The sequence below is a fragment of the Achromobacter sp. NPDC058515 genome (genome assembly GCF_042721735.1).
Taxonomy (GTDB): Bacteria; Pseudomonadota; Gammaproteobacteria; order Burkholderiales; family Burkholderiaceae_B; genus Achromobacter.
In genome coordinates this window covers 110,540-167,283 of sequence record NZ_JBHXNI010000016.1, presented here as the reverse complement: position 1 = coordinate 167,283, position 56,744 = coordinate 110,540, and the positions used below count along the sequence as shown (strand labels likewise).

Genomic DNA, 56,744 nt, shown 5'->3' with positions numbered 1-56,744 from the left:
GGCGTCGGCCTCGTAGGGCGAGGCATGCACGACGCGGGTTTCGCATTCCAGCGGCACGACCATGTGGAACGCATCGACCTGCGCGGCCAACGGAACCACCAGCCCCACCTTGCGGCAGTGCTGCGCCAACCCCGCGACCAGATGGTCCACGACCTGCTGCGGCTCGACCACCAGCGTGCGCATCGGCGCGATTGCGGTTCCGGTGCACAGGGGCACCAGCACGTCGTAGCCCGCGGCATCCGCCTCGCGCATCACCTGCGCCAGCCGCGCCTCGGCGGCGGCCGCGTCCAGCTCGATCTGCGCGCCGTCGCGCATGCGCGTGGCAAAGCGATACTCGCCGGGCCGCGGCGCCAGGGCGGCAAGCGCCGCCGCATCCAGGCCGTCCAGCGCGCCGAACTCGTCGATGCGCACATGCGGGCCCAGCAGCGGAGCCATCTCGGGCACCACGTCGCTGCGCGGCGATTGCCCGATGGTGAAGAACGCCACGCGGCGCGGCGTGCGCGCGTTCATGCCGCGGCTCCGTCTTCGCGGCCCACGGTCTGCAAGTGCGCCATCGAACCGTAGCGGGCTTGCAGCGCGTTCCATTCGGCGTCATCGAAGAAGCCCATCGTGCGTTGCCCGAACAGCTTGGCGATCTCGATGCAGAAGCGCATGGCCACGTCGGCGTCCACCGCGTTCGTGACGCCGGTGGCGCAGCCCGGCACCGTGGTCTGCGCCGTGAGCGCCACGCCGACGACCGGCGCATCCGTGATGATCGCGGGCTGCATCAGCGAATTCACGTGCCAGAGGCCGTTCTCGTAGGGGGTGATGTCCTGCGTGGTCAGCGGCAGGGTCACCGGCAGTTCCCCGCTGACCCAGCCCATCACGTCCAGCATGGTTTCGGGAATGCGCAGCAGGTAGCCTTGCTTGGCCACGGGCGTCAGCGCCACGCCGCGCTTGTTGACCAGGCGATTGCCGCGCGTCGTGTCGACGGACAGGATCGCGTCCATGCGCGGATCGACTTCGTGCGACATCATCTCGCGCATGGGGAACGGCGAGCGCATCATCGGCACCGGATGATGCGGCCGCGTGCCGGCGCGCGGGCAGATGTGCGTGCGGATGCGAACCGTGCCGGGCATCACGTCGCCCTGCCGGGCCATGGCCATCAGCTTGAGCGCGGCGGCAATCGCCACCACGGCGCCGTCGCTGTCGGACACCAGGCCCGTCACCGCGGGGCGGGCGCCGATGCCGCCCAGCCGACCCACGATGCCCAGTTGCGGCGCGGAATCGTCGGCGCCGGGTATGACGATGGACAGGAAGTCCGTGGCGGCGCCGCCGCGCTCGAGCCGGGTCACTTCCACTTCGCAATGGCCGGCATCGCGCAAGACCTGCGCAACGGACTCGCCCGTGACGTGCGCGGACGAGAGCAGTTCAATGGTGTCGATGACGTGCTTCATGCCGGGATCTCCAGCGGGCCGGGACGGAACACGCGCGGTTCCTCCTGACCCAGGAACAGCGGCGCATCGTGCGGGCCGACCAGCGCGATCTTGTCGCCGCGCACGCGCAGCGCGGCGCCTTCCGGCAGGCCGAGCACGGGCATGGCGGGATTGAGCGTGCAGAACTCCGCCAGCCGCTGGGCGCGCGTTTCGCCGCGGTGGCCGGGCGGATGGGCATTGGTGTAGTGCGGGTTGATCTGGAACGACAAAAGGCCCAGCGCATCGAAACCTTCCGGGTCCGTGATGGGCATGTCGTTGGTCGTGCAGATGCTGGGACACGTCAGGTTGGAGCCGGCGCTCCAGCCCAGGTAGGCCGCGCCCTCGCGCACGCGGCGCGCCACGACGTCGAGCAGGCCCTGGCGGCGCAACTGGCCCAGCAGGTTGAAGGTATTGCCCCCGCCCACGATGATGACCGCGGCGCCTTCAAGCGCGGCGACCGGATCTTCCGCGCGGTGCAGGCCCTGGATGTCCAGGCCGGTGCCGGCCAGCGCGGATGCGACCAGCGCGGTGTATTCGTCCCAGCCGCGGGTCACGCCGGCGTACGGCACGAACACGGCCGGGGCGCCTTGCGGCAGGGACTCGATCAGTTCCCGGATGTCGGGCATCGCGTGGACCAGATAGCCCGCGTCGCTGCTGGAATTGCTGAGAAGCAAGAGGTTCATGAGGGGATTTCCGTAAGGGATGTTCTGGATGTGCGCCCGCTCGGGCGCATCGGAAGGTCTGGGGAATTCAGGTCAGCCAATAGGGGTCGTTCACTTCGCGGCCCAGCGCCGCCACCTGTTGCAGCACGGATTCGCGCAAGCGCGCCACGCGGGCGGCATCGGCCTGGAACGACACGAACGACAGGCACAGGCCGCGCAGCTCGCCGGTGGCCGGATCGCGCACCGCGGCCGCCACCGCGCCGATGCCCGGCATGGCCTGGTCGATCGCCACGCCGCAATGGTCCGCGCGTGTCTGCTCCACGAGCCGGACCAGATCGCCGACGGTGGCGGGGCAATCGCGCCCTTCCACCGGCAAGGGCAGCGACGCGTCCGCGCCATACAGCGCCTGGAACTCGGCGTCGGTCAGCCGCGACAGCAGCGCCCGGCCCATGGCCGTGCCCGAGGCGGCGCGGCGCGATCCCGGCGGCGACAGCACCTGGACGGGGTGCGAGCCGTTGAGCCGCTGCAGCACCACGGTTTCGCGCTGATTCAGGGTGGAGAGATAGGCGGTCAGTCCGCTGTCGTCCGACAGGCGGGTCAGCACGGCGCGGCAGGCCTCGTCCAGCGGCGTGGCGGACATGCCGGCGCGCACGGCCTGCGCCAGCAGCGAGCCGGGACGGTAGCGGCGCGTGGCCGCGTCCTGGTCGAGCATGCCGTAGTTCTGCATCTGGTTCAGCAGGCGCGACGCGGTGCTCTTGGGCATGGCCAGGCGCGCCGCCACTTCGGTAAAGCTCAACTCCGCCTCGCCTTCCGCGTAAAGCGAAAGCACGCGTTGAACGCCGTCTAGAATGCTCATGCTTGTTCCATAAAACGGAACCAAAGTTCCTTAATAGGGAACAAGAATAATGCAAGCATCGGAAACAGGCAATACGCGGGCAGCATGAAAAAAGGCCCCCGGATCGGGGGCCTTACAGGACAGCGGATGCGCCGCTGGCTATTTCGTCGACAGCTCCGACCATTGCGCCAGCGGCAGCGGCGGCTGCGCGTGGAGGATGCGGGCCAGCACCAGCTTCATCTCGGCCCACCCCCCGCGTTCGCTGGGCCAGACGGATGGCGTGACCGGCTTCCAGGCGCCATCGGCGGCGCGTTCGGCCATCTTGAAGCGGAAGGTGTAGTGCCCGGCCATGCCCATGCGCAGGTCCGAGACGACCAGGGCATCGCCGATGGCGTCATAGCGCAGCCAGTCGTCCGTGAACCAGCGCAGGCGCTCGTGCAGGGGCACGCCCGCCAGGGCCTGGCCGACATCCAGGTTCAGCGGCTGGCGCAGCCATTCCGGCGGATCCCGGTCAAACAGGCTGCTGACCGACTCGTAGTAATGGCCATCGTCCGTCTTGGCGATCACGCGCCACACCAGCGTGTTCAACGGCATGGACACGGCCCGCAGTTCGGCGACGGCGATGCCCTGCCCCTGCATCGCCTCGCGCACGCGGTGCTCGGCCGCCATGCGTCCGGCCAGGCCGAAACCCAGATAGGCCGTGCTGAAGACCAGCGCCGCAACCAGCAGGCGGCGCGCGGTCCGCGTCAGCCCGAAGGCGATGGCGAACAGCACGCCCAACAGCAGCGGCCCGGTATAGACCGGATCGATGATGAAGATCGCCGACCAGCTTTCCGGAATGGTCGCCAGCGGCCAGAACAGCTGCGTGCCGTAAACCGTGAAGGCGTCCAGGATGGGGTGCGTCACCAGCACCAGCCACAGCGTCATGAAGAGCCTGCGTCCGCTATAAGGCGCCTGCGGCCAGTATTTGCGTATCAGCCAGGCCAGCAGCAGCGCCAGCCCGGTCAGGACGAAGACCGAATGGGAGAAGCCGCGGTGATAGGTCATGAGCGAAACCGGGTCTGGATAGCTCATCAAGACGTCCAGATCCGGCACGGTGGCCAGCGCCGCGCCGTAGATCAGCGCGCGCCTGCCCTGCACGCGCCCCAGCATGACGCCCTGTATGCCCGCGCCCAGCACGGCCTGTGTAACCGAATCCATAGTTCCCCGTCGTTATGCTTCAACCAGATGGCCGATATACCACGCGGCCGCGTATGCAGGCGTTAACATACCCGATTGCGTTCAGCTAATTTTCAACTTTGCCTTCATGGATCACTACATCACCGAGATCGGCCAGTTCATCCAGGCCAACCAGGCGTGGGCCGGCCCGATCACCTTTCTGCTTACCCTGGGCGAGTCCCTGGTGCTCGTGGGCCTGTTCATCCCCGCCACCGCCTTGATGCTGCTGACCGGCGGCCTGATCGGATCGGGCACGCTGGACCCCTGGGGCGTCATCGCCTGGGGCATCGGCGGCGCGATCGTGGGCGACGCCCTGTCCTACTGGCTGGGCCGCTGGGCGGGGCCAGGCGTGCTGCGCCGCTGGCCGCTCAAGCAGCAGCGCACCGGCGTGGCGCGCGCCAGGCTGTTCTTCTACCGCTATGGATTCGCCTCGGTGCTGATCGGCCGCTTCCTGGGCCCCATCCGTTCCACCATTCCCACCGTGGCGGGCGTGATGGGGATGGCGCATGCCCGCTTCCAGCTGGCCAACGTCTCCTCGGCCATTCTATGGCTGCCGCTGATGCTGGCGCCGGGCTATATCACCGCGCGCAGCCTGGGCGCGGCGGAAAACGCGCAGCAGATCGCCATGATGATCGGCGCGGGGTTCTCGGTGCTGCTAGGATGCGGGCTGTTGCTTGCCATGATGCGCAAGCGCCGCCAGCCGGCGCGCCGCCGCGGCAACTGAACCCGGAGAGCAGCATGGCCATAGACCTGGAGCCGAAAAACGGCGATTTCGCGCGCTATATAGAGAACCTGACGCGCGCCGGCGGCGCCACGCCCGGGCAGGTTTCCGGCCAGCGCGAGGCATCCCGGCAGGCGTCCTCGTCCGCGCCCGTGCCGGTTCCGCCGGCCACGTCCGAAACGCTGTCCACCGCTCCGTGGGGCAAGACGGCGCCTCCCCCCATGCAGCCAGCGCCCGGCGTTTCCGCGCCCGCGCCGGGCCAGGAAGACGCCGGCGAGGTCTCCATGGCCCGGCGCGCCCGGCAGCGCAAGATCGGCGTCGCCCTGACGATCGGCGGCATCCTGGCCGGCTGGGCCGCCGCGCGCATCGCCTTTGAAGCGCTGCGCCGCCCCGAGTTCGAACTGGACGCGCTGATGCCCGCCATCTTCCTGGCGTTCTTTGCATTCATGCTGTTCAAGGCCGCCAGCGGCGCGCGCAATCCGCGCAAGTCGCGCCTGGAAAAGCTGCCGCCGCTGACGCCTTCGTCCCACCGCAAGGACGCCCGCTGAGCCCGCGGGCCGGACGGCAATGGTGCTAACATTTCCGCCGCAGTCGCAAAGACCCCACGAATCCCGGAGTGAAAGTTGAATAACGTTGTCGGATTGAACCAGGCCCAGGCGGCCACGATGCTGAAGTTGCAGGGCCACTTGAACAGCATGATCAATCCGGACTGGGTCAATGGCGGGGCCCGCTTCCTGCGCGCCGCCTTCGTCGAGTCCGCCGAAGCGCTGGAGCACTACGGCTGGAAATGGTGGAAGAAGCAGACCATCGATCTGCCCCAGGTGCAGATGGAGCTGGTGGACATCCTGCACTTCTACCTGTCGCACACCATTGTGCAGGCCGGCGGCGATATCGATGCCGCCGCCCGCCTGCTGGTCGCCGACCTGGCCTCGCCCGCCTCGGTCGCGCTGGACGGCAAGACGCACGCGCTGGACACGCTGAATGTGCCCGAGCTGCTGGAGCTGATCGGCGGCCTGGCGGTGTGCGGGCGCGCCAGCTTCAAGGTCCTGGAACAGACCATGACCGCATGCGACATGAGCTGGAACGACGCCTACACGCAGTACGTATCGAAGAACGTGCTGAACATCTTCCGCCAGCAGCACGGCTACAAGGAAGGCACCTACATCAAGATCTGGAACGGCGAGGAAGACAACGTCGTGCTGGCCCGCCTGCTGTCGCAGCAGGACCCCGCGCGCGCGGACTTCGCCGACGTCCTGCACCGCGAGCTGGAACTGGCGTACTCGCGCCTGTAGGCCGCGCGGGACCTGCCCCAAAAAAAGCGCCGCGTCATCGCGGCGCTTTTTCGTTTGCGCGGCACTGCCCGCTTATCGCTGGCCGAAGCGCGTCTCGCCGAACAGGGACTTGAGTTCGCGCGGCTGCGAGCGCCAGTACTGGCGCGGGGCTTCGACCTGGCCGCCCAGCTCCGCCGCCGCGCGCCAGGGCCAGCGCGGATCGAAAAGCATGCCGCGCGCCAGCGCAATCATGTCGGCCTGGCCCTGCGCGAGGATGTCCTCGGCCTGCTGCGCCTCGGTGATGAGGCCGACCGTGATGGTGGGCATGCCGATCTTGCGCTTGATCTCATCGGCGAACGGCACCTGGTAGTTCGGCCCCACGGGTATCTTCTGCTGCGACGACACGCCGCCGCTGGACACGTCGATAAACTCGCAGCCGCGATCCTTCAGCGCCTGCGCGAACACCAGCGTCTGCTCCAGGTCCCACCCGCCGTCGACCCAGTCGGTCGCGGACACGCGCAGGCCCAGCGCCACGGACGGCGGCGTGACCTCGCGCAAGGCCTGGAATACTTCCAGGGGGAAGCGCATGCGGTTTTCGAGCGAGCCGCCGTAGGCGTCGTCGCGCCGGTTCGACAGCGGCGACAGGAACTGGTGCAGCAGGTAGCCGTGCGCGGCGTGCAGTTCGATGGCGTCAAAGCCCAGGCGGATGGCGCGGCGCGCGCTGTCCACGAAGGCGTCGCGGATTCTCGCCAGGCCCGCATCGTCCAGGGCGTGGGGAGCGGGCTCATGCGCGTTGTGAGGAACGGCCGAGGGCGCCCAGCCCTGCCAGCCGCCTTCGCTGGCCGGCACCAGCTGGCCGCCATTCCAGGGCGCGTCGCTGGACGCCTTGCGGCCCGCGTGGCCCAGCTGGATGCCGAGCTTGATGGGCGAGTACCGGCGCACCGCGGCCACGATCCGGCCCAGCGCGGCCTCGGTTTCATCGGACCACAGGCCGAGGTCTCCCGGAGAGATGCGCCCGTCGGGCTCCACCGCGGTGGCTTCCGTGAACAGCAGCGCGGCGCCCGACAGCGCCAGATGGCCCAGGTGGATCATGTGCCAGTCGGTCGCGCAGCCTGCTTCGGCGGAGTATTCGCACATGGGCGCGATGACGATGCGATTGGCCAGTTGTACGTTGCCGACTGACGTGGGACTGAACAGGTGACTCATGCTTAGGCCTCCAGGGCGTTGGACGGCACAGCATAGCGCCCGCGAAAAAAAAGGGCGTCAATCCCAACGCCCCCGGCAGGGTTAAACGCCCGCCGCCTATTGCCCTTCGATCACGCTGTCCAGGAACTGGCGCGTGCGCTCCTCCTTGGGCTGGCTGAACAGCACGGACGATTCCGCGTCCTCGACGATGTTGCCCTGGTCGAAGAACAGGGTACGGTCGGAGCTGCGTTCGGCGAACTTCATCTGGTGGGTGACGATGATCATCGTCATGCTGCGCCGGGCCGACAGGTCCCGCAGGATCTGCAGAATGCCGCCCACCAGTTCAGGGTCCAGCGCCGAGGTCACTTCGTCGAACAGCATGATCTCCGGACACATCGCCAGCGCGCGCGCAATGCCCACACGCTGCTTCTGCCCGCCCGACAACTGCGCGGGATAGACGTCCAGCTTGTCGCCCAGGCCCACCATGTCCAGGTACTCCACGGCGCGCTCGCGCGCCTTTTCGCGGGACATGCCCAGCACGTGCAGCGGCGCTTCCATGGCATTGCCCAGCGCGGTCATGTGGGGGAACAGGTTGAAGTGCTGGAACACCATGCCGATCTTGCCGCGCACGCGGCGCAGGTGCTCGGAATTCGCGCCCACGGGCCGGCCGTGCTCGTCGGTCCACATCGAAAGTCCGTCGATCTCGATGTCGCCGCTGCTGGGGCGGTCCAGGGTCATCAGCACACGCAGCAAGGTGGACTTGCCCGAGCCCGAGGGGCCGATCACCGCCACGGTCTGGCCGGCCGGGATATCCAGGTTGATGCCGCGCAGCACCTCCAGATCGCCGTAACGCTTGTGCAGGTTCTTGATGTTCAGGCTGGCGCTCATCGTTTTACTCCATATCGTTGCAGGCGGCCCTCCAGGCCGCGCACGCCCCAGGCCGCCACCAGGCTCAATGCCAGGAACAGCAGGCCCACCAGGGTCAGCGGTTCGGTGTACCGGAACGTCGCCGATCCGATCATCTTGCTTTGCTGCAGCAGCTCCACCACGGTGATCGCCGACAGCAGCGGCGTGTCCTTGAACATGGCCACCAGGTAGTTGCCCAGCGCCGGCACGACGGGCGGGATCGCCTGCGGCAACACCACGCCGATGGCCGTGCGCCAGCGCGACATGTTCAGCGCCGTCGCCGCTTCCCATTGGCCGCGGGGCACCGCCTCGATGCCGGCGCGATAGACCTCCGCGCAGTACGCGGCGTAATGCAGGCCTAGCGCCACGATGCCGGTCATGAGCGGAGACATCTGCGCCCCCGTCAAGGGCAGCACGTAGAACAGGAAGTACATCTGCACCAGCAGCGGCGTGCTGCGCACGAACTCGATCAGGAACGCCGTGGGCAGGGACACGATGCGCAAACGCGAACGGCGCATCATCGCCAGCACCAGGCCCAGCGTGACGGCCACCAGCATGCCGAGCACGGTGGCCTGGATCGTGATGACCAGCGCCGACCCCAGCGTGGGCAGGATTTCCAGCGCGAAAGACCAGTCGAATATCGGAGTCATCGGACGCGGACCCTCCGCTCAAGCAGGCGCACGCCCGCGGTGATCAGCAAGGCCACCGCGAAGTACATCAGCAGCATCAGGGTGAATATCTCGGTGGTGCGCAGGGTTTCGCTGCGCAGGAGCTGGCCGCGGAACGTCAGGTCCGTGATGGTGATCAGCGACACCAGCGCGGTGTTCTTCAGCAGCTCGATCAGCAGGTTGCCGGCGGGCGGCAGCATGGCCGGCACCGCCTGCGGCAGCACGATGCGGCGCATGATCTGACCGCGCGTCAGGTTCAGCGCCACGCCTGCTTCGCGCTGGCCCGGCGCCACCGCGCGCAGGGCGCCGCGCACCACTTCCGCGCCGTATGCGCCGGCGTTCAGCGCCAGCACCACGATGCCCACCAGCATGGCCGGCAGTTGCACGCCGAACAAGGGCAGTACGAAGTAGAACCAGAAGAGCTGCACCAGGGCGGACGTGCCCCGGAAGACCTCGACATAGACCGAGGCCAGCCAGCGCACCGGCCGCAAGGTCGACATGCGCCCGATGCCCGAGGCCAGCGCCAGCGGCACCGCCAGCACCACGGCCCCGGCCATGATCTGAAGCGTGACGGCGAGCCCCTCCAGCAGGGGCGGCACCAGTTCCGCGATATGTTCTGAAATGAGCTGCATCGGCGCCCCTTACTGTCCGGCGCAGAGCTTGGCGGCCGTCACGCCCTGGGGCAGCTCCTGCTCGGTAAAGCCGAAGGGCTCCACCAGCTTCTTGTGTTCCTCGGTGCCGATGAACTTGGCCAGCTCGGCGTTGAAGGCATCGGCGAATGCCTTGTCGTCGGTCCGGAACGCATAGGCGCCGTAGCCGCGCACGCCCTTGCCGTCGATCACGGGATCCGCGAAGGGCTCCGCTTTCTCCAGGTCGCTGCCCTGCTGCGTCTTGCCCATCAGGTCGTTGATGGTCAGCGCGGTGGCGGCGTAGGCGTCGGCGCGTCCGGCCTGCACGCCGGACAAGGCGCTGACGGCGTCCGGAAACACCACGACCTGGCCGGCCGGAATCTTCACCTTCTCGGCGTAGTCGCCCTGGATGGCGCCCACCACGACGCCCAGCTTGGCATCGGGGTTCTTCAGCACGTCTTCGTAGCCGTGCAGGTTCTTCGGGTTGCCTTGCTTGACGAGGAACGCCTCGCCCACGCCGTAGGTCGGGTCCGAGAACGCCACCTGCTGGCAGCGGCTGGGCGTGACGTACATGCCGGCGGCGATGATGTCGAAGCGCTTGGCCGCCAGGCCGGGAATGAGCGAGCCGAACTCGGTCAGCACGCCTTCCACTTCATTGACGCCCATGCGCTTGAGCACGACGCGGGCGATCTCCACGGATTCGCCCGTGACCTTGGCCTCCTTGCTGTCCATGTAGGCGAATGGCGCCTCATTGGCGTAGCCGATGCGGATCTTGCCGGCGCTGCGCGCGGCCTCCAGCGTGCTCGCCGCGCCTGCCGCCGCCGGGGCGCCCTTGTCGGCGCCGGAGTCGGAACATGCGGCCAGGACGCCCAGGCTCAAGGCCAACAGCAATCGTCTGGATCGAAGCAAGGTCATGGATTTATTCTCCCGTAATTATTTCTAGGTGCATGGCTTCACTAAAAATAATACGCTATTAAATGATTTCTACACGAATGATATAGGCGTAAAAAAGCAGGCCTAAGCCTGCTTTTGGGGTCCGTTGCCCTATGGAGGGTTAGGACACGTTACAAACGGTAGACAGATATGGCACCGTTTATTCCGCGTACGAGAACCGGCCGTTCTTGACGACGCCCATGACCCGGGCGCGCTCGTCAAACCCCTGGTGGTTGTCCTTGGAGATATTGAGCACGCCATTGGGCACGATCAGGTCGCGCGTGCTTTCCAGCGCGTCGCGCAAGGCCAGGCGGAATTCCGGGGTGCCCGGCTTGGCGCCCGTCTTCAGCGCCCGCGCCACCGCGGAGTCCAGCAGCATCCAGGCGCCGTAGGCGTCGCCGGCGAACTGGGTCAGCGTATTGGTGCCGTACTGGCGTTCGTACTTGTCCGCAAACTCCACGGCCACCTTCTTGACCGGGTTGGAATCGGGCAGCTCGCGCGCCACGACGCCAGGACCGGTCGGGAACAGGGTGCCTTCCACGTCCTTGCCGCCCACCTGCAGGAATTCCAGCGTGCCGATGCCGTGGGTCTGATAGATGGCGCCGGTGTAGCCGCGTTCCAGCAGCGTTTTCTGAGGCAAGGCGGACGGGGTGCCAGAGCCCGCGATCAGCACGGCGTCCGGCTTGGCGGCGATCACCTTCAGCGCCTGCCCCACCACCGAGGCGTCGGTGCGCTGGAAGCGCTCCTGGGCCACGATCTTCAGGTCGGACCCGGCCGCTGCCGTGAACTCCTTCCACCAGCTGTCGCCATACGAGTCCGCAAAGCCGATGAAGGCCACGTTCTTCAGGCCCTTCTTCTTCATGTCCTCGACCAGGACCGTGGCCATCAGCGAATCGTTCTGCGGCATCTTGAACGCCCAGGCGCGCTTGGGATCGGACGCCGGCTCGACGATGACGCTGGAGGCCGCCAGCGCGATCATCGGGGTCTTGGTCTCGGCCAGCACGTCCAGGCCGGCCAGGGCGGCCGCGGTGATGTTGGGCCCGACGATGGCGTCGACCTTGTCTTCCGAGGTCAGCTTGCGCATGTTCTTCACCGCGCGGCTCACGTCGGTGCCGTCGTCCAGCACCACATAGCGCGCGGGTTCGCCGCCCAGGGTGTTCGGCCACAGGCGGATCGCATTGTTGGTCTGGATGCCGATCGCGGCGGCGGGGCCGGTCGTGGAGACGTCCACGCCGATGACGATTTCGGCCTGGGCGGAGAGGACGGGAACGGCCAGCGCGACGGCGCAGGCGTAGCGGGCAAGAATGCGGGACATGACAACGGCTCTCGGGAAGGTGTTGAGGAGATGCCGCTATTTTGCCTGATGCCCGGCAGCGTCCTGTCTTTGCCTTCCGGTGCGCGGCCGCGGGCTCGCTCCCTGCGCCAGGGCAGCCGTTACATCGGCTTGCCGTTGCGCACCGGCGTTTTCCACGCCAGGCGGGTGGGCGCGCCGTATCATCGACGATGCCGCCTGAGGCAAAGCGCGCCGCCGTAATCGGCGGATTGCGCGCCCCCTACCCCGGACGCCGGCCCTGGCCGCGTCCCTCTACAGGAGTCACGTATGAAGAAAACCGCAACCGCCGCCTGGTCGGGCGATCTGAAGACTGGCAAGGGCACGATTTCCACGCAAAGCGGCGCGCTCAAGAGCCAGCCCTATGGCTTTAACACCCGTTTCGGCGACACCCCGGGCACCAACCCCGAAGAACTGCTGGGCGCGGCGCACGCCGGCTGCTTCACCATGGCGCTGTCCAACATCCTGTCCGAATCCGGCATGGTGGCGCAAAGCCTGGACACCAAGGCCGAAGTTACGCTGGACAAGGTGGACGATGGCTTTTCCATCACCGCCGTCCACCTGACCGTGGAGGCCGTCATTCCGGGAGCCTCCGCGCAAGCCTTCGAGGAAGCCGCCCGCAAGGCGGAGAAGGGGTGCCCCGTATCCAAGGTGCTCAACGCCAAGATCTCGATGGACGCCAAACTTAAGTCCTGAGGATAAGGCGCGCACGTTGTGCGCTTGCTGCCCCCCGAGGGGGGCGGCTATTCTCGCGACGGCCCTGCGCCGCTTGGGGCCGGATCATTGGGCCGCCCTATCCCGGGCTTGGTCAAAATCAATTTGACGATCCGCGGCCGCTTCTAGAGAATAAGAACCATTCTCAGGAGTGTCGCATGACCGGATTCATTTACGCGATATCGGGAGGCAACGCCAGCCTGGCGCAGGACGCGCGGATATCGGCGAACCTGCGCCGCATGGTCGGGTCCGGCCTGCTCGTCGCCGTGGGCTACATCGATCCGGGCAACTGGGCCACCGATATCGCCGGCGGCAGCGGCTTCGGCTACGGCCTGCTCATGGTCGTCATCGCCTCGGCTTTCCTGGCGCTGGGCTTCCAGGTCCTGGTCTCGCGCCTGGCGCTGGCCACGGGACAAGACCTCGCCACGCTGACCGCCCGGCACCTTTCGCCCCGCCTGTCCAAGGCCGCCTGGCTGGCCGGCGAGGCCGCCATCCTGGCGACCGCGCTGGCCGAACTGATAGGCGGCGCAATCGCGCTGCGGCTGCTGTTCGGCCTGCCGCTAATGGCGGGGGTGGCCGTCACCGGCATCGGCACCTTCGCCGTGCTGGCGCTCACGCGCGGCAACGCCGACCGGCACGAGCGCGTCATTGCGCTGCTGCTGTCGGTGGTGGCGCTGTCGTTCGTGTTCCTGCTGTTCAAGGCGAACCCGGCCTGGACCGAGGTGGCGCACGGCGTCACGCAGACCCGCCAGGCGCTGCGCGATCCGCAAGGGTTCCTGATCGCGCTGGGCATCCTGGGCGCGACCCTCATGCCTCACAACCTGTACCTGCATTCCGGCTCATTGGCGCAGCGCGCGCAGGATCTTCCCGCCCAAGCGCGCGGCATGGCCATGCGCGTGGCGCGCAACGACACCATCGTCTCCCTGGGCATGGCCATGCTGATCAATTCAGCCATCATGATCGTGGCGGCGGCGTCCCTGTCCGGTTCCGGCATGGTCGTCTCCAGCCTGGACGACGCCCACGCGGTGATCGGCCAGACGCTGGGCATCGGCGCAGCCATCGTCTTCGCCGTGGCGCTCTATGCAGCCGGGCAAAGCTCCACCATCACCGGGGTGCTGGCCGGCCGCATCCTGTCCCGCGGCTTCCAGGTCGGCAGCAACTGGTCGGACCGCCGCCGCGCGCTGATGACGCGCCTGGCGGCGGGCGCGGCGGCCGTGGGCCTGCTGGCGTTCACGGGCGGGCAGGACCCGGACGAGCTGCTGGTGCTGAGCCAGGTCATCCTGAGCCTGGCCCTGCCTTTCGCCCTGGGCCCGCTGGTGGTGCTGGCCTGCCGCAAGAGCCTGATGGGGCAGTATGTGCTGCGGGGCGCCTGGGCCTGGGCCGCGATTGCCGCCACCGTCGGCATCATCGTGCTGGACGGCTATCTGCTGGTGGACATGGCCGCCTGAGCAAAAGCTGCAGGGCGCGGCGCAAAAAAAAGCCAGCAGATGCTGGCTTTTTTTCCGGGCTCGGGGATGAGCTCAGTGGTGGGCGGAAACCACCGGGTGCTGCTGTCGGCCCGCGTCCATGTCGTGCAGGACTTCGCCTACGGCTCCGCCGAACGCTGCCAGGCGCAGCTTCAGGCGCAGCCAGCCCGTGCGGGCGGACGGACCGGACAAGGTTTCCGCCTTGACGGCCTCGCGGATCAGGGACCGCTCAAGGGCGTCCGACATACGGGCATTCTTCAACGCGGTATCGCTCATGATTCTCTCCTTGAGAAAGCGCGATGTGGAACAACACGACTTCATGTTAGACCTGCGTTTGCTGCGTCGCAATAAAAATACCAAACATTTTTTTGTTCGTTGTGCAATGGGTACAAACACCACCACAACGGTGCATGCGGCACCCTATTTCGCACTAGTCTTGTGCAATGCAGTACCTCCTTTAGCGTGGAAGATGGATCTGGATCAGTTTATCGGCCATCTCAGCCACCCTGCCCGCCGGTCCGCCCTCTCCAAACAGCTGGCTGGAAACGAAGGCGCCTTCGATCAGCAGCAGCAGCCCATCGGCCAGGGCCTCGGGATCGCTCGCGCCCATTTCCGCCGCCATCGCGTTCAGGCGGCGGCGCAGCTCCAGCTTGTGCGCCACGGCGACGACCCGCGCGGGATGGTCGGCTTCGGGATACTCGACGGCGGCGTTCGTCAGGCCGCACCCCCGGTAGCCGCTCTGCACCGCGCGGCTGCCCAGGCCTGACAGGTAGTCCAGCAATTGCGCCCGCGCGTCGCCCGGGTGCGCGGCGCAGGCCGCGTCGAAGCGGGCCCAGAACTCGGCGTCGTAGTCGCGCAGGTAGGTCGCCGCCAGTTCGTCCTTGGACGAAAAACTGCGGTACAGGCTGGGCTTGGTGACACCCGCCTGGTTGACGATGGCGTCCACGCCCACTGCGCGGATGCCGTCGCGGTAGAACATTTCACGCGCGGTCTTGCGTATGCGGTCGGCCGCCAGCGCGGGCTTGGCCACGGGCTGGGCTGGGGACTTGGGCAGGCGCGCGGACTCGGCTGGAATCTTGCTGGCCATACACGGCTCCTTTTCCGCAAGACGGCCGGAATGGAGACGCGGCCGTCCTGAAAACAGGGTCGCCAAAAAGCGCTTGACGATGTTACTGACCGGTACGTACTATGCGCGAACCTCAATACGTACCGGTCAGTAACATGAGTATAGCCCAACCTCCCATCCCGTTCCGGCGCGCCGGCCAGAAGTACGCATTTGTCGTGGTCGCGGTGATCTTCCTGTCGCTACTGGTCGCGGCCGGGCTGCGCTCCTCGCCCAGCGTGCTGCTGGTGCCTCTGGAAGAGGCTTTCGGCTGGAGCCGCAGCTCGATCTCGTTTGCCGCCGCGCTGGGCATCTTCCTGTACGGCCTGGTCGGCCCGTTCGCCGCCGCGGCCATGGAACGCTTCGGCTTGCGCCGGGTGCTGATCAGCGCGCTGATACTGATGTCCGCGTCCAGCGCCGTCAGCGCCTACATGACCGAACCCTGGCATCTGCTCATGACCTGGGGCGTGTTCTCGGGCATCGGCTCGGGCGCGGTCGCCATCGTGATGGGCGCCACCGTCGTCAACCGCTGGTTCGTCAAGCACCGCGGCCTGATGATGGGCCTGCTGACCGCCAGCGCCGCCACCGGCACGCTGGTGTTCCTGCCGGTGCTGGCCGCGCTGGCCTCTTCCGGCGACTGGACCCGCGTGGTCTGGACGGTGGCGGGCGCCGCGGCCGCGCTGGTGCCGCTGGCATGGTGGCTGGTGCCGGACCGCCCGGCCAGCGTGGGCCTCGTGCCGTTCGGCAGCGACCCGCACGCCCCGCCCGCCCCTGCAGCTCCGCGCACCGGCATGGTGGCCGCCACCTTCGGGGCGCTGGGCCGCGCCGCCAAGACGCGCACGTTCTGGTATCTGTTCGCCACGTTTTTCGTGTGCGGCTTCACCACGAACGGCCTGGTCGGCACGCACCTGATCGCGCTTTGCGGCGACCACGGCATGCCGGAAGTGCAGGCCGCGGGCCTGTTGGCGATGATGGGCATCTTCGACCTGATCGGCACCACCGCGTCGGGATGGCTGACCGACCGCTACGACCCGCGCAAGCTGCTCTTCGTCTACTACGCGCTGCGCGGCCTGTCGCTGATGTACCTGCCCTATTCCGATTTCTCGTTCTACAGCCTGTCGATCTTCGCGATCTTCTTCGGCCTGGACTGGATCGCCACCGTGCCGCCGACCCTGCGGCTGACGACGGAGGCCTTCGGCGAACGCGACGCCTCCATCGTCTTCGGGTGGATCGTGGCGGGCCACCAGCTGGGCGCGGCCAGCGCCGCCTGGATGGCCGGCGCGGTGCGCGAATCGCAAGGCAGCTACCTGATGGCTTTCGTGATCGCTGGCGCGACCGGCCTCATCGCGGCGGTGCTTGCGCTGATGATCGGTAGGAAGCGCGTGGTGGCGCAGCCGGCCTGAACCTGGCGGCCTGGCTCAGGATTTGGCGGCGGCGCCCGGACGCCCGCGCAGGTTGTAGGCTTTCTTGCCGCCAACGTGTTTGCGGATCAGCGATTCGGCGCGCTCGCCGTCGCGCGCCATGAGCGCCTGCACGAAGGCCTCGTGGTCGGCGACCGCCGTCGTCCATTCGTCGTGGTCGAAATTGGACTTGTAGCGCAATGCCTGGACCTGCAGGTTCAGCCGGTCATAGGACTGCGTCAGCGCCGGATTGTGCGCCGCGCGGTTGATCGCGATGTGCGTGCCCATGCTGGCCGCGAAATACGCGCGGATGTCGCGCTTCTCGTAATTTTCAAGCATCTGCGCATGCAGGCGCGCGATCTGGGCAAGCTCCGCCTCGGATGCGCGCTCGGCGGCGCTGCGCACCGCCAACCCCTCCAGCACGGACAGCACATCGAAGATGTTCTCGATGTCCTCCGCCGACAGCTCGATCACCATCGCCCCGCGCTTGGGCTGCAAGGCCACCAGTCCGTCCGAGGCCAGCATCCGGTAGGCCTCGCGCAGCGGCGTGCGTGAAATCTTCAGCTGATCGCAGAGGTCCCGCTCGTTGAGCCAGGTGCCCGGCTTCAGCGTGCCGTCGATGATCAGCTGCCGCAGCCGCTCGGCCACGACCGCCGGCAGGGTTGGATGGTGGATCGCCAAATCGGGGACGGAGACGTCCGGCATCAGGCTTTCAGGGTTAGCCATGGGTTGTTCACACTCGCGACATCGACTATTTTTGTATCTGGTATACCAAACACCAAAGGAATACCAACCTGACCCAATCATAAAGCAAGCCACACCTGGGCAGGCCCCATCCACCAAGGAGACCCATATGAACAAGCATGCTCGCGCCTGGGCGGGCGCGCTGGCGTTGACCGCCAGCCTGGCCGCCGCCGGCCCCGCCCTGGCAGAGGACTCATCGAAGTGGCCGGAACGCCCCATCCGCCTGGTGGTCGGCTTTGTGCCGGGCGGCGGCACCGACGTGTCGGCCCGCATCCTGTCCGCGCGCCTGTCCACCCTGCTGGGCCAGCAGATCGTGGTCGAGAACAAGCCGGGCGCCTCCGGCCTGATCGCGGCCGACTACGTGGCCAAGGCCGACCCCGACGGCTACACGCTGCTGCTGGCCAACATGCAGTCCACCGTCGCCGCGCCCTATGTCGTGCAATCCAGCATCGATCCCATCAAGGATTTCACGGCGGTGCGCTACATCGGGTCGGTGCCCAACGTGCTGGTCGTGAACCCCGCCAAGCACCGCTACGCCACCGTCCAGAACCTGGTGGACGACGCCCGCGCCAAGCCCAAGCAGTTGCTGTATGCCTCCTCCGGCATGGGCAGTCCGCAGCACTTGAGCGCCGCGCGCTTTTCGCAGATTGCCGGCGTGTCCATGGAGCACGTCCCCTACAAGGGCAGCGGCCAGGCCATGACGGACCTGCTGGGCGGCAATGTGGACATGAATTTCGACACCCTGCCCGGCGCCATCAACCAGATCCAGGCCGGCAAGCTGCGCCCGCTGGCGGTGACCAGCGCAGAACGCAGCAAGCGGCTGCCGGACGTGCCCACCCTGGCCGAATCCGGCATCAAGGGCCTGGACATCGTGCAGTGGTACGCCGTGCTCGCGCCCGCCAAGCTGCCCCGTCCCGTCATGGACAAGCTTGACCAGGCGCTGGCCCAGGCGATCGCCGACCCCGAAGTCGCCGCCAAGCTGGCAGACCAGGGCATGGACCTGGGCGGCGGGCCGAAAACCCCTGCGGCCTTTGCCGCCTACGTGCAGGAGGAATGGACCAAGTACGGCAAGCTCACCGCAAGCCTGGGCCTGACGAAACAGTAACCCCTTGCGGGGGGCCTGCCCCCCGCCCATGCAAAAGGAACACCATGAGCGCTACCCCTACCACCGACTCCCCGCCCATCCTGCTTGAACGCGACGGCGACATCGCGACCGTGGTGCTGAACCGGCCGGAGAAGCTCAACGCCTTCACCATCGACGGCTGGCGCCTGCTGGGCGACACCTTCCTGGCGCTGGACGGCGACGACAGCGTGCGCTGCGTGCTGGTGCGCGGCGCGGGCGAAAAGGCGTTCTCGCCCGGCAACGACATCAGCGAATTCGAAACCGCCCGCAGCAACAAGCGGCAGGCGGTGGAGTACGGCGCCGTCATGCGCCGCACGATCGAGGCCATCGGCGGCTGCCGCCATCCCGTGGTGGCGCAGATACACGGCATCTGCGTGGGCGGCGGGCTGGAAATCGCCAGCCTGGCCGACCTGCGCATCTGCGGCGAAAGCTCGCGCTTCGGCGTCCCCATCAAGAATCTGGGGCTGGTGATGTCGTACTCGGAACTGGCGCCGCTGGTGCGCCTGGTCGGCCCGACGACCGCGTTGCAGGTGCTGCTGGAAGGGACGATATTCGACGCGGCCGAAGCACTACGCCTGGGCGTGGTCACGCGCGTCGTGCCGGACGATCAGGTGGCTGGCGAAGCGCGCGCCGCCGCGCGCCGCATTGCCGATGGCGCCCCCCTGGTGGCCCGCTGGCACAAGAAGTTCGTGCGCAACCTGGTCCAGGGCAAGGCATTGACCGATGCCGACCGCGACGAAGCCTTCGACTGCTTCGACACCGAGGATTTCCGCGCCGGCTACCGCGCCTTCCTGGCCAAGGCCAAGCCGCAGTTCAGCGGCCGCTGAACGCAGAAAAAGGAACATGCATGAATGACGCTACCCGCGGCCCCGGCCGCCCGCCCTCCCCCGATTCCGATGCGCCCGCCGGCGCGCTCGCCGGCATGCGCGTGATCGAGCTGTCCCAGATCATGGCCGGCCCCACTTGCGGCATGATGCTGGCCGACCTGGGCGCCGACGTGATCAAGGTCGAAAAGATCGACGGCGGCGACGATTCGCGCCAGTACCGCGATCCGCAGATCAACGGCATCTCGGCGCCCTACCTCATGCTCAACCGCAACAAGCGCGCGATCGCGCTGGACCTGAAGCATCCCGAGGGCAAGAAGGTCCTCTTGCGCATGATCCGCGACGCCGACGTCGTCACCGAGAACTTCCGCAAAGGCACGATGGAAAAACTGGGCCTGGGCTACGACACGCTGCGCCAGGAAAACCCGGGGCTGATCTATTGCGCCGTGTCGGGGTACGGCACCACCGGCCCGTATGCCGACAAGGGCGGTTTCGACCTGGTGGCGCAGGGGTTTTCCGGCCTGATGGCCATTACCGGAGAACCCGGCGGCCCGCCGCTGCGCACGGGAAATTCCGTGGCCGACATCAATGCGGGCCTGCTGGCGGCGTTCGGCGTGCTGGCGGCCTACCAGCACAAGCAGCGCACGGGCGAGGGCCAGATCGTGGAGACCTCGCTGCTCGAAGCCAGCCTGCAGCAGCTCTACTGGCACGCCGCGATCTATTTCGGCAGCGGCGTGTCCCCCGGCCCCACCGGATCGGCGCATGTGCTGAGCGCGCCGTACCAGGCATTTCCCACCGGCACGGACTGGATCATCATCGGCGGCGCGAATGAGAAAAACTGGCAGCGCATCGCGCAGGCGCTGGGCAAGCCCGAATGGGCCGAAGACCCGCGCTTTGCGCGCAACCGGGACCGCATGCAGAACCGCGATGCGCTGGTGGCGGAGATCTCCGCGATCCTGAAGACCCGCGGCGCGCAGGAATGGCTGGACATCTTCGATGCCGCCGGCGTTCCCGCCGGCCCGGTGCACTCGGTCGCGCAGGCGCTTTCGCATCCGCAGACGCTCGCGCGCGGCATGGTCGTGGAGCAGGATCATCCGGTCGCGGGCAAGGTGCGCACGGTGGGCATGCCCGTGAAGCTGTCGGCCACGCCCGCCCGCTACCACCGCGCGGCGCCCCGCCTGGGCGAGGACTCCATCGCGATCCTGGGCGAATTCGGCTATGGGAAAGAAGAGATCGACGCGCTGATCAGCGCCGGGGTGGTCGCGGCCGTGGACCGCGAGCCCGTGGAGGCGTAGCGCGGGCCGGACGCAAGGCGGACTGCGCCTTGCGTCCGGCCGCCTTACTCGGTTTCTCCCAGGTACGCGGCGCGCACCTTGGGATCGTGCAGCATGTCGCGCGCCGGACCGGACAAGGTGATCTCGCCCGATTCCATCACGTAGCCGCGATGGCTGTTCTCCAGCGCCAGGCGCGCGTTCTGCTCGATCAGCAGAATCGTCACGCCTTCGCCGGCGACCGTGCGCACGACTTCAAAGACCTTCTCCACCATCAAGGGCGCCAGGCCCATCGACGGCTCGTCCAGCAGCAGCAGCTTGGGACGCGCGATCATGGCGCGGCCCATGGCCACCATCTGCTGCTCGCCGCCCGACAGCGTGCCGGCCGCCTGCTTGCGGCGTTCGGCCAGCCGGGGGAACAAAGTGAAGACCCGGTCGGTGTCCTGGCGGATCTGCGCCGCGTCGCGGCGGATGTAGGCGCCCATCGCCAGGTTTTCCTCGATGGTGAGCTGGCCGAAGATGCCGCGGCCTTCGGGCACCATGACCAGGCCCTTGCGGACCAGCTCATGCGACTTCTGGCCGCCGATCGATTGCCCGGCGTAGACGATCTCGCCGCCGGCCAGCGGCACCAGGCCGCAGATGGCGCGCAGGGTCGTGCTCTTGCCCGCGCCGTTGGCGCCGATCAGGCAGACCAGTTCGCCTTCGTCCACGCGCAGGTCGGTGCCGCGCACCGCGCGGATGCCGCCGTACGAGACCTGGAGGCCACGCAGCTCCAATAGGGGTTGGGATGCCGTCATGTTGCCTGGCCCTCTTTGTTAATCAACGGATCCTGCGCGGCGCCCGCGCCCAGATACGCCTCAATGACCTTGGGGTCGCGCTGCACCTGGGCGGGCTTGCCCATGGCCAGCACCTTGCCGTACTCCAGCACCAGCACGCGATCGCACAGGCCCATGACGAGCTTCATGTCGTGCTCGATCAGCAGCACGGTCACGCCGTCCGCCCGGATCTTTTCGATGAGCTTGCGCAGCACCACTGTTTCCGACGCGTTCATGCCGGCCGCCGGCTCGTCCAGCGCCAGCAGCTTGGGGTCCGTGGCGAGCGCGCGCGCGATCTCCAGGCGGCGCTGGTCGCCATACGGCAGCGAGCGGGCCACGTCGTTGGCGCGATGGCCGATGCCGACGTAGTCCAGCAGTTCCCGCGCGCGAGCCTCGATGGCGGCCTCTTCGGCGCGCGTGCCGCGGGTGCGCAGCACCGCCCCGAACACGCCCGCCTTGGTGCGCATGTGGCGGCCGATCATCACGTTCTCGATGGCGCTCAGGTTGGCGAACAGGCGGATGTTCTGGAACGTGCGCGCCAGCCCGGCAAAGGCGACCTCATGCGGCTTCTTGCCCGACATGGATTGGCCGTTGAATGTGCAGGAGCCGTCTTCCGGAATGTAGAGGCCCGTCAGCACGTTGAACAGCGTCGTCTTGCCCGCGCCGTTCGGGCCGATCAGGCCGTAGATCTCGCCCTGCTCGATATCGAAACTGACGTCCGACAAGGCTTGCAGCCCGCCGAAGCGCTTGCCCAGCCCCTGGGCTTGCAGCAGCTTGCTCATGCCGCACCTCCCTGGGCCTTGGTCGCCAGTTCGCGCTTGCGCACCGCCGACGGCCACAGGCCCGCGGGGCGGAACAGCATGACGCACACCATGGCCAGGCCGAACAGCAGCATGCGGATGCCTTCCGGATCCAGCACCACGGCGCCGAACACCATGTGCTGGACGGGCTCGACCACCGCGCGCAGGAATTCAGGCAAGGCCGCCAGGATCAGCGCGCCCAGGATCACGCCCGGGATATGGCCCATGCCGCCCAGCACCACCATGCACAGGATGGAGATGGATTCCATCAGCGAGAAGCTCTCGGGGCTGACAAAGCCCTGCATCGACGCGAACAGCGCGCCCGCCACGCCGCCGAAGGACGCGCCCATGGCGAAGGCCAGCAGCTTGATGTTGCGGGTGTTGATGCCCATCGCCTTGGCGGCGATCTCATCCTCGCGGATGGCTTCCCAGGCGCGGCCGATGCGCGAATTCTGCAGGCGCACGCAGACCAGGATGATGATCAGCGTCAGCGCCAGCAGCAGGTAGTAGTACTTCTCGGGCCCGGTGAACCGGATGCCCAGCAGGCTCTCCGTGCGGCCGAACGCGAACTCGCCGACCTTGAAGGTGTCGATGCGGTTGATGCCCTGCGGACCGTTCGTGATGTTGATCGGCGCATTCAGGTTGTTCAGGAAGATGCGGATGATCTCGCCGAACCCCAGGGTCACGATGGCCAGGTAGTCGCCCCGCAGCTTCAGTGTCGGCGCCCCCAGCAGCACGCCGAACAGGCACGCCACGGCCAGCGCGATCGGCAGGATCGCCCAGAACGGCAGATGCAGGCCGAAATGCGGCGAGGCCAGCAGCGCCCACGTATAGGCGCCCACCGCGTAGAACGCGATATAGCCCAGGTCCAGCAGGCCGGCAAAGCCCACCACGATGTTCAGGCCCAGCGACAGCATCACGTACAGCAGCGCGAAGTTGAGGATGCGCACCCAGCTCTGGCCGGCCATGCCGATCACGAAGGGCAGCACCGCCAGCACGATGCCGATCAGCGCGATGCCGATCAGGTTGCGGGTCGAGAGGCCGCTGGTTTTCAGGTGTCCGCTCATGCGCGATCTCCCACGCGTTCGCCCAGCAGGCCGGACGGACGGAAAATCAGCACCAGCACCAGCACGAAGAAGGCGAACACGTCCTGATAGTGGCTGCCGAGGAAGCCGCCCGTCAGGTCGCCGATGTAGCCCGCGCCCAGGGATTCGATGATGCCCAGCAGCAAGCCGCCCGCCATCGCGCCCACCAGGTTGCCGATGCCGCCCAGCACCGCGGCGGTGAACGCCTTCAGGCCCAGCATGAAGCCCATGGTGTACTGCGACACGCCATAGTAGGTGGCGACCATCATGCCCGCGACGGCGGCCAGCGCCGAACCGATCAGGAACGCCGCCGAGATGACGGTATTGATGTTCACGCCCATCAGCCCCGCCACTTCGCGGTTCTGCGCGGTGGCGCGCATCGCCGTGCCCAGCCGGGTCTTGTGCACCACGGCCAGGAGGCCGCCCATGATCACCGCCGCGATCGCCACGATGGCGATCTGCAGCGAGCTCATGCGGGCGCCGGCGAACTCGAACACCTGCGGCGACAGCACCTGCGGGAAGTTCAGATAGTTGCGGCCCCAGCCCATCATCGCCACGTTCTGCAGGATGATGGACACGCCGATGGCCGTGATCAGCGCCGCCAGGCGCGGGGCGCGGCGCAGCGGCCGGTAGGCCACCCGTTCGGCCGTCCAGCCCACCGCCATGCACAGGGGCACCGAGACCAGCAGCCCCACGCCTAGCACCACAAAGGCCGAGACGCCGGGATCGCCGCCCACCAGCGAGATGGCGATCGTCGTGGCCGCCATCGCGCCGATCATGACGACGTCGCCATGCGCGAAGTTGATCAGCCCGATGATGCCGTACACCATGGTGTAGCCAAGGGCGACCAGGGCGTACACGCTGCCTAGCGTGACGCCGTTAATCAATTGTTGAATGAAGATATCCATAGGGGCCGCTGAATAAGCCTGGAGAAATCGCGTGTCACGCGGCCAGGGCACGAAGGCCTGGCTTGGCGTTACGCGCCGCGGCGCCTGACGGCGCCTGCGGACAGAGCGGGCGGACCGTGGCGCAGCCAGGATCCGCCCTCGTTCAACCCGCCTTAGTTGGCTTGGCTGACCATCGTTTCAACCATTTCCCACTTGCCGTTCTTGACTTCGTAGATGGTGACCGAGATTTCCTTCAGGTCGCCCTTGTCGTCATACGAGATGTGCTCGCTGGTCGCGCCCTTGCGGTTCAGCTTGGCCAGCGCCGGCAGGTACTTCTCGGGCTTGGCCGAACCGGCCTGCTCGATGGCGGCGATCATGTTCCATGCGCCGTCGTAGGCGTAGGGCGCGTACACGCCGGGGGCCTTCTTGAAGCGGGCTTCGTAGCGCTGCGCGAAGTCCTTGCCCGCGGCCATCTTGTCCAGCGGCACGCCGGCCAGCGAGGCGTAGGTGCCGTCGGCGGCGTCGCCGGCCAGCTTGATGAAGGTATCGCTGCGGGTCATTTCGCCCGAGACCAGCGGCGCCTTCAGGCCCAGCGTGGCCAGCTGGCGCTTCATCGGACCGGACTGCGCGTCCAGGCCGCCGTAGAAAATGGCGTCGGGAGCGGAACCCTTGATGTTGGTCAGGATGGCCGTGAAGTCGTTGGCCTTGTCGGTCGTGTACTCGCGGCGCACGATCTGGCCGCCGGCGGCCTTGACCGCCTTCTCGACCTCGTCGGCCAGGCCCTGGCCGTAGGCGGTGCGGTCGTCGATGATCGCGACCTTCTTGGCCTTCAGGTTTTCCACCATGAACTTGCCGACCGCGGCGCCCTGCTGGGTGTCGCTGGTCATCATGCGGAACGTGGTTTCGTAGCCTTGCTTGGTGTATTCCGGCGACGTGGCCATGGCGATCTGGGGCAGACCGGCCTCATGGTAGACGCGCGACGCGGGGATCGTCGTGCCCGAGTTGAAGTGCCCCAGGATGCCGACCACGTCCTGGTCGACCAGCTGCTGGGCGACCTGCACGCCCACGCGCGGATCGGCCTGGTCGTCGCGCGACACCAGCACGAACTTGGCGGGCTGGCCGTCGACCTTGATGCCCTTCTTGTTGGCTTCTTCCAGGGCCAGGTTCAGGCCATTCTGCATGTCCTCGCCGTAGTGCGATTGCGGACCCGTGAGCGGCGCGGCAAAGCCGAACTTGATGTCGGCGGCCTGGGCGCCCGCGGTCATGCCGGCGGCGGCGATGCCTGCGGCGAGAAGCTTCAAAGTGGTGCGGAACTTCATGGGGAATCCTCCGGAGTGTCGGACCTAAGATCTTGTTATACCTGAGCTTTTAGCCAGGCTTTTGGTTTTTTTACTACCGCAAGCCCGGCGGTCGCCGCGTCTTGCGCATGCATTTTCTGCAAAGTCTGGATGCCGGGTTGCGACGTCCAAACCAGAGGTGCGACCGGATTTTGCTTCCAGTGCAACCTTGCCCGATATTGGAGATAACCCTTGGATACCCAAGGGTTACCCCTCGGTCACCCTCAACCGATGGTCATGAGGCTGGCATTGCCGCCCGCGGCCGCCGTGTTCACGCTGATGGAGCGCTCGGTCAGGAGACGTTCCGGCACATAGCTGGCGCCCGCCGCCAAGGCGTCCGGCGTCAGGCCATGCACGGCCAGGATGGCGCCCGGGCGCTGCGCGATCCGCTGGTTCAGGGCTTGCAGGGCATCGCCGTCGCCTTCGAACAGCACGGCATGGTAGTCCGCCTGGTCGACCTCGGCATCGGCAAGAATGCCCGCCTGGCCCTGCTGCTCGGCATCCAGGCCGGACAGCAGCGCCTGCGCCGCGGGCGTGTCCGCGAACCAGGCGTGGTTGCCCGTCAGCCGGGCCACCGACCACTGCGCCCGCGCGCCGGCCTCGGTGGCCGCCACGCAGTACACGGCGCCGCGCGGCTCAACCATATAAGTATTGGTCTCGCCGGTCGGGCCGGGCAGCGCGATGCGCTGCGGCAGCGGCGCCGCCGCATCCAGCGCCGGCGGCAGGCCCGCCGGGCGCGTGCCCAGCAGGCGGTACATGTACAGCGGGCCGCCCGCCTTGGGGCCGGTCCCGGACAGGCATTCGCCCCCGAAGGGCTGCACGCCCACCACCGCGCCCACGATGTTGCGGTTGACGTAGACATTGCCGGCGTGGACCTGGCCGGTCACGTGGGCAATGGTTTCGTCGATGCGGGTATGCACGCCGAAGGTCAGTCCGTAGCCCGTGCCGTTGATGGCGTCAAGCAGGCCGTCCAGCTCGTCGCGCTTGTAGCGCACCACGTGCAGCACCGGCCCGAAGACCTCGCGCGTGAGTTCGCCGATGTGGTCGATCTCGATGATGGTGGGCGGCACGAAGGTGCCGTGGCGGCATTCGCCGTTCAGTTCCACCTGATCCACGCGATGTCCCGCCGTGCGCATGGTCTCGATATGCCGCTGGATGCCGTTGCGCGCCTCGGTGTCGATGACCGGGCCCACGTCCACCGAAAGGCGGTCGGGGTTGCCCACGCCGAGCTCGCGCATCGCGCCGCGCAGCATCGTCAGCACGTGCTCGGCGTTGTCTTCCTGCACGCACAGCACGCGCAGCGCCGAGCAGCGCTGTCCGGCCGAATCGAAGGCGGAGCTGAGCACGTCGAACACCACTTGCTCGGACAAGGCGGACGAATCCACCACCATGGCGTTCTGGCCGCCCGTTTCCGCGATCAGCGGAATGGTGTGGCCGTCGTCGTCCAGGCGGTCCGCCAGGGTGCGCGCGATGATGCGCGCCACGTCGGTGGAGCCGGTGAACATCACGCCGCGCACGCCCGGGCTGGCAACCAGCTGGGCGCCCACGGTTTCCCCGCGGCCCGGCAGCAGCTGCACGGCGCCGGCGGGCACGCCGGCCGCGCGCAGGATGGCCACGGCTTGCGCCGCGATCAGGGGCGTCTGCTCGGCGGGCTTGGCCAGCACGGTGTTGCCCGCGGCCAAGGCGGCCGCGACCTGGCCCGTGAAGATGGCCAGCGGGAAATTCCAGGGGCTGATGCACAGCACGGTGCCCAGCGGGCGGTGCGTGTCGTTGCTGAATTCCTGCTCGGCCTGGTCGGCGTAATAGCGCAGGAAGTCCACGGCCTCGCGGACTTCGGCGATGGCGTTGGGCAAGGATTTGCCGGCTTCGCGCACGATCAGGCCCAGCAGGGTCTGCATCTGCTCTTCCAGCAGTTGCGCGGCGCGGCGCAGGCACTGGGCCCGCTCGGCCACCGGCGTGGATTGCCAGATCGGCGAGGTATTGGCGGCCGCGCGCAGGGCGAGCTCGGCCTCGTCGGCCTGCGCCTCGATGACGTGGCCCACCACGTCGCGCAGGTTGGCGGGGTTGCGGACCTCGACGGCGCGGGCGGGATCCCAGGCCTCGCCGCCTTCGCCCAGCATGGGCGCGGCGCGCCACGGTATGCCGGCGCTGGCCAGCAGCGCGGCGGACAGCGAGCCCAGGCGGTGTTCGTTGCTCAGGTCCAGGCCCGCCGAGTTGGCGCGCGCGCCCTGTTCCGGATCGCCGTACAGCTCGCGCGGCAGCGCAATCTTCTCGTGCGGCGCGCCCAGGGGCACGATGCGCGCGGCGGCTTCGACCGGATCGGCCACCAGCGTTTCAACCGGAATGGTCTCGTCGCCGATCAGGTTCACGAACGAGGTGTTGGCGCCGTTTTCCAGCAGGCGGCGCACCAGGTAGGCCAGCAGCGTTTCGTGCGTGCCGACCGGCGCGTAGATGCGGCACGGACGGTTGAGCTTGCCTTGGGACAGCGGGCCGACCACTTCGTCGTACAGCGGCTCGCCCATGCCGTGCAGGCACTGGAACTCGTACTGCCCCGGGTAGTAGTTCTGGCCGGCCAGCTGATAGATGGCGGCCAGCGTGTAGGCGTTGTGCGTGGCGAACTGCGGATACACGGCTTCCGGGGCGCCCAGCAGCTTGCGGGCGCAGGCCAGGTAGGCCACGTCGGTGTAGAGCTTGCGGGTGTAGACCGGATAGCCTTCCAGGCCGTCGACCTGGGCGCGCTTGATTTCGCTGTCCCAATAGGCGCCCTTCACCAGGCGCACCATCACGCGGTGGCGGCTGCGGCGGGCCAGGTCGATCACGTAGTCGATCACGAACGGCGCGCGCTTCTGGTAGGCCTGGATGACGAAGCCGATGCCATTCCACCCTTCCAGTTCGGGCGCGAAACACAGCGCCTCCAGCAGATCGAGCGAGATCTCCAGGCGGTCGGCTTCCTCGGCGTCGATGTTCAGGCCGATGTCGTAGCTGCGGGCCAGCGCCGTCAGCGCCTTCACGCGCGGCAGCAGCTCGGCCATGACGCGCTCGCGCTGGGCGCGCGAGTAGCGGGGATGCAGCGCGGACAGCTTGATCGAGATGCCCGGGCCTTCATAGATGCCGCGCCCGGCCGCCGCCTTGCCGATGGCATGGATGGCCTGCTCGTAGGACGCGTAGTAGCGCTCGGCGTCCTCCGCCGTGGTGGCGGCCTCGCCCAGCATGTCGTAGGAATAGCGGAAACCGCGCGCTTCCATCTTGCGGTTGTTGGCCAGCGCCTCGGAGATGGTCTGGCCCGACACGAACTGCTCGCCCATCATGCGCATGGCCATGTTCACGCCCTTGCGCACCAGCGGCTCGCCGCCCTTGCCGATCAGGCGGGTCAGCGCCTTGGACAGCGACTGCTCGCTGCTCACGGCCACCAGCTTGCCGGTGATCATCAGGCCCCAGGTGGCCGCGTTGACGAACAGGGATTGCGAGCCGCCCATGTGCGACTTCCAGTCGCCGCGGGCCACCTTGTCGCGGATCAGCGCGTCGCGCGTGGCGCGGTCCGGGATGCGCAGCAGCGCTTCGGCCAGGCACATCAGCGCCACGCCTTCCTGGCTGGACAGCGAGAATTCCTGGATCAGCCCTTCCACGCCGCCGCCGCTGCGCTTGCCGCGCAGCTTATTGACGAGGCCGGCGGCCATGGCATGCACTTTTTCCAGATTGGGCATGCGGGCCTGGCCCAGCAGCAGCGGGACGCACTCGGGCTCGGGCCGGCGGTAGGCCGCGGTGATGGCCGCGCGCAGCACCGATTGCGGCTGCACGTCCTGGCCGAATTCGTAGAACGGAGGCGTAGGCGCCGATTGGCCTTCTCCGGCCTCGTCGTCGCCGCCGGCATCCATGCCCAGGTGGGACATCTCGGCGGGCAGATGGCCGCGCTCGATCTTGTCCAGGTAGGCGAGGATCGCCTGCTTGTGCAGCCAGTGCGGCGTGCAGTTGAGCTTGTGCGCGGCGGCCTTCAGGCGGTCGCGGAGTGCGTCATCGACTTTGACGCCGAGGGTCGTGCTGGCCATAAGAGATTGCTTCCTGTCGCATGGCAAAGGTAACACTGGGCACGAACGAAACCCAGTATGGGTAGGACCGTATGCTAGACAGGTTGCAACTGCGTTTGTATTAAGGTTAACCCTAGGTTAACCGCTTGAGATCATGCGGATTTTCCGCGCTGCGGTTCAATCCTTCAGCGCGGAGCAGCCCATCATCTGCACCGACGCCGAGCCGGCGGGCGTCTGGCCGCGGATGGCCGAGGCCATGGCGCCGGCCAGGCTGACCACCGCGCGCTGCTGCGCCGCGATCAGGCTGGGCACCGCGGAATCCGAGACGGGCTCCGTGACCACGCTGCGGCACAGCAGGCCGGAGCCGTTGGTGTTGACCGGACGCACGCGCCAGGTCGCATCCAGTTGCGCCATGCTGCCCGACACCAGCTCGAATCGCTGCACGTCCGTCTGCACGCGCCATACCGCCGCTCCGGGCCCCGGCTTGACCACCTGGACGTCCAGCGCGCCCAGTTCCCGCTTCAGGGCGTCCGACAAGGCGCCCCGCAGCTCGTCGCCCAGCGGCGAACTCCAGCGCTCCGAATACAGCGCCGACACGCTGCCGTCGCCGGTGCGCACCATCAGCTGGGGCTGGTCGGCCTGGGTGGAGATGGTGACCGGCTGCACCTCGATCAGGAACGAGGCGGGCGCGACCGCGCCGGCGGGCGCCTGGGCCGCCGGCCCTTGCAGCGTGTAGTAGTGGACGGGAGGCGACGAGCCGCAGCCCGCCAGCGCGCCGGACAGGACCAGCGCGGACAGCGCGGCGCGCAGATGAGGCCGCCTGCCGCCGTCCGGGCGCGGGAAAGCGAGCGCGCCCCCTGCGCGGGACAGGATGGCCAAGCGAGTGCAGCGTGTGGGTCGGCTGTTCATGGGTCTCTAGTTCCTGACGGGGCCGGCGCCGGGGATGGGGTCGGCGCCCCGGCCGCGCAGCAAGGCTTCGGGGTTGGATTGCAGGAAGTCGGCCAGCGCGCGCAGCGAACGCGCCGCGCGGCTCAGCTCCTGCATCGCCCTTTCCGTGTTGACCGGCAAGGACGCATCGGAGGCCAGCAGCGAATTGATGTTCGCCATCGATTCCTTGGCCTGCTTGAGCATGTTCTGCGCTTCCGGCGCCACCTGCTTGTCCAGGCGGTTCATCAGCTTGGACGTGCTGGCCAGCGTGGTGCGCAGGTCTTCGCCGATCTTGTCGAACGGAATCTTCTCGATCTTGGCGACGATGTTGCTGACCTGCTGCTGCAGCTGGTCCAGGTTGCCCGGCACCGTCGGGATGATGGCGGGGTCCGACATCTTGAACTCGACCGGCTTGGCGTTCGGGAAGTCGTCCAGCACCACATAGAGCTGGCCGGTGAGCAGGTTGGCGGTGCGCAGTTGCGCGCGCAGGCCGTGCTTGACCATCACGCCCAGCAGGCGGCCGCCCGCCTCATCGCCATCCTTGATCGCGCGCTCTCGCACTTCGTCGTAGACGCGGCCCAGGCGTTCCGGATACAGCGTGGCGTCCACCAGCGAGTAGAAGCGCTTGGAGACCGGATCGAAGTCCAGGGTGATCTGCGTGACGTCGCCCAACGTGATGCCGTTGAAGTCGATGGGCGCGCCGACCGTCAGGCCGCGGATCGACTGGTCAAAGCGCATGCGGATCGGGAAGGCCTCGCCGTCAGGGTTGGCCTTGGCGGCGGTCTCGGTGGGATACAGGTCGAAGGTCGCGTCGGCCGGAGCCGCCGCGCCGCCGTCCCGCGCCGTCTGAACCGGCTCGAAGGCCACGCCGCCCACCGCCATCGAGACCAGCGACTGCGTGCGGACCTTCAAGCCGTCCGCGTTGACGCTGAAGTCCACGCCGCTGGCATTCCAGAAACGCGTGCCGTTGGTGACGAACTTGTCGTTGGGCGCGTCCACGAACACGTCGACATTCACGGCGCTGCCGTTCTTGTCCAGGGCATAGCCAATCACGCGGCCGACATTGATGCGGCGGAAGTACACCGGCGAACCGATGTCGAGGGATCCCAGGTCGGAAGCCTTGAGCGTGAAGCGCTTGCCGGCGCGGTCATGGGTGACGGCGGGCGGAATTTCCAGCCCTTCGAAATTCAGCTTGGTGGCCCTGTTGGAATCGCCCTTGCCTTCCGCCGCGTCCACGCCGATATAGGCGCCCGACAGCAGGGTGCCCAGGCCCGACACGCCGCTCACGTCCAGCCGCGGCCGCACCACCCAGAAGTTGGTGCCCTCGCGCGCCAGGTCCGAGACTTCCTTGGCAAGCTCGGCCTGCACGACCACCCTGCTGCGGTCGGAATTGAAGCCGATGGACTTCACCGTGCCGATGTTCACGTCCTTGTAGCGCAGCTGCGTCTTGCCCACCTCCAGGCCTTCGGCGGTGTTGAAGGAAATCGAGATGTCCGGCCCAGCCTGCATCCAGGTCCGCACGACCAGCGAAATCCCCATCAGCGCGGCAACCACGGGCACCAGCCAGATCCATGAGATCCGGCGCTTCTGCTTGCGGGAGATCGCGGGAGACGCGAACTTCTCTTCACCAGATCCGGGAACTTGCTCGGACATCTACTCTTCCTTTTTGTGAGCGGGGAACAACGGCTTTTCCTAGCCCATTTCCTTGCCGGCGGCGGGCGCCGGCTGGCGCCGGGCTTCCACCGGCGCTGATTCTATTTCACCCTGGCCTTCCAGGTCCCAGCTTCGGCGCAGGTCAAAGCTCATGGCCGCCAGCATGGTCAGGATGACGACGACGCCAAACGCGGCGGCGCCCGCGCCTGCGCTGATTTCCATCAAGCCCTGGAAATCAGCCAGCGCCGCCAGCAATATAACGACAAAAACGTCCAGCATCGACCATTGGCCGATGAACTCCACCATTTGATACAGGCGGGTGCGCGGCCGCAGGTTGGTCGTGCTGCGCCACTGCTCCGTCAGGAGCAGCAGGATGAGCGCGAGCAGCTTGGTCAGCGGCACCGCCACGCTGGCGATGAACACGATCAGCGCGATGTCCCAGGAGCCCATTTCCCAAAGCTCGACGACGCCGCCCAGGATCGTATGGGCGCTGTCGCCCAGCACGGAGCTGACCTGCATCACCGGCAACACGTTGGCGGGTATGTAGAACACCACGGCGGCCAGCAGCAGCGCCCAGGTGCGGGCCCGGTGGTCGGGCTTGCGGACATGCACCAGCGCCTCGCAGCGCACGCAGTGGTGGTGTTCTTCGGGGTCGGCGTCGCGCGGCAGGGCTTGAACCTGCCCGCAAACATGGCAGCCTGCCAGGATGACGTTTGGCCCGCTCTCGGGCACATGCACCGGCGCCACGCCGACCGTCTCCGCATATCGCCAGAGCACATGCGGCGACAGGCGGCCCAGCATGGTCAGCAGGACGGTCAGGACGCCGAAGGCGGCCAGCCCGATGCCCGGCGCCACCGCCGCCATGCCGGCCAGCTTGACCACCGCGACCAGCACGCCCAGGAGGAACACCGGAATCATGCACCAGGGCCGAAGCGCGCCCAGCAACCGCATGGCGCCGCGAAAAGCGACGGGTTCGCGGCCTTGGGACAAGGGGCCAAGCACCCAGAGCAGGACAGTCAGCTGCAACAGCGGCAGCACAAAGCCGGCCAGGCCGGTCATCACCGCGACCACCCAGTGGCCCTGGCGCCAGGTAATGGAAATGGCGTCCGGCAAGGACGCCTGCTGCACCATGCCCTGTACGGCCATCGATGCGACCGGATAAGCGTTGGCCACCCCGAAGATGATCAAGGCGGAGATCGCGAGCGCCAGCCAATTGGACAAAGTAAGCCCGCTGTAGCGCCAGAGTATGGCTCCGCAGCGGGCGCAATTGGCGGTCTCGTCAGGTTCGAGCTGATGTCGGCGATAAATGCTTGCGCAGTGTTCGCATTCGATCAGCGGCTGGCGGTCCGCGGTCATTAGTCGACCAGTTCGACTTCCTGCTTGTCCGGCGCGTCCGACGAAGGCGGCTTGCCGCTGTCGTCGAAGTCCAGCGTAACCTTGCCCGCATCGTCCAGGTCGACCGTGACCGAGCCGCCGTCGACCAGCTTGCCGAACAGCAGCTCGTCGGCCAGCGCGCGCCGGATGGTGTCCTGGATAAGGCGTTGCATGGGACGCGCACCCATGAGCGGGTCGAACCCCTCCTTGGCAAGATGTTCACGCAGGCGCGTGGTGAATACGGCTTCCACGCGGCGCTCATGCAGCTGGTCTTCCAGCTGCATGAGGAACTTGTCCACCACGCGCAGGATGACGTCGCGGTCCAGCGACGCGAAGGGAATGATCGCGTCCAGGCGGTTGCGGAACTCGGGCGTGAACATGCGGCGGATTTCCGCCATTTCGTCGCCCACCATCCGCGAATTCGAAAAGCCGATCGACGGACGGTTCAGGGTCTCGGCTCCCGCGTTGGTCGTCATGATGAGGATGACGTTGCGGAAGTCGGCCTTGCGGCCGTTGTTGTCGGTCAGGGTGCCGTGGTCCATGACCTGCAGCAGGATGTTGAAGACATCCGGGTGCGCCTTTTCGATTTCATCGAGCAGCAGCACGCAGTGCGGCTGCTTGGTGATGGCTTCGGTCAGGAGGCCGCCCTGGTCGAACCCCACGTATCCCGGAGGCGCGCCGATCAGGCGCGACACCGCGTGGCGTTCCATGTATTCCGACATGTCGAAGCGCAGCAGCTCCACCCCGAGCGTGAACGCCAGTTGGCGGGCCACTTCGGTCTTGCCCACGCCCGTGGGGCCGGAAAGCAGGAAGGCGCCGATCGGCTTTTCCGGCTTGCCCAGGCCCGAGCGCGCCATCTTGATGGCGGCGGACAGCGCATCGATGGCGCCGTCCTGGCCGAACACCACGGTCTTCAGGTCGCGGTCCAGGGTGGCGAGCTTGCTGCGGTCGTCGTTGGAGACCGACTGCGGCGGAATGCGCGCGATCTTGGACACGATGTTCTCGATGTCCACCTTGCCGATCACCTTCTTCTGGCGCGAGCGCGGCAGCAGGCGCTGCGCGGCGCCGGCCTCGTCGATCACGTCGATGGCCTTGTCGGGCAGGTGGCGGTCGTTGATGAAGCGGGCCGAGAGCTCCGCGGCGGCCGACAGCGCGGCAGCCGAATAGCGCACGCTGTGGTGCTCTTCGAAGCGGCTCTTCAGGCCGCGCAGGATCTGCACGGTCTGTTCGATGCTGGGCTCGGGCACGTCGATCTTCTGGAACCGGCGCGACAGCGCGTGGTCTTTTTCGAACACGCCGCGGTATTCGGTGTACGTGGTCGCGCCGATGCACTTGAGCTGGCCGGAAGACAGGGCCGGCTTGAGCAGGTTGGACGCATCCAGCGTGCCGCCCGAGGCCGAGCCGGCGCCGATCAGCGTGTGGATTTCATCGATGAACAGAATGGCGTCGGGGTTGCCGCGGATCTGCTTGAGCACACCCTTCAGACGCTGTTCGAAATCGCCGCGGTACTTGGTGCCCGCGAGCAAGGCGCCCATGTCCAGCGAAAAGACCTGGGCGGCCTGCAGGATTTCCGGCACTTCGCCGCGCGTGATGCGCCAGGCCAGGCCTTCGGCGATGGCGGTCTTGCCCACGCCGGCCTCGCCGACCAGCAGCGGGTTGTTCTTGCGGCGGCGGCACAGCACCTGGATGACGCGTTCGACTTCGTGCTCGCGTCCGATCAGGGGATCGATGCGGCCCGCGAGCGCGGCGGCGTTCAGGTCGGTGGCGTACTGGTCCAGCGGCGACTGACGCGATTCGCCCTGTTCTTCGCCATTGGGCTGCTGCTCTTTCTGCACGGCGGCGGACTCCACCTGCGGCTGTTTGGTAATGCCATGCGACAGGAAGTTGACGACATCCAGCCGTGTCACGCCCTGCTGTTGCAGGTAGTACACGGCGTGCGAATCCTTTTCGCCGAAAATGGCCACCAGCACGTTCGCGCCGGTGACCGGCTTCTTGCCGGTGCCCCCCGCGGAAACATGCATGATCGCGCGCTGGATGACGCGCTGGAAACCCAGCGTCGGCTGCGTGTCGACCTCGGCGCCGCTCGGAATCACCGGAGTGTTTTCCGAGACGAACTGGCGCAGGTTGCGACGCAGGTCATCCAGATTGGCGGCGCATGCGCGCAGCACCTCGACGGCAGAAGCGTTGTCGAGCAGCGACAACAGCAAATGCTCGACGGTGATAAATTCGTGCCGGGCCGAACGGGCCTCGACGAAAGCCATATGCAGGCTGACTTCAAGCTCTTGGGAAATCACGCTTCCTCCGTAACGCATCGAAGCGGTCAAATACACGATTCATATTCTATGCCGATCATGGCGTAACGCCAGCGATTTCAAAAACCACGCTATCGTGGCGGCCATGTGTATCCATGACGGTAAGCGTATACCGGCCGTCTTGCGCCAGCACTAAATTAAACGGATGACCCGCCGCGCCATGACTTGCAACACGGCCGTCGAGCATCCACCATACTTCGCCTTCTGCGCCTTGCACATCCACATCCAGCGCCACCTGCTGCCTGCCGGGCACGGGCCGCAGCACCGAGCCATTGGCCACGCCGCCCAGCCGCAACGGCCCCTTGGTGGCGTCGGCATAGCCGGCAAACGACGGCGGCGCCGTTTGATTCAGCGTCCATGCCGCGCGCTGCTCGGGACATTCTCCCGAGGGCACGCTGCCCAGCCTGTAGCCCAAGGGCCAGCACGTCACGACCGCCTGCACCGTTTCGGGCCTGACGCGGACCTGCTGAGCGCCTTCCGGCAACGCCGCCACAATATCCTGCAGTAGCGGCGCCGCGACATTCGCCCCGAAAAACCCCGGGTTCGGCGTGCCGTCCGGACGTCCGACCCAAACGCCGATCGTCCATCCGTCGGTCACTCCGACCGCCCAGGCGTCCCGGAATCCGAAACTGGTTCCGGTTTTCCAGGCCAGTTGCCGGGCCGGGCTGCCCGACTGGTAGAACGGCCGGTCCGGGTGCCCGCCGCCTTCCAGGATATCGCGAACGATCCAGGCCGCGCCAGGACTCATCATACGGGACTCGACCACCGGTTGCTCCGCCCTGAGGCGGGGCCGCCCGGAGACGCCGCCGCGGGCCAAGGCCCGGTAAGCGCCCACCAGTTCTTCCAATGTGGTGCCGCCCCCGCCCAAAATCAAGCTCAAATTTGGTTGCGCGCCGGCAGGCAAACGTAACTTCACGCCTCCCGCCAGCATAACCGAGGCAAAACTCACGGGACCGACGCGGTCCAGCAAGTCCACGGCGGGCACGTTCAGGGACCGCTGCAGGGCTTGCGCCACGCTGATCGGCCCGGCGAACGCCGCCTGGAAATTGCCCGGCGCATAGCCCCCGAACGACATGGGCGCGTCGATCAGCAGGCTTTCGGAGTGGATCAGCCCCTCGTCCAGCGCCTGGGCATACAGGAACGGCTTGAGCGTGGAGCCCGGCGAGCGCACGCCGCGCACCATATCCACGTGGGCATAGCGGGTATCGTCGGAAAAGTCCGCCGACCCCGCGTAGGCCTTGACCTCCAGCGTGTCGTTGTCCATCACCAGCACCGCCATCGACACTTTGGGCGGGAGGTTGTCGACCCGGTCCAGCAGCATGCGCTCCACGGCGGCCTGCATATCGGCGTCCAGGGTGGAGGTCACCAGCGGCGGCCGCTCTCCCGGGCGGCGCGCGGCGGACCGCCCGCCCGCTTCCTGCAACAGCCGTTGCGCGGCCAGCGGCGCCAGCCAGCGCGCCCGCAGCGGCGGCGCGATCACGGTTTCGATCTTGGCATCGGCCACCTCGGCCGGCGTCCAGCGGCCAAGCTCGGCCATGCGGTCCAGCACCTTGTCGCGCGCGGCCTGCGCGGCCTCGGGATGGCGGTCGGGGCGCAGGCGCGAGGGCGCCTGCGGCAAGGCGGTCAGCATGGCGGCCTCGGCCGGGCTGAGGTCGCGGGCCGGCTTGCCCAGCCACAGCCGCGAGCCCATCTCCACCCCTTCCACGATGCCGCCCATCGGGGCATGGGTCAGGTAGAGCGACAGGATCTCGTCCTTGCTGTAATGCATTTCCAGCTGCACAGCGCGCCAGGCCTGCCGCGCTTTCGCGGACATCGAGCGCGAGGGCTTGCCGGCCAGTTGCGGATCGATCAGCCGCGCGACCTGCATGGTCAGCGTGGATCCGCCCGACACGATCCGGCGGTTGGTGGCCCACTGCCAGCCCGCGCGCGCCAGCGCCACCGGGTTCACCCCGGGGTGCCAGTAGAACCAGCGGTCCTCGTACGTCAGCAGGGTTTCCAGGTAGCGTTCGGACACCTGGTCCGGCTTGACCGGGTAGCGCCAGATGCCATCGCGGCTGGGGTAGTTGCGCAAGGGCGTGCCGTCGGCGGCCACGACGACCGCCGCTCCGCCCGAATCGATGGGAGGCAGCGGATAGAGGCGGTCCAGCGCGAACAGCAACACGGCCAGCGCCGACAACGCGCTGGCCGCAAGGATTGCGCGCCGCCGCCAGCGGCGGACGCGCGCAGCGCCCGCCGCCGGGGTGGCGTCGGCGTTCAAGGACGCCTGGCGCCGCGATCGCGGATTTCGACCGTGCTCCATTGCTCACCCACGCCGCGGATTTCGGGGCGGTACATATCCTCGGCCATCGTCGACGGCACCGCGTAGCGGCCCGGCGTCACGACGCGCACCAGATAGAACACGTCCACCTTGCCGCGGCCCAGCGAAACCGCCGCCACGTAGCGGTCGTCGCGGAACTCGCGATGCTTGATGTTCGAATCGGACATGGCTTCGGCCACGCGGCGTCCGCCGATCGTCCATTCCTGCATCTCGGGGCTTTGCGACAGGTTCAGGTTCTCGACTTCAAACCCGGCCGGCACGCGGTCCACCAGCAGCCCGTCGGGGATGTTCTGGTTGGCGCTGGCCTGCACCCAGACCACCAGCATGTCGCCGGTCTGCAGCGTGCCGCCATCCCAGGGACGGCCGTCCGGACGGTACCAGCCGCGCTTGAGCTGGATGATGTCGTTGCGCGGCGCGGGCGTCGCGGTCGGGCTGCCCTGGATGTCGTATTCGACGAACAGGGACTGGCTGCCGGTGTTCAGCAGTTGCGCGCCCGCCAGTTCGGCCGCCGTCAGCGAGACGGTCTGGTCGCTCTTGCCGCCGGCGAGCGGCTTGCGCGCGCCGTTGACCGTGAGCGTGGCTTCCCACGGCGCGCCCTTGTCGCCGCCGGCCGCGCGCGCGGCCAGCAACAGCGCCATCTGCTCTTGCGTGGACAGATAGGCGCGGTTGCCCAGGCGGCCCGCCAGTTGCGTCAGCAAGGTCTCACTGCGCTCGTGGCGAAGCTCGTACTGGCTGAGCAGCGCATAGGACAGCGCGTAGTCGCGCACGCTGCTGCCGTAGTCGCCCATCCACTCGTCGTAGTAGGCGCTGCTCCGGTTGCCGGCATTGATGCCGTAGGCGCGCGTCATGGCCAGGTCGAGCGCCTGCTTCATGCGCCCTTCATCGCCCATCAGCTTGAACGCGGCGGCCAGCTGGACCAGCGGCAGCGGCGAACGCGCGCGCTCCTGGTAATTGTCAAAGAGCTGGCGCACGGTCGACAGGGGCGCCTTCTTGTCGCGCGCCAGCGCGAGCGCGGCGGTGGCCAGGCCGGCAAAGCGCCGATGGTCTTCGCGCAAGACATTGGCGTCGCCGCTGTCGATGCGGCCCGCTTCGACGTTGCGGCGCAGGTTGGCCGACCATGTGCCGAATCCGCCCGTGCTCTGCTGCACCTGCTCCAGCAGCCACTGTCGCGAACGGTCCAGCGACGCCTCCGGCACTTCAAAGCCCTTGTCGCGCGCATCCTGCATGAAGCCCACGGCATAGGCCGTCAGCCACACGTCGCGGGACGATGCGCCGCTCCACAGGTTGTAGGAACCCACCGAATTGCGCATGCCGGACAGGCGGCCGATGGCGCCCGCCACCTTGGCGGCGCGTTCCGCCTGGGTGCGCGGCTTCAGGCCGAACTGCTTGGCCGCGTCCTCGTCGAGCATCACCCACGGCATGGCCGCGCTGATGGTCTGCTCGGTGCATCCATAGGGATAGGTGAGCAGGCCTTCGACCAGGCGGTTGACGTTGAACGGCGGACGGTTCGAGACGGTCATGCTGACGGTCGTGGAATCCGGATAGTAGGATGCCACCCACGACGCCTGCGGCGCCTGGGACTCGCCCGGATTCAGGCGCAGGCGCCGCACCTGGCGCTCGGCCGCGTAGGCCGGCTGCACCTGCAGCACCGATTCGCGCACGATGTGCACGGGCTTGCCGCCGCCCTGCCCGTCCACGGTCAGGCGCATCAGGCCCAGGCCGTACGAGCCGGTGGTGGTCGCGTTAAAGCGCAGCGTCGTCCGTTGCTTGTCCTTCAGCGTAATGGTGCGCACGCCATCGATGATGGCCAGCGGATCCAGGGCCTCCAGCTTGATCGACACCTTCTGCTCGGCGCCGCTCAGGTTGGTCACGTCCAGCGCGATCGCGGCCTGGTCGCCCGGCGTGATGAAGCGCGGGGTGTTCAGCTCGGCCACGATGGGAGCGGCCACCACCATTTCGGTGTCGGCGCTGCCGTAGTTGTCGGGCGTGAAGGCCACGGCCATCAGGCGCAGCGTGCCGTTGAAGTCGGGCAGGTCCAGGGGGATGTCCGCCTCGCCCTGCGCGTTAAGCAGGACCGGGCCGGAGAACAGGTCGACCAGCTTGACCTTCTTCGGCAGGCTCTTGCTGTCGCCGCGCATCGCGGCGTCGCCGCCCCACTTCAGCTTGCCCTTGGTGCCGTCCATCTTCTCGATCAGCTTGCCGTACATGTCCAGCAATTCGGGCGCGTAGCGGTGCTTGCCGAAGAAGTAGTCCAGCGGATCGGGCGTGGCGTACTGGTTGATGTTCAGGATGCCCACGTCCACGGCGGACAAGGTCACCGTGGCCTGCTTGCCCTGGGCGCCGTCGACCTTGACGCGCACGGTCGTCTTGGTCTCGGGCACGACCTTGGGCGCGGCGGTCAGCTTGACGTCCAGCTTGCGGTCGGCGCTGGCGATCGGCAGGAAAGCCAGGCCCAGCGCGCGCGCCGGGGTCACGCGGTCGCCCTCGCTGCCGGGACGGAACACCGCCGCGGCAACGTACAGGTCGTGGCGCTTCCAGCTCTTGTCGATGGGGATCTCGACCTGCGTGCCCGTCGCCTTCACGGCCACCCAGGCGGACCACAGCATGCGGTCGCCTTCGACGGTGATCAGCGCCTGGCCGTCGTGCGGCGGCGTAAGCGTCAGCTTGACGCTGTCGCCCGGCTTGGCCGGCACGCCTTCCAGCTTCATCTGCACGCGGTCCGGACGATTGCCCATGGCGTCGGCGTCCTGCGCGTTCCAGCCCGCATAGAAGCGGTAGCGCATGGTCTGGCCCGTTTCCGGGTCCGCGATCTCGAGGCGGTAGCGGCCCCATTTGACCGGGACGGTCAGCTGGACGCGGTCATTCAGCGCGATCTCGCGCGAGTCCACCAGTTCCTCGGTTTCCGTGTAGCCGCTGTTCCAGCCGCGCTGGTCGTCAAACCGCCAGTAATACTGGCGCTCTTCGCGGAACAGGCGCATCTGGGCCTGGGCCAGCGGCTCGATCTTGCCTTCGGCATTCGCGCGGATCACTTCGAAACCGGCGGGCGCGCCTTCGCGGGCCACGTCGCTGTCGAATTGCGGACGCACGGCGATCAGCTTGGCGGCGGGCCAGACGCTGCGCTCGATGGAACGCACTACCGGGCGGCCGCCGGATTCCAGCAGGCTGGCCGACACCCGCACCTTCATGGGCGAATGCGTGCCTGCCGTGTTCGGGTTGACTTCCAGCTGCGCGTAACCCTTGTCGTCCAGCGCCGCCTCGGGCAGTTCGCCGAAGCTGCGGCGCGTGTCGTCGGCCACATCGCCAAAGATGAAGCCCGGCCACTGCTGGGCCAGCGCGTAACGGTCGCGCTTGACCTGGAACGTGGACAGGAGGCGGTTGCCCGCGGCGGGCGCGCCATAGAGATAGTCGCCCTGCACATCCACGGTCAGTTCATCGTCCGGCGACAGCACCTGCTGTTCGGACGTGAGCGCCATCTTCATGCGCTCGGGCAGGAATTCCTCGACCTGGAACTTCCAGGACGCGTCGGGCGCGCGCGATGCGGGATCGACGCGCAACTCGAGCAGCCACGAACCGGTCTGCGCGTCCAGCGGCAGATCGATCGCGCGCTCGACGTAGCCCGGCAGGTCCTTTTTGGGTTGCCAGAGCGTGGTCTGCACGGTGCGCCCATCGGGACGCTTGAGCGTGGCGGTCAGGGGCGACGGCGCCAGCACGCGTCCGTCCAGGTCGCGCGGCAGCACCGAGACCGTGAAGGTCTCGCCGGGGCGGTACAGATTGCGGCCGGCGTAGACGAACAGGTTGTTGGGGCGCGACGCATGCCCGCCCGTGTCGAACTCGGACAGGTCCAGAGCCGGCTCGGCCAGCGCCAGCACCGTCATTTCCTTGTCGCGCGAGGCGCGGATGACGCGCGCGTTGGCGAAACTGCCGTCGAAGCGGACATGGCCCTGCGCGTCGGCGGCGGCCTTGGCCAGCGATTTGCCGGCGCCGTCCACCAGTTCGAACACGGCGCCCGATATCGCCTGGCCGCTCTTTAGCGACACGGAATAGGCTTCGATGCGGTCGCTGTAGCGGCGCGCGTGCAGGCCGATGTCGCTGACATAGAAGTATGTCACCTGATATTCATAGCGGAAGCGGCCGGGCTGGCTCATGACCGCGATATAGATGCCGGGCTCTTGCAGTTCCTTGACGCCTTCAACGGGCAGGAACGTGACATGGCGACGGTTGGGCTTGTCGTCGGTGACGAAGCGGCCCTGATAGACGCTGGTCGTCAGCGAGTTCAGGCGGTCCAGGTCCCAGTTGCTGACCGAGCCCTTCAGGCTGCGGTTGTCGGAATAGCGCCAGCCGTCGTCTTCGTCGTAGCGGCCGCCGTCCTCGTCGTCGGACGCGGCGCTCGTGTTGCGGCCGATGCCCAGGACGGTTTCAAACAGCTCGGGCACGCGCTCGGGGGCCACGCGCAGGAATTGCACGTCCACCTCGGGCACGTTCACCGTGGCCACGGGCAGACCGCCATTCTGTCCGGCCGGCAGCACCACGCCGCGGCTGGCGAAATAGAAGGACGGCGGCATGGCCTGCGTGTTCACTTCGCAATGCGAGCCCTCGGCCAGCTTGACCTTGTCGCCCGCGCCGGGCAGGCCTGCGCGCACCGTGATGGCGTACTTGCGCTGCGGGGAAACATAGGGGAAATACACCATGCGCGGGTTTTCGCCCACGACCCAGCTGCCCTTGACGATCTTGCCCTTGGGCGCGGAATCGCCCGGCTTCACCGAGGCGGGCTGGTCGCCCGCCGACGCGGCGGATTCGCTGTCGTCGTCGACCTTGCCCGACGTGGCGCCGGTGTCTGTCACCTGCAGGAAGCTGTCCAGGTTGGCCTTGGCGTCCACGGGCTGGGTGAACGTGACGGACAGCGCCAGCGCGTCGTTGTATTGGCGCGGCTGGCAGGTCAGCGCGGCAAAGGGATCGGCCGCGCCGACCACCGCGCTGGCGGGCAACGCCGGGGCGCCGCCTGTCGCTTGCGGGGCCGTGGGGGCCGCGGTTTGGGAAGATGGCGCGGGGGCCGGGCTTGCCGCCTGCCGGTCCTTGCCCATCCACCAGCCTATGCCGATGGCGCCCGCCAACACCGCAACACTGGCAACCGCCAGCCAGGTCTTGCTGATCTTTCCACTCACGGCCAACCTCCCCGCCTACTCGAATGCAACACTCCTTAGCGGCGGAGCTGCCGACCCAACATGCGCCGCACGCTTCTCGGTACGCGGCTGTTCACACTAGAGCCCTGAACGCAATGGACAGCACAACGCCGCCATTGCTGGCGGCGCTTTCATTGTTGGTATCAAACCGGTTCCATCACGCACTGAAGCGGGTGCTGGCGCGCCCGCGCATACTGCCCGACCTGGGCAATGCGTGTCGCGGCCAGGTCGCGCGGATATACCCCGCACACGCCGCGTCCTTCGTGATGCACCTGCAACATGATCCGTGTCGCCTCTTCCTGATTCTTATTGAAGAACTTCTGCAGCACTTTCACGACGAACTCCATTGGCGTGTAGTCGTCATTGAGCAACAACACCTGGTACATCGGAGGCGGCGCGGTGCGAGCCGATGCCTTCTCGACGACCAAATCATGCTGGGTATCCAAGGTAGAACTCATAGGGCGGGTATTCTATTTAAACTGGGGACGGCAACCACTCAACTTACTGAAAATTACACGCAGAAATACGTAGTATCCATACTTGACGCAACGAAGAAAAGCGGCGCATTATCCACGCATTCTGGGGTTTTCAATTCATCGAAAATCTGCCAGGAAGCCGGAGGGGGGACAGGGGTCTAGACCACAATGCCCTTCTGTCAACATACGATTCAATGAGGCAGGCCGCATGTCAGATTCGACCGCAACCGCCGTCCAAGGGGACAATCCCAAATCGACGGGCACCGTCAAATGGTTCAACGATGCAAAGGGGTTTGGCTTCATTACGCCCGACGACGGCGGTGAAGATCTGTTCGCCCACTTCTCGTCCATCCAGATGAATGGTTTTAAAACCCTGAAAGAAGGCCAGAAAGTAGCCTTCGAGATTATCCAGGGGCCTAAAGGCAAGCAGGCGCTGAATATCACGGCTGCCTGAGTTACCCTTTAAGGCGCAACGGTAAGGTTGCGCCATTATCCAGGCGGGGCTTTCGGGCCCCGCCTTGTTATTTTCTTATTACTGCGCCGGGCCATGCTGAAGAATGCCGTTTTGTTTCCCGTTGATCATACGTTGTTCAAAACAGCGTTCTCGTTCTTTAAAGCCGCAACGCTGAAAGCCGCAGCCCTGGCATTGGCCGCCGCGGCCGTCGCCCTGCCCGCCGCCGCGCAGGCGCAGACAGGCCCGCAAGCCCCGCTGCCCACCACGCAACTGTCGGCCGGCATCCATATTATCCGCGCAGAAGTCGCCAACACGGAAGCCACCCGCCGCGACGGCCTGATGTTCCGTAAGGAGCTCGCGGGCAACGACGGCATGCTGTTCGTTTTCGAACAGCCGGACGTGCAGTGCTTCTGGATGCGCAATACGCTCCTGCCGCTCTCGATTGCCTTTATCGCCGACGACGGCACGATCGTCAACATCGACGACATGGCGCCGCAGACCGAAGACCCGCATTGCGCCAAGAAGCCAGTGCGCTACGCCCTGGAAATGGCCCAGGGCTGGTTCGAGCAGCATGGCATCAAGGCGGGCAAGAAGCTGGACGGCTTGCCCTGAACGGCGCGCCGGGGCCCAGCGCCCTGCCGCGAATGCAAAAAGGGAGCCCCGCGGGGCTCCCTTTTCATTCCCGCCCCGGCTTGGCGGCGGGAACGGCGCTCAGACGCGCTCGATGATCAGCGCGATGCCCTGGCCGACGCCGATGCACATCGTGCAAAGCGCATAGCGGCCGCCGGTGCGGTGCAGCTGGTTGATCGCGGTGGTGGCCAGGCGCGCGCCGCTGGCGCCCAACGGGTGGCCCAGGGCGATCGCGCCACCGTTGGGGTTCACGCGCGGGTCATTGTCGGCAATGCCCAGCTGGCGCAGCACGGCCAGGCCCTGGGCGGCAAACGCTTCGTTCAGCTCGATCACGTCCATCTGGTCCAGCGTCAGGCCGGTCTGGGCCAGCACCTTCAGCGTGGCGGGCGCCGGGCCGATGCCCATGATGCGCGGCGCAACGCCGGCGGTCGCCATGCCCACGACGCGCGCACGCGGGGTCAGGCCGTGGCGGGCAGCGGCCTTTTCGTCGGCCAGCAGCAGCGCGGCGGCGCCGTCGTTCACGCCCGACGCGTTGCCGGCCGTGACGCTGCCGCCTTCGCGGACCACGCCCTTGAGCTTGGCCAGCGATTCCAGCGTGGTTTCACGCGGGTGCTCGTCCTTGGAAACGATGACGGGGTCGCCCTTTTTCTGGGCAATCGAGACCGGCACGATCTCGGCGTCGAAGAAGCCTTCCTTCTGGGCGCGGGCCGTCTTTTGCTGGCTGGCCAAGGCGAACAGGTCCTGGTCGGCGCGGCTGATGTTGAAATCGTCGGCGACGTTCTCGGCCGTTTCGGGCATCGAGTCCACGCCGTACTGCGCCTTCATCAGCTTGTTGATGAAGCGCCAGCCGATCGTGGTGTCATAGATGGCGGCGCTACGCGAGAAAGCGCTGTCGGCCTTGCCCATGACGAAGGGCGCGCGGCTCATGCTTTCCACGCCGCCCGCCAGCATCAGGCCGGCTTCGCCGGCGCGGATGGCGCGCGCGGCGCCGCCGATGGCGTCCAGCCCCGAACCGCACAGGCGGTTGACCGTGGCGCCGGGCACTTCGATGGGCAGGCCGGCCAGCAGCGTGGCCATGCGGGCCACGTTGCGGTTGTCTTCACCGGCCTGGTTCGCGCAGCCCATGATGGCGTCGTCCAGTTCTTCCCAGCGCACGCCGGGGTTGCGCGCCACCAGGGCCTTGATGGCTACGGCAGCCAGATCGTCGGGGCGCACGGAAGCCAGCGCGCCGCCGTAGCGGCCGAAGGGAGTGCGGATCGCATCACAAATAAAGGCATTCACGGTCATGAGAAGCTCGGAGTGAAGTGAGGAAAAACGGGATCGATCGATGTTAACGCAGCGCTTTCGCGCCAAGTTGGTGCATGGTCAGGATGTCCGCAGCACGGACAGTGTCCAATGGCTGTTCACTTGAGCGCGCGCGCCCATGGGGCAATGATGCACGATTTCAGGGCGCTGCGGGTTTGGCGGCCCGCCCCGCGTCCACGACGGCCTGCCGGCGAAAGCGCCCCGCCGCCAGATGATAGAAGGGCTGCGGGCAGAATTGGCGCGACACGCCGGAAGCCAGCAGCGACCCCACCAGCAGCCAGAACAGCATGGGCTGGCTGCCCGTCATTTCCATCACCACGACGCTGGCGGTCAGCGGCGCCTGCGTGGCCGCGGCCAGGAAGGCGGCCATCGACACCAGGACGAGCACGCGCTGGTCGACGCCCTCGCCCGCCAGTTGCCAGATGTGATGGCCGATGCCCGCGCCGGTGGTCAGCGCCGGCGTGAAGATGCCGCCGGGAATGCCCGCCCAATACGACGCGACGGTGGCCGCCAGCTTGGCCAGCCCGAAGCCGGCCGGCACCGATTCCTTGCCGTTGAGCAGATCCGCCGCCGCCGCATAGCCGGTTCCATAGACGCTGCCGGCGGTGCACAGGCCGATGACGGCCAGCGCCAGCCCCATGATGAAGGCGGTCCAGATGGGATGGGCGCGTATCCAGGCGCGCCAGGACAGCGGCGCCGCGCCCGCCGGGCCCTTGCCCAGCAAGCGGGCGAAGATGCCGCCCAGCGCGCCGTTGAGCGCGCCGCAGATCACGATCCACATCAGCATGTTCTGGGCGAGCGGCGCGCCGCCGAACGTCCCGAAGTAGGGATTGTTGCCCATCACCGCCACCACCAGGAAGCCCGCGGCCAGCACGCCGATCAGCACCAGCCGCTGCCAGCGCAGCACGGTGCCCCGTCCCAGTTCCTCGATGGCGAAGATGACGCCCGCCAGCGGCGCATTGAAGGCGGCCGCCAGGCCGCCCGCGGCGCCGGCGGCGATCAGTTCATTGGCATGGAAGCCCCGCAGCTGCACGCCGCGCCGCTTCCAGAATTCGCCCCAGGACAGCATGAGGGCCGCCCCGACCTGCACCGACGGCCCCTCCCGGCCGATCGAGGCGCCGGCCAGCATGCCGAAGAATGCGAGCGGAATCTTCCACAGCGTCTGCCCCAGCGACACCAGGCTCTTCTGGCTGGGGCCGGGCGGCAGGGAAAGGGCGCCGATGACTTGGGGAATGCCGCTGCCGGCCGCATTGGGCGCATAGCGCAGGGTCAGCCAGCGCAAGGCGGCCAGGCTGAGCGGCGTCACCAGCAGCGCCAGCCAGCCGTTGTAGGCCACCCACTGGCGGTTCCAGTCCAGCGCCTTGTCGGCCAGATAGGTAAAGCCCAGCGACATCAGGGCCACGAGGGCGGCGCCCCCAAGCAGCAGTCCGAACTGCATGCTCTTGCGCGACAGGCGATTGATCTGGCGCACCTTGCGGCGCGATAGCCGGCGCGTGCGGGCAATGATCCGGCGTAAGGGGTCGGGCAGGCTCATGGTCGGCGCGAAGGCGGCGGGAGGTGGCTAACCATACCACTCCCGCCTCGCCCGCAGCCTGAACCGCGGTCATCGCGCCGCCGCCCCGAAGGCGCCGGTCAGAACGCCGACCAGTCGTCTTCCGACGCGCGCGCCAGGGCGGGCCGCGCCGCTACCGGCCGCGCGGCGGATGCCGCCGGCTTGCGCGGGGCCTGCATCAGCCGGGCCTGGGCTTCCTGCGCGGAGCCGCCGCCCGCGTCGACCTTGAAGCGGCGCACTTCCTGCGCCAGGCGGCCGGCCTGCTCCTGCATGCTGGCGGCAGCGGCGGCCGCCTCTTCCACCAGCGCGGCATTCTGCTGGGTCACCGCATCCATCTGCGCCACGGCCTGGTTCACCTGGCCGATGCCGGACGACTGCTCTTCCGAAGCGCTGGCGATCTCGCGCACCAGCGTTGCGACCTGGCGCACGCTGTCCACCACTTCGCGCATCGTGCGGCCGGCTTCGTCCACCTGCCGCGTGCCGCCTTCGACGCGCGTGACGGATTCGTCGATCAAGGCCTTGATTTCCTTGGCGGCGACCGCCGAGCGCTGCGCCAAGGTGCGCACCTCGCCCGCGACGACGGCAAAGCCGCGGCCCTGTTCGCCCGCGCGCGCCGCTTCCACGGCGGCGTTGAGCGCCAGGATGTTGGTCTGGAAGGCGATGCCGTCGATCACGCCCGTGATATCGGCGATGCGGCGCGAACTGTCGGAGATCGCGCTCATGGTCTGGACCACGCCTTCGACCACCTCGCCGCCGCGGACGGCGACGCTGGACGCCTGGCTGACCAGACGGTCGGCCTCGCTGGCGTTGCTGGCGTTCTGCTGCACGGTGCTGGTCAGCTCTTCCATCGACGCCGCGGTCTCTTCCAGCGACGAGGCCTGCTCTTCGGTGCGCTGCGACAGGTCGGAGTTGCCCTGGGCAATCTGCGAGGATGCCGAGGCTATGCTCTCGCAACCGTCGCGCACGTCCTTGACGATGCGGGCCAGGCTTTCGTTCATGGCCTTCAGCGCGCCCATCAGGTCGCCGGTTTCATCGCGCGTGGCGACCCGGATATCCGTGGTGAGGTCGCCCGCGGCCACCTGGCGGGCGGCCTTGACCGCCTGGTCCAGCGGACGCACGATGCCGCGCGTGACGAGCCACCCCAGCAGCATGCCGATGGCCACGCCCGCCACCGCCAGGGTGATCATGACTGCCCGCACCGTGCCGTACAGGTCCGTGCCTTCCTGCACGGTCTGCGCCGCCGTCTTCTCCTTGCCCACCGCCAGGCTCGTCATCAGGCTGTCGAGCTTCTCGGACGTGGTGATCACGCGCTTCTCGATCTCGGCCACGCGTGGATCGCTCTGCGTCAAGGCTTGCGACCGCGCCGCGTCGAAGAACGCCGCCGACTCGCGCTTCCAGATCGCCTCGGTTTCGGCGAACTGCGCCAGCAAGCGCTTGCCCTCTTCCGCGTAGAAGTTCGCGCTGGCCTTTTCGCGCAGCGCGTCCATGGTCTTGACGGCGTCATCGAACTGCTTGCGCAGCGCCTGGCGCTCCTGGTCCGTGGACGCGGCCAGGTAGCCGCTGCGCGCGCGGCCCGCGTAGATTAGATTGATGTTGGCCTCTTTCATGTCCGAGATGCCGCGCAGCTCGGTGTCGTAAAGCCGGTCGTTCATGTCATTGATGCGGGCCAGCCCCCAGACGCCAAAGGCCCCGATCGCTCCTCCTATCACCGCCACCAGCAGAAACGCGCCCGTCAGACGAGCGCCAATGCGCAACCCCGAAAATAACCGCAACATGCTTCCCTTCCCTGTAATTACCCCGGTTTATGGCGGGCATGCCGCAGTCGTGGGCCCCGTGGTTCAGTCGCAGACCGGTGGCAACGATAGCGGGCGGATTTCCTAGGGATAACCCTGAAAAAAAGGGTGTTTATTCGTCACTTCGCGGCAATGAAATCGACAATCGACAGGGTTTTGAAACGCTGTTTTTCCGCGCAAAAAGAAAAACCCCTCGCGTGTGCGAGGGGTTCTTGTCAGGGGCAGCGGCGCTGGCGCCGCGTGCTCGCCTGCGCTTGCCGGTCAGGCAAAGTTCTTGGCGGCGAATTCCCAGTTCACCAGTGCCCAGAAGTTTTCCAGGTACTTGGGACGGGCATTGCGGTAGTCGATGTAGTAGGCGTGTTCCCAGACATCACAGGTGAGCAGCGGCGTGTCGGCCGTCGTCAGCGGGGTGGCGGCGTTGCTGGTGTTGACGATGTCGACCGTGCCGTCGGTCTTCTTGACCAGCCAGGTCCAGCCCGAACCGAAGTTGCCGGCTGCCGACTTGTTGAACGCTTCCTTGAAAGCGTCGAAGCTGCCCCACTTGGCATTGATGGCGTCAGCCAGCTTGCCCGAGGGTGCGCCGCCAGCCTTGGGGGCCAGGCTGTTCCAGTAGAACGTGTGGTTCCAGATCTGGGCGGCGTTGTTGAAAATGCCACCCGAGGACTTCTTCACGATGTCTTCCAGCGACAGCGTTTCGAATTCCGTACCCGGGATCAGGTTGTTCAGGTTCGTGACGTAGGTCTGATGGTGCTTGCCGTAGTGGAACTCCAGCGTTTCCTTGGAGATATGCGGAGCCAGCGCGTCCAGTTCGTAAGGCAGGGGGGGAAGAGTATGTGCCATGTGATGGTTCCTTCTGTTGAGTGCACGATCAAGCCGTTCAATTGTATCGGCAACTAATGAGGATACCGCGTTAACCCCGCGTCCGCGCGGGGTTAACGGACACATGCGACGCAGTTCACATCAGGTGGCGTCGCGCGTCTTGCGAGTCTGCTGGACCTGGACCTGGGCGCCGCCCTGCGCAAAGCTCAGGTCCAGCGCCTGCCCGGCGGACAGGCCGCCGGCATCGCGCACGATGCGGCCTTCGGCATCGCGGGCAATCGCATATCCGCGCGCCAGCGTATTGCCCGGATCCAGCGCGCGCAGTTGCCCGGTGGCGGCAGCCAGGCGGTTGCGGCCCTGGACGAGCAGGCGCGCATGGGCCAGGCCCAATTGCCGCACGGCGCCGGCCAGGCGGTCGGCGGCGCGGCCCGTATCCGGGACGCGATGCGTCAGCCGCTGGGCAAGCAGGTTGACGCGCGCGGTGCGGCGGCCTTGCGGCGCGGACCAGGCCGAAGCCAGGCGGAAGCGCAGACTGTTCAGCCGTTCGCGCTGGTGCTCCAGGCGCTGGGCCGGGGACACCAGTTGCGCGGCCGCCCGGTCCAGGCGCTGGGCCGCGCGCTCCAGCCTGCGCTGCTGGCCGCGCGCCATCGACTGGGCGGCCTGCATGACCCGGCCCAGCAATTCGGAGCGCGGCGCGCAGGCCAGCTCGGCCGCGGCCGTCGGCGTGGGCGCCCGCACATCGGACACGAAGTCCACGATCGTGAAATCGGTCTCGTGCCCGACGCCGCTGATGACCGGAATCTCGCTGGCCGCCACCTGGCGGGCCAGATCCTCGTCATTGAAGCTCCAGAGGTCTTCGATGCTGCCGCCGCCGCGCACGAGCAGCAGCGTGTCCACCTCGGCGCGCTGGTTGGCCATCCGCACCTGCGCGGCCAGCCTGGCGGCCGCGTCCGCGCCCTGCACCGGCGCCGGATAGATGATGACCGGCACCTGGGGCGCGCGGCGGGCCAGCGCCGACAGGACGTCGCGCAGCGCGGCGGCGTGCAGGGAGGTGACCACGCCGATCGCGCGCGGCAGGCGGACGGGGTCGCGCTTGCGGGCCGGATCGAACAGGCCTTCGGACGCCAGTTGCTCTTTCAGCCGCAGGAAGGCCTCATAGAGGTTGCCCAGGCCGGCGCGGCGCATGGCGTCGGCCTGCAGTTGGTAGTCGCCGCGGGGCTCGTACAGGGAAACCCGGGCCCGGATTTCCACCTGGTCGCCCGCCCTGGGCACGAAACCCACCGCGCTGGCGCGGCCGCGGAACATGACAGCCCGCACGGAGGCGCGGCTGTCCTTGAGCGTGAAGTACCAATGCCCGGAAGCCGCCTGCGTGAAATTGGAAATCTCTCCGCGCACCCATAACGCCGGGATGCTGCGCTCCAACAACTGCCCCACGGCTTGGTTCAGCTGGGCAACCGTCAGGATATCCCGCGTAAACGCGTTGTTTGTGACTGCAAATTCAATTGTCATGAGGCTTTCCGATGCATACCTGTCCACAGGGCATACGTAGCGGGGCGCCATGATACCGCGTCCCCAGGAAATTGCAGCAACTGCCCAGACAGCCAGCATTCTCGGTGCAAGCAGTTGATTTTTATGGCGTTTTTACATCAATTACGGTGCGCGAAATTGAAGCAAACAAGCGCGCGCCCTGTGTCCATAAGCGTTCCGGCGAAGTTTTGCACAGAATTATCCACAGATTCTGTGGATAGTTTCGGGATCGTCCCGCCTTGCCACAAGTCCGCCGCACCGTTACAGTTTCGGCTTGTTCAGACGCCAACGCGCGCCGCCCGGCGCGCCCCGGCTCCCCAGGAGTTGAACGCTTTGCTTTCCATTTTGCGCGAGGCCGGCTGGCCGATCTGGCCCCTGCTGGCGACATCCGTGCTGGGCTTGGCGCTGATCTTCGAGCGCTTCCTTTCCCTGCGCCGAAGCCTGATCCTGCCACGCGGCCTGAACGACCAGGTCGTGGAGATGCTGCGCAACCATCAGGACACCCCCGAATCGATCCACCGGCTGGAACGCAACTCGCCGCTGGGGCGGGTGCTGGCCGAGGTGATGCGCCATCGCCACCTGCCCCGCGAAGAGCTGCGCAACGTGGTCGAGGACGCCGGCCGGGTAGTCGCGCATGACCTCAGCCGCTACATCTCCGCCATCGGCACCATCGCCGTCGTCGCGCCGCTGATGGGCCTGTTCGGCACCGTCGTCGGCATGATCGAGATCTTCGGCTCCTATACGCCCGGCGGCGGCGACCCGGCCCAGCTGGCGCGCGGCATCTCGATGGCCCTGTACAACACCGGCTTCGGCATCCTCATCGCCATTCCCGCCATGATCGCGCACCGCTACCTGCGCGGCCGCGTGGACGGCTACCTCAGCGCCATGGAGCAGGCCGCCTCGCGCCTGATCCGCGCCATCTCCCCCACGTCCGGCGCGCGCGAGGGCCGTTCATGAATTTCCGAGGCTCCCGGGGCGAGCGCGACGAGCTGGACATCAACCTGATCCCGCTCATCGACGTCCTGCTGGTCATCCTGATCTTCCTGGCGGCAACCACGTCGTTCGCGCGGTTCACCCAGCTGAAGGTGACGCTGCCCGAGGCTTCCACCCAGCAGGACACGCCCCCGGCGCTGGAAGTGGCCGTGAGCCAGGACGGACGCTTTGCGCTCAACGGCACGCTCATCGACGTCTCCACGCCGCCCGAGATCGCCGACGTCCTGCGCCAGGCCGCCGCCGGCAAGACCGAACCGCTGGTCATCATCAATGCCGACGCGCAGGCCACCCACCAGTCCGTGATCAACGTCATGGAAGCGGCCCGGCTGGCCGGCATCGGCCGCGTCAATTTCGCCGCCCAGACCGCCCGGTGACCGACAAACGCGCTTCGCCATCGCTGCTGGCACGCCAATGGCAGCACGGCGGCTGGCTCTCCACTGCATTGCGTCCCCTGTCCGCGCTGACCGCGTGGGCGGTGGCGCGCAAGCGCGCGCAGTATCTGGCCGGCAGCAAGGCCGCCTACCGGGCGCCCGTGCCCGTGGTCGTGATCGGCAACGTCTACGTAGGCGGCACCGGCAAGACGCCCATGGTGATCGCCACCGTCGAAGGCCTGCGCGCGCGCGGGTTCACGCCGGGCGTGGTCAGCCGCGGCTATGGCGTCAAGGTCGGTCCGCATGCCCGCGTCGGGCTGGGCTCGCTGGAAGCGGCCCGGTTCGGCGATGAGCCCGCGCTGATCGCGCGCGCCACCGGCGCGCCCGTGTCCATCCACCCGAAGCGCGCCCTGGCCGCGCAGGCCCTGCTGCGGGCGCATCCCAAGGTGGACGTGATCGTGTCCGACGACGGCCTGCAGCACCTGGCGCTGGCCCGCGACATCGAAATCGTCGTGCAGGACGAGCGCGGCGTCGGCAACGGCCGCCTGCTGCCCGCCGGGCCGCTGCGCGAACCGGCCAGCCGGCTGCGCGACGTGGACGCGGTGGTGACCAATATCGGCACGCCCGCCGGCACGCCGGACGCCGCCGGCGCGGGCGGCCGCCCGCGCCAGGTCCGCATGTGGCTGGAACCGGGAGACGCCAGGCAGGTCGAGGGCCGCGCCACCCGCCCCCTGCCCGCCTTCGCCGGGCTGCCGCGCATCGCGGCGGCGGCCGGCATCGGCAACCCCGAACGGTTTTTCACGACCCTGCGCGCCGCCGGCATCACGCTGGAAACCACCCTGGCGCTGCCGGACCACCACGATTACGCCGTGACGCCGTTCCAGACGCTGAAGGCGGACACGATCCTGGTCACGTCCAAGGACGCCATCAAATGCGCCGCGCTGGACGACCCGCGCTTGTGGGAAGTGCCGGTGCGGGCCGGCTTCTCGGACCCGCAGCTGTTCGACTGGCTGGCGCAGGCGCTGCGCCGCCCCGCGCGGTCCTAGAAAAACGCCGGCTTGGCCGCGCCACTTGATTCAAAACATATCAGCAACCTACAAACGAAGATAAAGCGGACGCCCCGGACAAGGCGCGGACGCGATTTCTCCGCCCTCCGGCGGGTCCTGTCCCAGCGGAAACTGTTTTAGAATCCCGGTCATGGAATCCCGCCTTCTCGACATCCTCGTCTGCCCCTTGTGCAAGGGCCGCCTCGAACACGACCGGCAGCAAGCCGAACTGGTCTGCCGCGCCGACCGCCTGGCTTTCCCCCTGCGCGACGGCATTCCCGTCATGCTGGAATCGGAAGCCCGCGTGCTGGACGACACCCCCGCTTCCCACTGAACGCCGCATCGTGAGCTTCATCGCCATCATCCCGGCGCGCACCGCCTCGACCCGCCTGCCCGACAAGCCGCTCGCCGACATCGCGGGCAAGCCCATGGTCGTGCGCACCGCCGAGCGCGCCGCCCTGTCCGGCGCCTCGCAGCTCTATGTCGCCACCGACGACGTCCGCGTCCAGCAGGCGGTCCAGGCGCATGGCCTGCGGGCGCTCATGACGCGCGGCGACCACCCCACCGGCACCGACAGGCTGGCTGAAGCGGTTGAACAACTGGGCCTGCCCGATGACGCCATCGTGGTGAACGTCCAGGGCGACGAACCCCTGATCGAGCCCGAACTCATCGACGCGGTGGCGGCCAAGCTGCGGGCCTGCCCCGAGGCCGACATCGCCACCTGCGCCTGCCCCCTGGCCGACGCCGAGGCGCTGTTCAATCCCAACGTCGTGAAGCTGGTCTGCGCCGCGGACGACCGCGCGCTGTACTTTTCGCGCGCGCCCATCCCCTGGGCCCGCGACGCGCTGGCGTCCGGCGAACGCGTGCTGGCCGACGGCCTGCCCGCCTGGCATCACATCGGCCTGTACGCCTATCGCGCGTCGTTCCTGCGCCGCTACCCGACCCTGCCGCAAGGCGTGCTGGAACGGTTCGAATCGCTGGAGCAGCTGCGCGCCATGGAACATGGCCACGCTATCGTCGTCCACCGGGCGTCCAGCGCTCCTGCCGCGGGTGTCGATACCCCGGCGGACCTGGAACGCGTCCGCTTGATCTACAGCAAACAGATATAAGGGTTATTTCCCATGGCGCAGCCCCGCATTGGCTGCTGCGTTGCGGCATAATCCCCCGGATCACAAAAAATAAACCCCATCAGGAGCACTCATGCGTCTCATCTTGCTCGGACCCCCCGGCGCCGGCAAAGGCACCCAGGCCGCGTTTCTAACGCAGCACTTTGGCATTCCCCAGATCTCCACCGGCGACATGCTGCGCGCCGCCGTGAAGGCGGGCACCCCTCTGGGTCTTGAAGCCAAAAAGGTTATGGACGCCGGCGGTCTGGTTTCCGACGAGATCATCATCGGCCTGGTGCAAGACCGCCTGAAGCAGCCCGACTGCGCCAGCGGCTACCTGTTCGACGGCTTCCCCCGCACCATCCCGCAAGCCGACGCGTTAAAGAGCGCCGGCGTCAAGCTGGACTACGTGGTGGAAATCGAAGTTCCCGAAGAAGACATCATCGAACGCATGAGCGGACGCCGCGTGCACCAGCCCAGCGGCCGCAGCTACCACGTGCGCTTCAACCCGCCCAAGGCGCAAGGCAAGGACGACGTCACCGGCGAAGACCTGATCCAGCGCGACGACGACCGCGAGGAAACCGTGCGCCACCGCCTGTCCGTCTACCGCGAGCAGACCCGCCCCCTGGTCGATTACTACTCGACCTGGGCGCAGCAGGACGCCGGACTGGCCCCGAAGTACCGCAAGATTTCGGGCGTGGGCGCCGTCGACGAAATCAAGTCGCGCCTGTTCGAGGCCGTCAAGAGCTGATCTGGCGCCTCGATGGCCCAAAGGCCTTCGGCGCCGGCCGGACGCAATGCGTTCCGGCTCCGGCCCGAAGGCCTTGTCGCATTCGGCGCCCCGCCGCGCCGCTTCCCTTCCCTTGAACTGATCTGGTGGTAGATACATGGAAATCGCGAACAAGGTATTCATCGTTACGGGCGGCGCGTCCGGCCTGGGTGCAGGCACCGTGCGCATGCTGGTGGAGAACGGCGCCAAGGTCGTCATCGCCGACGTGCAGGACGCCCCGGGCGAAGCCCTGGCCAAGGAACTGGGCCAGCGCTACGTGCATTGCGACGTGACGCAGGAAGCCGACGGCAAGAACGCCGTGGCCGCCGCCGGCGAGCTCGGCAAGCTGTTTGGCCTGATCAACTGCGCGGGCGTCGCGCCCGCAGCCAAGATCGTGGGCAAGAACGGCGCGCATCCGCTGGACCTGTTCCAGAAGGTCGTGTCGATCAACCTGATCGGCAGCTTCAACATGATGCGCCTGGCCGCCGAGGCCATGAGCGCCAACGCCCCCGAGCCCACCGGCGAGCGCGGCGTGATGATCAACACGGCCTCGGTTGCCGCATTCGACGGCCAGATCGGCCAGGCGGCCTACGCCGCGTCGAAGGCAGGCGTCGCCGGCATGACGCTGCCCATCGCGCGCGACCTGGCCAAGACCGGCATCCGCTGCATGACCATCGCCCCGGGCATCTTCGGCACGCCGATGATCTTCGGCATGCCGCAGGAAGTGCAGGACTC

50 protein-coding genes (2 of these 50 running past the window's edge) are annotated in these 56,744 nt (G+C 67.4%); 18 read left to right on the top strand and 32 right to left on the bottom strand.

Annotated features, from left to right (window positions below):
• From ACFWP0_RS24300 to ACFWP0_RS24280, 5 genes are all read right to left on the bottom strand, one after another.
• Positions 1–510: the 5' portion of an AroM family protein gene (locus ACFWP0_RS24300; protein WP_377846444.1), read on the bottom strand. 180 nt of this gene lie to the left of the window's left edge; 510 of the gene's 690 nt are visible here — the first part of the coding sequence; its start codon is at positions 508–510; its stop codon lies off the left edge, out of view.
• On the bottom strand, positions 507–1,436 hold the full coding sequence (locus ACFWP0_RS24295) for a DUF1177 domain-containing protein (protein WP_377846442.1): 930 nt from the start codon (positions 1,434–1,436) through the stop codon (positions 507–509). The genes ACFWP0_RS24300 and ACFWP0_RS24295 overlap by 4 nt, the downstream gene beginning before the upstream one ends.
• Positions 1,433–2,137 carry a dipeptidase PepE gene (pepE, locus tag ACFWP0_RS24290; RefSeq protein WP_377846440.1) on the bottom strand — a complete coding sequence of 235 codons (705 nt, stop codon included), beginning with the start codon at positions 2,135–2,137 and terminating at the stop codon, positions 1,433–1,435. Before pepE ends, ACFWP0_RS24295 begins: the two co-directional genes overlap by 4 nt.
• A 67-nt stretch (positions 2,138–2,204) precedes the next feature.
• Positions 2,205–2,972 (bottom strand): IclR family transcriptional regulator, encoded by a 768-nt coding sequence (locus ACFWP0_RS24285; RefSeq protein WP_377846438.1) that lies wholly within the window; start codon positions 2,970–2,972, stop codon positions 2,205–2,207.
• 138 nt (positions 2,973–3,110) lie between these two features.
• The gene (locus tag ACFWP0_RS24280) at positions 3,111–4,151 is read right to left on the bottom strand and encodes a metal-dependent hydrolase (RefSeq protein WP_377846436.1); all 1,041 of its coding nucleotides are present in this window, start codon (positions 4,149–4,151) and stop codon (positions 3,111–3,113) included.
• A 106-nt stretch (positions 4,152–4,257) separates the two neighbouring features.
• Between ACFWP0_RS24280 and ACFWP0_RS24275 the strand changes: the two genes are divergently transcribed.
• The 3 genes from ACFWP0_RS24275 (at position 4,258) to ACFWP0_RS24265 (ending at position 6,182) form a co-directional block, all read left to right on the top strand.
• The gene (locus ACFWP0_RS24275; RefSeq protein WP_377846434.1) at positions 4,258–4,893 is read left to right on the top strand and encodes a DedA family protein; all 636 of its coding nucleotides are present in this window, start codon (positions 4,258–4,260) and stop codon (positions 4,891–4,893) included.
• A gap of 14 nt (positions 4,894–4,907) precedes the next feature.
• Complete coding sequence (locus ACFWP0_RS24270) at positions 4,908–5,438, top strand: hypothetical protein (RefSeq protein WP_377846433.1); 531 nt, start codon at positions 4,908–4,910, stop codon at positions 5,436–5,438.
• 93 nt (positions 5,439–5,531) lie between these two features.
• Positions 5,532–6,182 (top strand): dUTP diphosphatase, encoded by a 651-nt coding sequence (locus ACFWP0_RS24265; RefSeq protein ID WP_377846471.1) that lies wholly within the window; start codon positions 5,532–5,534, stop codon positions 6,180–6,182.
• Positions 6,183–6,254: 72 nt separating this feature from the next.
• Here ACFWP0_RS24265 and ACFWP0_RS24260 read toward each other — a convergent pair whose 3' ends face one another.
• The 6 genes from ACFWP0_RS24260 to ACFWP0_RS24235 all read right to left on the bottom strand — a co-directional run bounded on the left by ACFWP0_RS24260 (position 6,255) and on the right by ACFWP0_RS24235 (position 11,797).
• Positions 6,255–7,367: an NADH:flavin oxidoreductase/NADH oxidase gene (locus ACFWP0_RS24260; RefSeq protein ID WP_377846431.1), complete on the bottom strand. Its 1,113-nt coding sequence runs from the start codon at positions 7,365–7,367 to the stop codon at positions 6,255–6,257.
• Positions 7,368–7,463: 96 nt separating this feature from the next.
• Positions 7,464–8,234, bottom strand: coding sequence for an ectoine/hydroxyectoine ABC transporter ATP-binding protein EhuA (ehuA, locus tag ACFWP0_RS24255; protein WP_377846429.1), 771 nt, complete (start codon positions 8,232–8,234; stop codon positions 7,464–7,466).
• On the bottom strand, positions 8,231–8,902 hold the full coding sequence (ehuD, locus tag ACFWP0_RS24250) for an ectoine/hydroxyectoine ABC transporter permease subunit EhuD (RefSeq protein WP_377846427.1): 672 nt from the start codon (positions 8,900–8,902) through the stop codon (positions 8,231–8,233). Before ehuD ends, ehuA begins: the two co-directional genes overlap by 4 nt.
• On the bottom strand, positions 8,899–9,552 hold the full coding sequence (gene ehuC / locus ACFWP0_RS24245) for an ectoine/hydroxyectoine ABC transporter permease subunit EhuC (protein WP_377846425.1): 654 nt from the start codon (positions 9,550–9,552) through the stop codon (positions 8,899–8,901). Before ehuC ends, ehuD begins: the two co-directional genes overlap by 4 nt.
• 9 nt (positions 9,553–9,561) lie before the next feature.
• Positions 9,562–10,464 carry an ectoine/hydroxyectoine ABC transporter substrate-binding protein EhuB gene (gene ehuB, locus ACFWP0_RS24240; protein WP_377846423.1) on the bottom strand — a complete coding sequence of 301 codons (903 nt, stop codon included), beginning with the start codon at positions 10,462–10,464 and terminating at the stop codon, positions 9,562–9,564.
• A gap of 178 nt (positions 10,465–10,642) precedes the next feature.
• Positions 10,643–11,797: an ABC transporter substrate-binding protein gene (locus ACFWP0_RS24235; protein WP_377846421.1), complete on the bottom strand. Its 1,155-nt coding sequence runs from the start codon at positions 11,795–11,797 to the stop codon at positions 10,643–10,645.
• A 285-nt stretch (positions 11,798–12,082) separates the two neighbouring features.
• Here ACFWP0_RS24235 and ACFWP0_RS24230 point away from each other — a divergent pair, with 285 nt between their 5' ends.
• Together ACFWP0_RS24230 and ACFWP0_RS24225 are read left to right on the top strand one after the other, a co-directional pair.
• Entirely contained in the window at positions 12,083–12,508 is a 426-nt protein-coding gene (locus ACFWP0_RS24230; protein WP_057282585.1) for an OsmC family protein, read from the top strand.
• Positions 12,509–12,684: 176 nt separating this feature from the next.
• Positions 12,685–13,974 carry an Nramp family divalent metal transporter gene (locus tag ACFWP0_RS24225; RefSeq protein WP_377846419.1) on the top strand — a complete coding sequence of 430 codons (1,290 nt, stop codon included), beginning with the start codon at positions 12,685–12,687 and terminating at the stop codon, positions 13,972–13,974.
• Between the two features lie 72 nt (positions 13,975–14,046).
• Here the strand turns inward: ACFWP0_RS24225 and ACFWP0_RS24220 are convergent, their stop codons facing one another.
• A complete protein-coding gene (locus ACFWP0_RS24220) occupies positions 14,047–14,268 on the bottom strand; it encodes an XRE family transcriptional regulator (protein ID WP_377846417.1) in 222 nt (73 codons plus the stop codon).
• A gap of 181 nt (positions 14,269–14,449) precedes the next feature.
• Positions 14,450–15,079 carry a TetR/AcrR family transcriptional regulator gene (locus tag ACFWP0_RS24215; RefSeq protein ID WP_377846415.1) on the bottom strand — a complete coding sequence of 210 codons (630 nt, stop codon included), beginning with the start codon at positions 15,077–15,079 and terminating at the stop codon, positions 14,450–14,452.
• A gap of 134 nt (positions 15,080–15,213) precedes the next feature.
• On the opposite strand from ACFWP0_RS24215, the gene ACFWP0_RS24210 reads away from it, so the two are divergent.
• Positions 15,214–16,497 carry an MFS transporter gene (locus ACFWP0_RS24210; RefSeq protein WP_377846413.1) on the top strand — a complete coding sequence of 428 codons (1,284 nt, stop codon included), beginning with the start codon at positions 15,214–15,216 and terminating at the stop codon, positions 16,495–16,497.
• A gap of 15 nt (positions 16,498–16,512) precedes the next feature.
• Here the strand turns inward: ACFWP0_RS24210 and ACFWP0_RS24205 are convergent, their stop codons facing one another.
• Entirely contained in the window at positions 16,513–17,220 is a 708-nt protein-coding gene (locus ACFWP0_RS24205; RefSeq protein WP_377846411.1) for a GntR family transcriptional regulator, read from the bottom strand.
• A gap of 127 nt (positions 17,221–17,347) precedes the next feature.
• Between ACFWP0_RS24205 and ACFWP0_RS24200 the strand changes: the two genes are divergently transcribed.
• Genes ACFWP0_RS24200 through ACFWP0_RS24190 form a run of 3 tightly spaced genes read left to right on the top strand, consistent with a single transcriptional unit; the run spans position 17,348 to position 20,480 of the window.
• Positions 17,348–18,343, top strand: a complete 996-nt coding sequence (locus tag ACFWP0_RS24200; protein WP_377846410.1) for a Bug family tripartite tricarboxylate transporter substrate binding protein — start codon at positions 17,348–17,350, stop codon at positions 18,341–18,343.
• Positions 18,344–18,387: 44 nt separating this feature from the next.
• Entirely contained in the window at positions 18,388–19,188 is an 801-nt protein-coding gene (locus ACFWP0_RS24195; protein WP_377846408.1) for an enoyl-CoA hydratase-related protein, read from the top strand.
• Positions 19,189–19,208: 20 nt separating this feature from the next.
• Positions 19,209–20,480: a CaiB/BaiF CoA transferase family protein gene (locus tag ACFWP0_RS24190; protein ID WP_377846406.1), complete on the top strand. Its 1,272-nt coding sequence runs from the start codon at positions 19,209–19,211 to the stop codon at positions 20,478–20,480.
• A gap of 44 nt (positions 20,481–20,524) precedes the next feature.
• On the opposite strand, the gene ACFWP0_RS24185 is transcribed toward ACFWP0_RS24190, so the two are convergent.
• The 13 genes from ACFWP0_RS24185 to clpS all read right to left on the bottom strand — a co-directional run bounded on the left by ACFWP0_RS24185 (position 20,525) and on the right by clpS (position 43,626).
• Positions 20,525–21,253, bottom strand: a complete 729-nt coding sequence (locus ACFWP0_RS24185; protein WP_377846404.1) for an ABC transporter ATP-binding protein — start codon at positions 21,251–21,253, stop codon at positions 20,525–20,527.
• The gene (locus ACFWP0_RS24180) at positions 21,250–22,053 is read right to left on the bottom strand and encodes an ABC transporter ATP-binding protein (protein WP_377846402.1); all 804 of its coding nucleotides are present in this window, start codon (positions 22,051–22,053) and stop codon (positions 21,250–21,252) included. Before ACFWP0_RS24180 ends, ACFWP0_RS24185 begins: the two co-directional genes overlap by 4 nt.
• The gene (locus ACFWP0_RS24175; RefSeq protein WP_377846400.1) at positions 22,050–23,138 is read right to left on the bottom strand and encodes an ABC transporter ATP-binding protein; all 1,089 of its coding nucleotides are present in this window, start codon (positions 23,136–23,138) and stop codon (positions 22,050–22,052) included. The genes ACFWP0_RS24180 and ACFWP0_RS24175 overlap by 4 nt, the downstream gene beginning before the upstream one ends.
• Positions 23,135–23,986 (bottom strand): branched-chain amino acid ABC transporter permease, encoded by an 852-nt coding sequence (locus tag ACFWP0_RS24170; protein ID WP_377846468.1) that lies wholly within the window; start codon positions 23,984–23,986, stop codon positions 23,135–23,137. The genes ACFWP0_RS24175 and ACFWP0_RS24170 overlap by 4 nt, the downstream gene beginning before the upstream one ends.
• Positions 23,987–24,216: 230 nt before the next feature.
• A complete protein-coding gene (locus ACFWP0_RS24165; RefSeq protein WP_377846398.1) occupies positions 24,217–25,362 on the bottom strand; it encodes a branched-chain amino acid ABC transporter substrate-binding protein in 1,146 nt (381 codons plus the stop codon).
• Between the two features lie 242 nt (positions 25,363–25,604).
• A complete protein-coding gene (putA, locus tag ACFWP0_RS24160; protein ID WP_377846396.1) occupies positions 25,605–29,426 on the bottom strand; it encodes a trifunctional transcriptional regulator/proline dehydrogenase/L-glutamate gamma-semialdehyde dehydrogenase in 3,822 nt (1,273 codons plus the stop codon).
• A 156-nt stretch (positions 29,427–29,582) separates the two neighbouring features.
• Positions 29,583–30,314: a membrane integrity-associated transporter subunit PqiC gene (locus ACFWP0_RS24155; RefSeq protein ID WP_377846395.1), complete on the bottom strand. Its 732-nt coding sequence runs from the start codon at positions 30,312–30,314 to the stop codon at positions 29,583–29,585.
• A 6-nt stretch (positions 30,315–30,320) separates the two neighbouring features.
• Entirely contained in the window at positions 30,321–31,985 is a 1,665-nt protein-coding gene (locus ACFWP0_RS24150; RefSeq protein ID WP_377846393.1) for an intermembrane transport protein PqiB, read from the bottom strand.
• 39 nt (positions 31,986–32,024) lie between these two features.
• A complete protein-coding gene (locus ACFWP0_RS24145; protein ID WP_377846391.1) occupies positions 32,025–33,341 on the bottom strand; it encodes a paraquat-inducible protein A in 1,317 nt (438 codons plus the stop codon).
• Positions 33,341–35,653 carry an ATP-dependent Clp protease ATP-binding subunit ClpA gene (gene clpA, locus ACFWP0_RS24140; protein ID WP_377846389.1) on the bottom strand — a complete coding sequence of 771 codons (2,313 nt, stop codon included), beginning with the start codon at positions 35,651–35,653 and terminating at the stop codon, positions 33,341–33,343. Before clpA ends, ACFWP0_RS24145 begins: the two co-directional genes overlap by 1 nt.
• A gap of 55 nt (positions 35,654–35,708) precedes the next feature.
• Entirely contained in the window at positions 35,709–37,928 is a 2,220-nt protein-coding gene (gene pbpC / locus ACFWP0_RS24135) for a penicillin-binding protein 1C (RefSeq protein ID WP_377846387.1), read from the bottom strand.
• On the bottom strand, positions 37,925–43,150 hold the full coding sequence (locus tag ACFWP0_RS24130; protein WP_377846385.1) for an alpha-2-macroglobulin: 5,226 nt from the start codon (positions 43,148–43,150) through the stop codon (positions 37,925–37,927). The genes pbpC and ACFWP0_RS24130 overlap by 4 nt, the downstream gene beginning before the upstream one ends.
• Before the next feature lie 161 nt (positions 43,151–43,311).
• Complete coding sequence (gene clpS, locus ACFWP0_RS24125) at positions 43,312–43,626, bottom strand: ATP-dependent Clp protease adapter ClpS (RefSeq protein WP_377846383.1); 315 nt, start codon at positions 43,624–43,626, stop codon at positions 43,312–43,314.
• Between the two features lie 226 nt (positions 43,627–43,852).
• Between clpS and ACFWP0_RS24120 the strand changes: the two genes are divergently transcribed.
• On the top strand, positions 43,853–44,098 hold the full coding sequence (locus tag ACFWP0_RS24120; RefSeq protein WP_377846381.1) for a cold-shock protein: 246 nt from the start codon (positions 43,853–43,855) through the stop codon (positions 44,096–44,098).
• Positions 44,099–44,191: 93 nt separating this feature from the next.
• Positions 44,192–44,710 carry a DUF192 domain-containing protein gene (locus ACFWP0_RS24115; RefSeq protein ID WP_377846466.1) on the top strand — a complete coding sequence of 173 codons (519 nt, stop codon included), beginning with the start codon at positions 44,192–44,194 and terminating at the stop codon, positions 44,708–44,710.
• Between the two features lie 99 nt (positions 44,711–44,809).
• On the opposite strand, the gene pcaF is transcribed toward ACFWP0_RS24115, so the two are convergent.
• From pcaF to xseA, 5 genes are all read right to left on the bottom strand, one after another.
• Positions 44,810–46,015: a 3-oxoadipyl-CoA thiolase gene (pcaF, locus tag ACFWP0_RS24110; RefSeq protein ID WP_377846379.1), complete on the bottom strand. Its 1,206-nt coding sequence runs from the start codon at positions 46,013–46,015 to the stop codon at positions 44,810–44,812.
• Positions 46,016–46,172: 157 nt separating this feature from the next.
• Positions 46,173–47,567 carry a chloride channel protein gene (locus ACFWP0_RS24105; protein ID WP_377846377.1) on the bottom strand — a complete coding sequence of 465 codons (1,395 nt, stop codon included), beginning with the start codon at positions 47,565–47,567 and terminating at the stop codon, positions 46,173–46,175.
• A gap of 98 nt (positions 47,568–47,665) precedes the next feature.
• Positions 47,666–49,360: a methyl-accepting chemotaxis protein gene (locus tag ACFWP0_RS24100; RefSeq protein WP_377846375.1), complete on the bottom strand. Its 1,695-nt coding sequence runs from the start codon at positions 49,358–49,360 to the stop codon at positions 47,666–47,668.
• Positions 49,361–49,639: 279 nt separating this feature from the next.
• The gene (sodB, locus tag ACFWP0_RS24095) at positions 49,640–50,218 is read right to left on the bottom strand and encodes a superoxide dismutase [Fe] (protein ID WP_346518911.1); all 579 of its coding nucleotides are present in this window, start codon (positions 50,216–50,218) and stop codon (positions 49,640–49,642) included.
• A gap of 120 nt (positions 50,219–50,338) precedes the next feature.
• Positions 50,339–51,706: an exodeoxyribonuclease VII large subunit gene (gene xseA / locus ACFWP0_RS24090; RefSeq protein ID WP_377846373.1), complete on the bottom strand. Its 1,368-nt coding sequence runs from the start codon at positions 51,704–51,706 to the stop codon at positions 50,339–50,341.
• Positions 51,707–52,057: 351 nt separating this feature from the next.
• Here xseA and ACFWP0_RS24085 point away from each other — a divergent pair, with 351 nt between their 5' ends.
• The 7 genes from ACFWP0_RS24085 to ACFWP0_RS24055 all read left to right on the top strand — a co-directional run.
• Positions 52,058–52,681, top strand: a complete 624-nt coding sequence (locus tag ACFWP0_RS24085) for a MotA/TolQ/ExbB proton channel family protein (protein WP_377846371.1) — start codon at positions 52,058–52,060, stop codon at positions 52,679–52,681.
• Complete coding sequence (locus ACFWP0_RS24080) at positions 52,678–53,091, top strand: ExbD/TolR family protein (protein WP_377846369.1); 414 nt, start codon at positions 52,678–52,680, stop codon at positions 53,089–53,091. Before ACFWP0_RS24085 ends, ACFWP0_RS24080 begins: the two co-directional genes overlap by 4 nt.
• Positions 53,088–54,134 (top strand): tetraacyldisaccharide 4'-kinase, encoded by a 1,047-nt coding sequence (lpxK, locus tag ACFWP0_RS24075; protein ID WP_377846367.1) that lies wholly within the window; start codon positions 53,088–53,090, stop codon positions 54,132–54,134. Before ACFWP0_RS24080 ends, lpxK begins: the two co-directional genes overlap by 4 nt.
• A gap of 151 nt (positions 54,135–54,285) precedes the next feature.
• Positions 54,286–54,468: a Trm112 family protein gene (locus ACFWP0_RS24070; RefSeq protein WP_377846365.1), complete on the top strand. Its 183-nt coding sequence runs from the start codon at positions 54,286–54,288 to the stop codon at positions 54,466–54,468.
• 10 nt (positions 54,469–54,478) lie between these two features.
• Positions 54,479–55,243 carry a 3-deoxy-manno-octulosonate cytidylyltransferase gene (gene kdsB / locus ACFWP0_RS24065; protein ID WP_377846363.1) on the top strand — a complete coding sequence of 255 codons (765 nt, stop codon included), beginning with the start codon at positions 54,479–54,481 and terminating at the stop codon, positions 55,241–55,243.
• Between the two features lie 91 nt (positions 55,244–55,334).
• On the top strand, positions 55,335–55,991 hold the full coding sequence (gene adk, locus ACFWP0_RS24060) for an adenylate kinase (protein WP_377846361.1): 657 nt from the start codon (positions 55,335–55,337) through the stop codon (positions 55,989–55,991).
• A gap of 136 nt (positions 55,992–56,127) precedes the next feature.
• A protein-coding gene (locus tag ACFWP0_RS24055; protein WP_377846359.1) for a 3-hydroxyacyl-CoA dehydrogenase crosses the window boundary here: on the top strand, positions 56,128–56,744 show its 5' portion. The gene runs 142 nt beyond the window's last position; only the first 617 of its 759 coding nucleotides appear in the window; its start codon is at positions 56,128–56,130; the stop codon falls past the right edge of the window.

Excerpts from the sequence above, each read along its gene's own strand:
- ACFWP0_RS24295 (WP_377846442.1), bottom strand. The coding sequence starts at position 1,436 with ATGAAGCACGTCATCGACACCATTGAACTGCTCTCGTCCGCGCACGTC.
- pepE (WP_377846440.1), bottom strand. The coding sequence starts at position 2,137 with ATGAACCTCTTGCTTCTCAGCAATTCCAGCAGCGACGCGGGCTATCTG.
- ACFWP0_RS24285 (WP_377846438.1), bottom strand. The coding sequence starts at position 2,972 with ATGAGCATTCTAGACGGCGTTCAACGCGTGCTTTCGCTTTACGCGGAA.
- ACFWP0_RS24280 (WP_377846436.1), bottom strand. The coding sequence starts at position 4,151 with ATGGATTCGGTTACACAGGCCGTGCTGGGCGCGGGCATACAGGGCGTC.
- ACFWP0_RS24275 (WP_377846434.1), top strand. The coding sequence starts at position 4,258 with ATGGATCACTACATCACCGAGATCGGCCAGTTCATCCAGGCCAACCAG.
- ACFWP0_RS24270 (WP_377846433.1), top strand. The coding sequence starts at position 4,908 with ATGGCCATAGACCTGGAGCCGAAAAACGGCGATTTCGCGCGCTATATA.
- ACFWP0_RS24260 (WP_377846431.1), bottom strand. The coding sequence starts at position 7,367 with ATGAGTCACCTGTTCAGTCCCACGTCAGTCGGCAACGTACAACTGGCC.
- ehuA (WP_377846429.1), bottom strand. The coding sequence starts at position 8,234 with ATGAGCGCCAGCCTGAACATCAAGAACCTGCACAAGCGTTACGGCGAT.
- ehuD (WP_377846427.1), bottom strand. The coding sequence starts at position 8,902 with ATGACTCCGATATTCGACTGGTCTTTCGCGCTGGAAATCCTGCCCACG.
- ehuC (WP_377846425.1), bottom strand. The coding sequence starts at position 9,552 with ATGCAGCTCATTTCAGAACATATCGCGGAACTGGTGCCGCCCCTGCTG.
- ehuB (WP_377846423.1), bottom strand. The coding sequence starts at position 10,464 with ATGACCTTGCTTCGATCCAGACGATTGCTGTTGGCCTTGAGCCTGGGC.
- ACFWP0_RS24235 (WP_377846421.1), bottom strand. The coding sequence starts at position 11,797 with ATGTCCCGCATTCTTGCCCGCTACGCCTGCGCCGTCGCGCTGGCCGTT.
- ACFWP0_RS24230 (WP_057282585.1), top strand. The coding sequence starts at position 12,083 with ATGAAGAAAACCGCAACCGCCGCCTGGTCGGGCGATCTGAAGACTGGC.
- ACFWP0_RS24225 (WP_377846419.1), top strand. The coding sequence starts at position 12,685 with ATGACCGGATTCATTTACGCGATATCGGGAGGCAACGCCAGCCTGGCG.
- ACFWP0_RS24220 (WP_377846417.1), bottom strand. The coding sequence starts at position 14,268 with ATGAGCGATACCGCGTTGAAGAATGCCCGTATGTCGGACGCCCTTGAG.
- ACFWP0_RS24215 (WP_377846415.1), bottom strand. The coding sequence starts at position 15,079 with ATGGCCAGCAAGATTCCAGCCGAGTCCGCGCGCCTGCCCAAGTCCCCA.
- ACFWP0_RS24210 (WP_377846413.1), top strand. The coding sequence starts at position 15,214 with ATGAGTATAGCCCAACCTCCCATCCCGTTCCGGCGCGCCGGCCAGAAG.
- ACFWP0_RS24205 (WP_377846411.1), bottom strand. The coding sequence starts at position 17,220 with ATGGCTAACCCTGAAAGCCTGATGCCGGACGTCTCCGTCCCCGATTTG.
- ACFWP0_RS24200 (WP_377846410.1), top strand. The coding sequence starts at position 17,348 with ATGAACAAGCATGCTCGCGCCTGGGCGGGCGCGCTGGCGTTGACCGCC.
- ACFWP0_RS24195 (WP_377846408.1), top strand. The coding sequence starts at position 18,388 with ATGAGCGCTACCCCTACCACCGACTCCCCGCCCATCCTGCTTGAACGC.
- ACFWP0_RS24190 (WP_377846406.1), top strand. The coding sequence starts at position 19,209 with ATGAATGACGCTACCCGCGGCCCCGGCCGCCCGCCCTCCCCCGATTCC.
- ACFWP0_RS24185 (WP_377846404.1), bottom strand. The coding sequence starts at position 21,253 with ATGACGGCATCCCAACCCCTATTGGAGCTGCGTGGCCTCCAGGTCTCG.
- ACFWP0_RS24180 (WP_377846402.1), bottom strand. The coding sequence starts at position 22,053 with ATGAGCAAGCTGCTGCAAGCCCAGGGGCTGGGCAAGCGCTTCGGCGGG.
- ACFWP0_RS24175 (WP_377846400.1), bottom strand. The coding sequence starts at position 23,138 with ATGAGCGGACACCTGAAAACCAGCGGCCTCTCGACCCGCAACCTGATC.
- ACFWP0_RS24170 (WP_377846468.1), bottom strand. The coding sequence starts at position 23,986 with ATGGTGTACGGCATCATCGGGCTGATCAACTTCGCGCATGGCGACGTC.
- ACFWP0_RS24165 (WP_377846398.1), bottom strand. The coding sequence starts at position 25,362 with ATGAAGTTCCGCACCACTTTGAAGCTTCTCGCCGCAGGCATCGCCGCC.
- putA (WP_377846396.1), bottom strand. The coding sequence starts at position 29,426 with ATGGCCAGCACGACCCTCGGCGTCAAAGTCGATGACGCACTCCGCGAC.
- ACFWP0_RS24155 (WP_377846395.1), bottom strand. The coding sequence starts at position 30,314 with ATGAACAGCCGACCCACACGCTGCACTCGCTTGGCCATCCTGTCCCGC.
- ACFWP0_RS24150 (WP_377846393.1), bottom strand. The coding sequence starts at position 31,985 with ATGTCCGAGCAAGTTCCCGGATCTGGTGAAGAGAAGTTCGCGTCTCCC.
- ACFWP0_RS24145 (WP_377846391.1), bottom strand. The coding sequence starts at position 33,341 with ATGACCGCGGACCGCCAGCCGCTGATCGAATGCGAACACTGCGCAAGC.
- clpS (WP_377846383.1), bottom strand. The coding sequence starts at position 43,626 with ATGAGTTCTACCTTGGATACCCAGCATGATTTGGTCGTCGAGAAGGCA.
- ACFWP0_RS24120 (WP_377846381.1), top strand. The coding sequence starts at position 43,853 with ATGTCAGATTCGACCGCAACCGCCGTCCAAGGGGACAATCCCAAATCG.
- ACFWP0_RS24115 (WP_377846466.1), top strand. The coding sequence starts at position 44,192 with ATGCTGAAGAATGCCGTTTTGTTTCCCGTTGATCATACGTTGTTCAAA.
- pcaF (WP_377846379.1), bottom strand. The coding sequence starts at position 46,015 with ATGACCGTGAATGCCTTTATTTGTGATGCGATCCGCACTCCCTTCGGC.
- ACFWP0_RS24105 (WP_377846377.1), bottom strand. The coding sequence starts at position 47,567 with ATGAGCCTGCCCGACCCCTTACGCCGGATCATTGCCCGCACGCGCCGG.
- ACFWP0_RS24100 (WP_377846375.1), bottom strand. The coding sequence starts at position 49,360 with ATGTTGCGGTTATTTTCGGGGTTGCGCATTGGCGCTCGTCTGACGGGC.
- sodB (WP_346518911.1), bottom strand. The coding sequence starts at position 50,218 with ATGGCACATACTCTTCCCCCCCTGCCTTACGAACTGGACGCGCTGGCT.
- xseA (WP_377846373.1), bottom strand. The coding sequence starts at position 51,706 with ATGACAATTGAATTTGCAGTCACAAACAACGCGTTTACGCGGGATATC.
- ACFWP0_RS24080 (WP_377846369.1), top strand. The coding sequence starts at position 52,678 with ATGAATTTCCGAGGCTCCCGGGGCGAGCGCGACGAGCTGGACATCAAC.
- ACFWP0_RS24070 (WP_377846365.1), top strand. The coding sequence starts at position 54,286 with ATGGAATCCCGCCTTCTCGACATCCTCGTCTGCCCCTTGTGCAAGGGC.
- adk (WP_377846361.1), top strand. The coding sequence starts at position 55,335 with ATGCGTCTCATCTTGCTCGGACCCCCCGGCGCCGGCAAAGGCACCCAG.